Below are 57,671 nucleotides of genomic sequence, written 5' to 3'. Positions count from 1 at the left end.
TGGCCGGGGTGTCGAATTCGTGGCTGGTAATGATGGTCTGGTGGTATGGATTTACTTTAAAATATCTACTGTCAATATAACCTGAACTGAGTCTGGGATTTCTATATTTAAAACGACCTTGCTCACCATGCTCTTCAATCCGCTGCTGTCCTTTGGTTTCGCGGTTTTCAAGATTCAGGTTTTCTGCACCTTTAAGTGTGCCTCCTACGAGGATGCGGCTGTTGTGATTGAGCCAGTGATCGCCGCTGATGGTTAAATCTCCGCCGATGATGATTTCACCCGGGTCGGTTTCGGTGACTTTTTGTTTGTAGATTTTGCGGTTGAAATTCCACCAGTACAGATCATCTACTGAATATTTTTTCCAAACCTTTTTGCTACCGTCGTTAAAGGTAAAGATGATTTCTTTATCTCTTTTTTATATTTGCCATCTACGCCATGTTCCCAGATCGCTGGGTTACCTTTTTCTTGGAACTGTCTTACTCCTTTGCTGCTCTCCAGATATTCTTCTACTTTGAAGTGGTTGTTGAGGTTGTGTAGTTCTTTGACGGCGATATTGCCGTTACCCTGTGCTTCAATACGCGCGCTGCCGTTAATCAGGCTGTCGGCCATGCCGGTGGCCTGATGGTTTTTGTCGAGGGCTCCGCCAATGGCGATATCGCCTTCGCTCGACAGCAGGGCATGTTCTTTGTTGATGATGTTGGCAGCACCGATGTCCAGCCGCTCACGCGCAGCAATAACCGCGGCTTTGCTGTCGCTGCCGATGGTTTCTTCCTGATTGATTAGGTTATGGGTACCGATGGCAACATGGTTGCCATAGATGCGCCCGCTGCCGGTGTTGTTGATACTGTTGCCGCTCTGTACTAAGGTGGTACCGTTGCTGTTAATCAGGCCACGGTTGGTGAGGCTGTTGTTGGCCTGTAGTTCGGTATGCTTGTTGCTCTGGATGATGCCGCTGGCCTGATTGTCGATGTTGGCGGCGTTGACGACAACGCTGTCTCCTCCGCTGAGGGTGTGGTTGTTGCTGATGTTGCCCTGACTGCTCAGGTGCAGGCGGTTGCCAGCGTTGATGTCGGCATCAACGTTGAAGTCGTCATGCAGTTGGATGGTGGCGTTATGACCAGCACCGATGCTGCCGGTGTTGTTGAGCTGTTTGCTTTGGATGCTCAGGTCGTTGCCGGCCAGTATTTTGCCATCTTCGCTGTTGTCGATGCTCAGGTTTTGTTGGTTCTGGTCGTGAATGTTGAGGTCTTTGGCGCTGCTGATTTGTCCTTGCCGGTTGTCCAGCTGTTGGTTGATTTGGGCATTAAGTTGTTGGTTGGTACGAATGGCGCCACTGTGGTTGTTAAGGCTGTTGGTTTGTAATTCGATGCTGTCGGCATCGATGCTGCCTTGTTGGTTGTTGAGGCTGCCGTTGTGGATGCGTGCTTGTTTGCCAGCGATGATTTTACCCTGCGCGCTGTTGTCTAGTGTGTTGCTGTTAAGCTGTAGGTCACCTGCGCTGCTGATTTGCCCTTGCTGGTTGTTGATGTGCTGGCTAATCTGGGCGTTCAGTTGCTGGTTGCTGCGGATGGCTCCGGCATTGTTGTTTAGGCTGTCGGCTGTTAGGTCGATGCTGTCGGCATCGATGCTGCCCTGCTGGTTGTTAAGGGCGCGGGTGTGCAGCTCGGCTTGTTTGCCGGCAATGATTTTGCCCTGGCTGTTATTTATATCACCGGCGGTTATGCTGAGGTCGCTGTTGCTGCCGATTTGGCCATTTTGGTTGTGTAGTTGGTTGCGCACGCTAAGTTGCTGTTTGCCCGCACTGCGGATGGCGCCATGTTGGTTGTTGAGCTCGTCGCTAGTTAGTTGCAGGCTATCGCTGTCAATGGCGCCGCCGCTGTTGTTCAGGCTGCCGGTTTGTACTTCGCTCTGGCCGCCACTCCACAACTGGCCGCTGTTGCTATTGTCTAGCTGGTTGCTGTGGATTTGCAGTTGTTGCTGCGCGGCGATAAGGCCATGATCGCTGTTGTTCAGTTCGGCACTGTCGATGGCCATGCGCTCGGCTGACTGGATGCGGCCTTGGCGGTTGTCTAGCTGGCTGCTGTGGATTTGCAGTTGTTGCTGCGCGGCAATGGTGCCTTGGTCGCTGTTGTTCACTTGAGCACTGTCGATGGCTATGCGCTCGGCTGACTGGATACGGCCTTGGCGGTTGTCCAGTTCTTTGCCTGTGATCTGTAGCTGGCCACTGCTGCTGATCTGTCCGGCACGGTTGTCCAGTCGGGTGGTGTTGATGTTGGCTTGCTTGGTGTTTAGTTTGCCTTGGCTGTTGTTGAGTAGTGCACCGTTAACTTGCAGTTTGTTGAGGTTAAGGGTGCCCTGATTGCTCAGGCCATTATGAGCACTCAGATCGATGCCGCCGTTGGCGATGATCTGGCCGTTTTGGTTATCAATGTCGTTATGGCTGATGATTTGACCGGCGCTGAATGTTTTGTTGGTGGGTGTGGGCGCTGCTATGGTTTGGCCGGCACCTTCGGCGCTGCTCGGCGCTTTGCTCTGCTTGTCTGCTTCCACTGGCGGCTGCGCTGGTTTATCTGGCTGCGCCGGGTTTTGCTCTGGTACGGTTGGTTGTGGTGCATAGCCAATCAGGCTGTCTTTTTGGTTATTGAGCCGATCCAGTTCCAGGTTTAATCCTTGTTGTCCGCTCTGGATGATTTTGCCATTCTGGTTGTGGATGCTGCCGCTGATGAAATCAAGACGGCTGGCATTGATTTCTCCGCTGTTGCTCAGGCTGTTTTGGTTGCGGATGTTCAGTTCGTCGGCGCTGGTGATGAGGCCGCTATTGCTCAGTTGCTGGCTTTGTAGTTGCAGTTTGCCCTGACTGGAAAGAGTGCCGCTGTTGTTGATGCTGTTGGTTTTAACGGTGGTGGCCGCTATGTCGGCGGCATTGCTGCTTTTGTCGGCAGCGATGATGCTGCCACTGTTGCTGAGCTGACCATCGGCGCTGATGGTGACGCCACCTGCTCCGGCAAAGATCTGGCCGGCGTTGTTGATGCCTACGCCTTTGTCGTTGCTAATAAGAACGATTTTACCCGCATACATGCCACCCAGTTTGCCGGTATCGATGGCGATGCCGGGCTTGGGGTCGGTGTTGTTTTCGTTGGCGCTGATGTGCTGATTCTCGGCATTGATGTGGTTGCTGCCGCTGATGATGTTCAGTTGGTTCGCCCAGATGCCAGCGTTGATTTGTGCTGCTTTGGTGAGGATGTGGGTATAGTCGCTGTCTCTGCTATCTAAACCTTGGCCGCTGATGCTGATGTTGCCGCGGTTGATTTGTATGCCGCTGATTTGTCCATCGTTAATCTGGGGGCGGCCGGTGGTGAGGGTAACGCCGGCAGCGTTGATGAAGCCGCCGCCGTTGATGTTGATGCCGGCCGGATTGGCAATGATGACTTCGGCACGCCGTCCGGCTACTTCGATATAGCCGTTAAGACGGCTGGGATTGCTGCTGTTGATCTGGTTGACAATGATGCTGGCTTCGCCTTTGGCTAACCATGGGTTACCCTGTATCCAGCCTGCCTGACGGGTCTGGGTGCTTTTGCGGCTGTTGTTGAGGATGGCGCCTTTCTGGTCGATGTCCATTTGCCGGTATTGGTTGATGGAAACGCCTCTTTTGCTCGGGGTTTGGATGTTGATCTGAGGGGTGCCGTTAGCGCTGGGCAGGATGGTTGGCTGCTGGTTTTTAGGAGCAGACAGGTCGGCATGAATTTCGGCTGCTATGACATTATTTTGAACCAGTATGCATAATCCGAATCCGAGCAGGATGGAACCGGTTAACAAGGGCAGTTTGGCCAGCAGGCTGCTGACGATGTTGCTGCTACTGCTGTGTTCGGCGGTACTTTTTGTTGTGCTGGTGGTGTTTTCGGCTACGGCTACCATTTGACCACGGTGTTTGTTGTAGATGACTTTGTAGCGGTTTTTGTTCATGATCTTTCCTATTACTTTTTTAGCTGGTTATCGTGCGAAATAACCAGAAATACTGTTATGCTTTTTATATTGGTTTATTAGTTTGTGATGTGTTTATATGGAATAGTTGAGGCTAAAGCCAACGCTGGTTCCGGGAGTACGGAAATACTGGGGCTTATATATGGGTTTGCCGGCAAAGATGTCGTAATACCATTGTCCGCCCGCTTTGATTTGCCCTTTAAAGCCGATTACGGCTCCGGCCAGTGTTTTTCCTAGCTGCATCTCGGTGGCTGGTTCGGCTACGTGACCAACATCCAGTCCCAGATATACTTGTTGTCCTGCTTTGTATTGCCAGTTTAGGTTATTGTTCCAATACCAGCCTCGTTCTCCCATCAGGCTCATTTCGCCATTAAAACCTCGTACGGTATAGCGCCCGCCTATGGAAATTTGGTCTTGGGTGATTAATGGGGTTTTGTTCCACTGGCCGTGAAAGTTGCTGTCATAGCTTAGGTGCTGTTGTCCAATGTTGAATGGCCATTGTATGCCGGCATCTATGCTGATGATTTTCATGCGTGAGGTGCCTTCGCCAAATTCTTCTTCGGGCGCACGTAAGCTGTTACTCGCACCAGTGCCGCGTTTGTAGCCTATTCCTAAGTTGAGGGTGGCGTTGCCGATATACTCTTGATGGTTCAGGTTGACTGTCCAGCCAGCTGTCCGCCGTTGCTGTACTTCGATTTCGGCATCATTGATGAAGTTGTGCGATTCTCGTCGCCATAGCTTGGCGGTTATGTCTGTTTTGCGGTGACTGTTGCGGTATAGCATGTGGGTAATGCCTATATCGGTATTGTCGCTGTTACCACTATAGTCATAGTTTTCGTTATATCCGGCTACTGCCTGATGGTAACGGTAATGGTTACGGTTATAGGCGATAAGCCAGTTGCCTACCGGTATGGAATAATGCAGTGCATAACCATGGGTTCCGCTGCCTGTTTTGCCATCATCGCTGAAGTAGCTGTCTTTGCCGCCCAGATCATGGTTGTAGTTGACATAGAATAAATCACTTAATCCTAATGGGTTATCTACCGATAAGGTGGCACCGCCTTGATAGCGCCCAGTTGAATGGCTACCGGAATCGTCTACGCTGAGGCTTAAACGTAAGGGGACGGTGCGCTGAGCCCAGCTAATTACGATATCACTCTGGTTGGGTTCTTCTGCCGGTTCAATCTGGATATCAGCTTCGGCAGTTGGTACTCGACGCAGGTTTTCCAGTCCTTGCTCCAGTTTCCGGAGGTTCAATATGTCTCCTGCTCTGGCTGGAAATTCATTCCGTATATGGCGGATACGCCCAATATGTGTAGTAGCAGCATTGTCCAGATTATAACGAATGGCATGGATGCGCCCCGGTATAACACTTAGTTGTAATTTCCCGCTGCTTAGGTCTTGCGGACTGGCCAGAATACGGGTGGTGGTATAACCACGTTCAATGACGGCATTTTGTGCCAGTGTCATGAGTTGATTAACCCCCTTGGCGCCCAGACACATGCCGGGCGTGAAATGACTCTGACGAATGGCTTTTTTTAGAGCAAATTGGAAACGGCCTGCTTCTTCTCCAATCAGGCTAATGCTATCAATAGCAAAACAGGGATTCTCGTTTGTAATCAGTTTACTTACCTGAGCCGGGTTTTCTTCTTCCGGCTGCAAACGCACTTTTACATCCGGCTGCATTTGCTGCTGAAATTGTTGCTGACGCTGCTGCTCGCGAATAATCTGCTGTTGCTGCTTGCGTTCGAGCTGTTCTGTCACTTCAGAAGTAGGCGCAGCATAGGCATGTAACAGACTGCTGCCCAACAGATTTACTAAGAGGGCAAGTTTCTTGATGTGCATTTTATGCTTATAGATTAGTGTTAATGTTAGTAAATTTTAATGGCATTATGTATTAATTTCAACTTAGTGCGCTATTGATGAATGACTGTATTCGGTTGGGCAATGTGTTGATTGATGTTGAAATCTAGTTGGATAAATGATAAATGGGATAGAAATATATTCTAATCTTTTGGTTTTATTATTAAAAAATTAGTTGTAATTTTAAATTTACTGTTATTGAAATAGGCCGTTTTATGGGGAACAATTATGAGAGAAGTTAGTTTTTTATGTTGATTTCTACTAATTTTTTATTATGATATTGTATATTTGTTCTATATTTTAGTATTTATTAGTTTATTTTATTTAATTTTAGCAATATTATTGTTTTTTTATTTGTATTAAAGAAAACTTGAATCTGTACACGCAAAATCGGTTAAAAAAACGGCCGGTTCAGATATTAAACCGGCCGGTGTCTGTACTAATGTAACTTTGGTCTGTACAGGCATTTTGCTAATTGAATTAATAGAATACTTTAAAGCGTTCGGTGTCATCAATAAAGGTTTTTTCGGGGAAAGGTGCTTCATTGGAACCGAAAGGCATCATTGCACGTAGTTTCCAGCTGGCTGGTATCTGCCATTCTTTGGCGGCAGCAGCATCGGGCAGCGGATTGTAGTGTTGCAAACTGGCTCCGATACCGGCGTTGGCCAGAGCTGACCAGACTGCAAACTGGGCAATGCCACTACCCTGCTCTGACCAAATGGGAAATTGCTCTGTATAGCTGGGATATTGCTGTTGCAGGCTGGCAATGGTTTGCTGGTCTTCGTAAAATAATATGGTACCTATGCCGGCAGCAAAGCTGTTGATTTTGGCTTCGGTAGGTGCAAATTTGTCGGCAGGCACTATGGCACGCAATTCATTCATGACAATCTGCCAGAATTTTTCACTTTGCTGGCCAAATAGAATCACGACGCGTGAGCTTTGGGAATTGAAAGCAGATGGTGACAGTTTAACAGCCTCTTGTATTAGTGCTGTTATTTCTTCCGGTGCCTGTGAGACATTTCTGCCCAGTGTATATTGGGTACGACGTTTTTCGATGGCTTCTATCAATGCGTTGTTCATTTTATTTCCTTTATCATTTTGTAATTAAATTATTGATTTGAATCAAACATACATTGCTATATTAGCGGAAAAATATCAATCTACCCAGCCCTGTCTACCCGTGTAACTGATTTCGATTTTTGACATTTAATTATTTTTATTGCTTTATAAACAGTATGTAATAAATGGAAATAGCTGAATTTTGCTATGATAGCGGTGGTTCTGGCTGGTGGTTACACTGGATTTCTTCACAGGAATTGATTTTTTCAATCTGGCAGATTCGGCAAAAACCATACAATAAAACACTGTTTTTAATATATTTTTTATGATAATTACTATTATTTAATCAGGTATATTACTTCTGCAAGGATTATGGCTGCCTGTTTTAGTAGGTTAGATAATGGCGTAAAAAGGCGGTAATGGTGATGCTAAATATCACTGTAGGCAATAAGGAAAAGCGCCATGCCAGTAATATGGTGATGATTATTGATAACAGATTGGCCGGATGAGTAGTGGCAAATGCTGGAGCAATGACTGCTATCAGTACACAGCCGGGAATGGATTCAAGTACTCTGGTCAGGCGCGGGCTTAGTGCACGCTTGCGCAGGAGCAGATAACCGCTGATTCTGGTTAGGTAAGTAACCATTGCCATAGCCAGAATAGTGAGGAAAGCAGATAAATCAATCATAAGGTGTTATTATAAATGCTACAGTTAGGCCAGCCAGCATACCCAAAAGAACATACCATGCTCCGGGCAGAAAACAATAGCTGATAATCGCAACCAGTAAACTAACCAGCCACGGAATGGCCATTTTAAAACCTTTCCACATGCCTTTGAGTAACACCAGAAATACTGCTACAAAGGCCATATCGAAACCGTAGTGGGTAACATCGCCAATTATTGGGCCGATAAGTGCGCCTATTGTAGTAAAACCTATCCAGCCCAGATACAGGCCAAGGGCTGTACCTAGATAAAAATAATAGCTGAATTTCTGTCCGGGTGAGTTTTTGGTATCGGTCAACGCCAGTGCCCAACTTTCATCGCACATAAAAAACAATGCAGATATAACTTTGCGTTTGGGCAAGTCTTTTAAATAAGGGGTAAGTGCGGCACCCATCAGAATATGACGGCTGTTCACTAGTAATGTCATCAGTGCTATCAGAAATAAATGTGGCGGTGATGTCCATAGGTTAACGGCAACAAATTCAGAACCACCGGCAAAGTTAACCGCGGTAAGCAGTGAAATTTCACCGGTACTCATGCCTTTCTGGATTGCCTGAGCACCTAAAACCAGTGAAAATGGAATAAAACTCAGCACAACAGGCAAGGCGGTGATTAAACCTCTTTTGATTTCATGAGCAGGTGATGGTACGGCGGTTGACGACACTACTATGTGCTTTCCTGTGTGCGGTTAAATATGAAGAATTATAAAGATCATACTATATATCGTAAACAGGTTTAATTACTCATTATATGTATTAAATACAATTTAATTGGTCAAAAGATATTAGCAACAATATTTCTTTAATTTCTAATATTTGTGCTTATTATGAATGGTAAAGATGAAAATCAATATTTGTGTAGATGTAAAAATTTAAGTGGTTAATTTTAATATATTCATCGAACCAGTTATGGGTAATCATTGATACTGGGTCGGATTTTATCACTTTACTATGTATTTAAAATGCGTTTCCTGTATTTGATGATAAATCCTTTTAATAAGAAATCATTTCAACAGTTGGATAAGGTATTAATTAAATTCTTTTTGCTGTCTAAAATATCAGGTTTATTTTCTGCCATAAAAAAGACCAGCCTAACAACTGCTGGTCTGTGGGTTGTTTACTGATAGTAATGGACGATATTAAGTAAATCCGAGCGTGACATATCGCCGGGGTTGTTGCCGGGCTGGCCTTCGGGAATAGGAATGCCCATTTTTTTGAAGTGTTCTACCCAGTATTCCGGGAATTTACCAGTATCTTTGGATTTGAAAGTCATGGCGCGCAAGGGGAAAACTTCTTGTCCGTGATTGGCTTCTTTGAATATCTGATAGATTAATTCGGAACAATAATACTGATCGTTGCGGATATCAAAAGCATCATCGTATTTTTTACCTACTTTCTGGCGCGCATGAACTAAAGCAGAAGGAATCAGTGGCTGGTAAGCTGCTTTTAATCTGCCTACCACGGCACGGGGCTGGCACTGTTTTTTCGGATGCAGATATGTTCGCAGTGGGGTAATTTTTACGTTGGGATGTGTGGCCTCGATTACATAGTATTGGCGGGGTGTTTTCTGCCAGACAATGCCAACATGGGTAAAATTATATCCTTCCAAACCGCTGGTTGCGGCTTTGATGGCACTATTCATGCCGCCATCGCAATCTTCCAGAAAGATAAGGTCACCATTATGTACGTGAAAGGGCTTCTGTGCATAAATGTTCAGACTGAGCAGCAGGCTGAACATAAATGCCAGCAATAACTGGATGTATTTTTGGTTCATGTCTGAACCCTATATTTTTAGTAAATAATGGTTAATTATACAGAATATGTCATTATTAGCCAGCATTAACCATACTGAGGCAATGTGTGCAGGCTGGTGATCAGTCTACGCTGACTCCGCGCTTGCGTTGAAAAATTCGATAACTGGCAGCAAATGCAGCAATGGCAGCTCCTATCAATGCCCCACCGATAAACATGGAAACCAGATCAATGGTTTTGCCCACATCCAGACTATCCAATACCTGTTTGGCATTCAGCTTCTGGCTGCTAGGGCTGCTCATGCCTGCTATCATATGGCGGTTGTTGCACTTGGGCAGTAAAGCGGCTTGGTCAGCGGGCTGTGAATAGGTTTGTCTAACCGCAGCTTCACATTGCTGTATCTGTGCCGGTGTTACCAGATTAAACCAGCCACCGATATATAATCCGCCAGCCAGCAGACAGGCACCCACAATGCTCACCATTATGACGGAACCTCTTTTCTGCTCTGCTGTTGGTACAGAATTTTTTCTGTTTTGCTGTTGTTCGGCTTGACGTTTGATTTGACGAGTTTTGTTACTCATTTGCGCTCATTTCGTTGCGACAAATTTTGGGGAAATATTTGGTTAACAAGCATCTGGCTGTATCAGCCACCAGTTATAAGAACCAAAATGTGGATAATCAGGTAGTCTGATGCTGAATGATACCTGAAGCTGCCTGCACTCGGCTAATTTAGTGTAATGATTTGGATAAACAGTTAGTGACTGGCTTTCGGTGTTGTAATTAGTCTTGCAGGAATTTGAGTTTAACGCCAGCTTTGGTTTTTGCCAGCATTTCGCTGACGTTTTCTCCCAGATGCAAGGCCAAGCCAATGGTGAGCATATCAATTACCATTAGCTGTAACAAACGTGAAATCATCGGTGTATATTTTTCGCTGTCTTCGGAGGTAATAACGCTAATCACGCAATCGCAGGCCTGGGCTACCGGTGAACCGGCGCGGGTAAGACCGATAACTTTGGCGCCGTTACTTTTGGCTATTTTTATAGCATCAAGTAAATCGCGTGAGGAACCGGAATGCGAAATGACTACGAGTACATCCTGAGGTGACAGAACGGCTGCTGCCATCAGCTGCACATGGCTATCAGTATAGGCTACTGTAGACAGGCCGAAGCGAAACAGTTTGTGCTGTGCATCCATTGCTACAATGCCGGAATTACCAGCTCCATAAAATTCGATACGGCGGGCTTTGGCCATAAGTTTTACGGCATTATCTAAGTCAGCGGCATTAAGCGATTTACGGCTGCCCAGTACGGTGGCCGCGGTGTTGGCGATAACTTTGTTCAGCACATCCTGCATGGAATCAGTGCTATTCAGTTCTTCATGCACATAGGGCATACCTTCGTGGCCAATGCTGGCAGACAGGTTGAGTTTGAACTCTGAAAGCCCGCTATAGCCCATGCTGCGACAAAAACGGATAACAGTAGGCTGGCTAACCCGGGCTTCTCTGGCAATATTGGCGACAGCAGCATGCACAAACCATTTGCTCTGGGCGAGGACACATTCTGCCACGCGGCGTTCTGCTGAGGATAATTCGGGTAATTTCTGGCTGATTTTGGCTAACATTCTACTCTCCGGTTTTGTTGGTGCAACAAAACAGGAAGGGAAATATGTGTGTTAACTACATGCATAATAAACCTGCTGATTTCTCTTGTATTGCACGTTTATCCTAATCATGCACATAAACAAATGCAATATCTTTGGTGCGAATGAACGGTGCCGATATGGCCATTAAACTGTGATTAGTTTTGTTATAAGGTTAGGTATGATTTATATACGCAGCTTTTCCTAAACTGTTTTTCTGCCATCTCAGCAATGATACTGGCTTAATGCGTTGAATATAATATCGAGCAGGCGCTGGTTATCCACACGTTCCATGACATTGACAGGCTGATGGGTTACTTCAGGCATGCCTACGGTGAGTCTTAAGGTGCCTTCTTTCCAGCGGCGGCTGCTGGCACGGGTACAGTCTCGCGCAGTGGATACGTCAACAATATAAGGTGAGCTGGTAACAATATCGCTGTCTATCAGTTTGGCCACGCATAAAACATCATGAATCCAACAGCCGGGCAGACGACGGGTCTGGATGGAATAGTCCATCCATGGACGTGAAGTACGCACGATAAAATCGGTAAGTGGATTGGCAAAACTTTGCAGTTTATCCAGATCCTGATGGGTAAGCATGGTCTGGGTAGTAACATCCAGAGGTGCCAGTGTAATATTGGCACCGCTTTCAATCACAATTTTGGCCGCTTCAGGGTCTACAGCAAAGTTGGTATCTTTAAGATAGCCGTCCAGTTGAAAGACACCACCCATGATAACGATTTCGGCAACTGAACGGGAAAAATCCGGATATAGTTGAATGGTATGGGCAATATTGGTTAACGGGCCGATGGCTACTACGGTGATTTCGCCAGGATTGCTGCACACTAGTTCGCCAATCGCCTGAGCAGCATGAGGTGCGCTGTGGTCGTTGAGTGCGGGCAATGGCGGCAGGCTATCCCATAAGGACAACAGCCCCTGTTTGCGCACATTATTGTCCAATTGCTCACGCCATGGGGCGGCTGGCTCAATCAGCGCTTGTGCTGCACCTTTAACTACCGGTATATTTTTATTCAGCTCTTGCAATAGCTGGCGAGCTACCTGATAGCCGGTATCGCGTGGTGTGTTGCCGGCCACAATGGTAATAAGCTCAAGTTTGATTGAATCTGCGGCCAGTGCCAGCGCCAGTGCCAGACCATCATCAACATTTGCACCTGCAATGCCATTACCGGGATCACAGTCAATCACGATGCGCTTCATAAGTATCACCTATGCTTCAATGGTAACGGAGTCAGTAGCTGACTCCGTTATATACGTTTCAATCAGTTTATCAAAGCGATTAAATGGCGTCTTCTACTGCATTCAGGTCGCGTCCGCGGGTTTCCGGAGCAAAGAATGTGGTGAAGAAACCAATACCGGCCATGGCTGCAAAGTATATGGCAATCGGCCACCATGTATGATAATGGCTAAGTAATGCTGAGGCGACTAATGACGCAGTGCCGCCTGAGAGGATACCACCAAGTTCTTTGGCCAGTGCCATTTTGGAATAGCGGTTACGCACACCAAACATTTCCACACCATAAGCTGCCTGTACACCAAAAATTCCCAGTGAAGCCAGACACATACCAATAACAATAATACTGCCTACAATAAAGGGATCACGGGTTTCCAGAAACATATAGGCCGGAATAGCATACAGCATCAGCAAGAAACAGAACCAGCGGTATACAATGCGGCGACCAAAACGGTCGGACAACCACCCGGCTAGTGGAATCACCAAAAAGCCCAGTAGTGAAGCAACGAATACCGCAGTGGTGGCAACTGTTTTAGCAACACCGAGAGATTTGACTACATAGCCGATTACAAACCCCTGCGCGAGGTAAGATGGGCCGTTTTCGCCAATACGCAAGCCCAGCATCACAAAAAAGGCTTTATTACGCGCCCACAGGGAAGTTTTTCCAGCTGGTTTATCGGCTGCTAACTGGGGAGTAGTTGCGGTTTGTAATTGTTTTAATTCTTTTTGTTCCTGTTCGAAAACAGGGGTTTCACGTACATGCCGGCGGATAAGGGTTGCAGCAATGGCAATCAGGGCACTGAGGATAAATGGAATACGCCAGCCCCAATCAAGAACAGCAGCATCATCAAGCTTTAATACCAGCAGCCATACCGCAGAAGCAATCAGTGTACCACTGTTGGAACCAATGCCGATTATGGAAGCAATCAGACCACGTTGTTTTGGCGGCGCATACTCACCCAGCATAACCGTAGCACCTGAAAGCTCGGCACCGGCACCAAAGCCCTGTACAAAACGTAACATGACTAAAATCAGAGGAGCCCATATGCCAATGGTGGCATAGCTGGGAATAAAGCCAATCAGGGTGGTGGAAATCCCCATCAGGGCAATAGTGGTTACCAGTACGAATTTCCGTCCTTTACGGTCTCCGAGCCGGCCAAAGAAAATGGCGCCAATCGGGCGGGCAATAAAGCCAACTGAATAAGTGGCAAAACTAGATAAGAGGCCAATTGCGGGGTCTACTTCTGGAAAAAATACATCGGTGAAAACCAGACTTGCGGCAAGGCCATACAGGGCAAAATCCACATATTCCATGGTGGTTCCAAGCCAGCAGGAAAGTGTTGCCTTAATAAATTCCAGTCGTCCTTCGGGGGTGGCTAAACGCTGTTCAGCTGCGCTCTGCTTATGGCTGTCAACTGACGATTGTAAGTCACTCATTCAAATATCCTATGGTTACAAATCAGGGTAATACTACTTAGAAACAAAAGGTTAAAACAAAATTTCCAGCACAAACTTGCTGCCTATATAAGCCAGCATCAGGCTGACAAATGACACAATGACCCACCAAGCCACTTTTTTTCCGCGCCAGGCCTGTGTATGGTGTCTGAACAGGATAACCAGATAGATTAGCCACGACAGTAGGCCAAATACCGTTTTATGGTTAAAACGTGCAGGTTCACCAAATACAGCCTCGGAAAATACTGTGCCACTGACAACCGCAATGGTCAGAAGCACGAATCCCGCCTGCAAACCGTGAAACATCAATTTTTCAATCGCCAGCAGTGGCGGCAGGAATGATTGCTGCGGTACGGTTTTATGCCGGTGCAGATAATGGTTGCGCACCAGCATCAGCATAGCCAGCAATGTGGTGATGCCAAATAGGGCATACGCCAGCAATGCCGATAAAACATGTATCATGAATGCACTGTTGTGCATCGGGTATGCAGTAGGCTGTCCCGGCAACAACCAGGCAATCAGCAATACCACTGCCGAACAGGGAAACAGCGCCAGCTGCAACCCCTGTAGTCGATAGCGAAAACTGCCCACCCAATACAGCATCACCATTAGCCAGGTAATGAGATTGAGTGCATGACCAAACCCCACCAGCAGCACGCGTTGCTGTAACATTGGCTGCCATACCACAAAGGTATGCAGCAACAATACCAGCAGCAACATTGATTGCTCACCGCGCAACGGATAGGGTACATCAGTATGGCGTTGCCAAAACCGCCATGCCAGCACAGAAAGGACGGCATAGGCAAGAATAAGCACCAGCAGCAATAAGCTCATGATTTTTCCGCAGCAATAGCGCGCCAAATTTTGGCGCGCATAGTGTAAAATAGGCATTTATTTATTACTATGCCTGCTCCGAACCCGGGCAGGCATAGCAACAGGATGCCATTTTATAACCAAATCGCTTCTTATCCTACCCATTTATTGCGTCAATTACTGACAACAGACAATTTTCACCCAACATACACAGGCTGCTTACAAATAGCTGGAGATGGTTTCGATGCTAGACAATTTATCAGATCGCTTTAGTAAAATTGCGAAAACCCTGCGCGGACAGGCGCGTTTGAGTGAAGACAATATTAAAGATGCCCTGCGTGAAGTACGTATGGCACTACTGGAAGCAGACGTTGCTCTGCCAGTTGTAAAAAATTTCATTGCTTCTGTAAAAGAACGTGCAGTTGGGCAAGAAGTCATTGGCAGCCTCACGCCGGGGCAAGCTTTTATCGGAGTGGTGAATGACGCTCTTACTGAGCTGATGGGCACTCAGAACAGCAGCCTGAATCTGGCTGCGGTACCGCCAGCCGTTATTCTGATGGCTGGTTTGCAGGGAGCTGGTAAAACCACCACCGTAGGCAAACTGGCACGCCTGCTGAAAAACGAACAAAAGAAAAAAGTGCTGGTGGTTTCTGCCGACGTGTACCGGCCGGCAGCGATTGAACAGCTAAAATTGCTGGCACAACAGGTTGAGGTGGATTTTTTTCCGTCTAATGAAGGTGAACAACCAGTTATTATTGCTCAGAATGCACTGGATCATGCCAAAAAGCATTTTTACGATGTGCTGATGGTGGATACTGCCGGCCGGCTGGCTATTGATCAGAAAATGATGGACGAAATCCAACAGATTCATGCAGCGATTAATCCGGTGGAAACCCTGTTTGTAGTGGATGCCATGCAAGGGCAGGATGCTGTGAACACGGCACAGGCCTTTAATACCACTCTCCCCTTAACCGGTGTAGTATTAACGAAAATGGACGGCGATGCCCGTGGTGGTGCCGCCCTGTCAGTACGCCATGTAACCGGCAAACCGATTAAATTTATCGGTGTAGGCGAAAAAATCAATGGCTTGGAACCATTTTATCCTGATCGTCTGGCTTCACGCATTCTCGGTATGGGCGATGTACTTTCGCTGATTGAGGATGTGCAAAAAGGTATTGATGAAAAAACCGCACAGCAGATGGCGAAAAAGCTGCATAAAGGCAAAGGTTTTGACCTGAATGACTTTAAGGCACAGATTCAGCAGATGCGTAAAATGGGCGGGATTGAATCTATTATGTCCAAATTGCCCGGCGACATGGGACAAATGGCTAAGCAGGTACCAGAAGGTACGGCAGAAAAAGCCATGAGCCGTGTAGAAGCCATCATCAATTCAATGACCGCCAAAGAACGCGCCAATCCATTGTTGATAAAGGCCAGCCGCAAACGCCGCATTGCCAATGGTGCCGGTGTTACCGTGCAGGAAGTGAATAAAATGCTTAAACAGTTTGAGCAGTCACAGAAAATGATGAAATCATTTGCCAAAGGCGGTATGGGTAAACTGATGCGTCTGGCTAAAGGTATAAAAGGTATCATACCGCAATAATCTAAATCTTCCATGTACTGCCTGAATTGAGAATTCAGGCAGTTTTTTTATTTCTGCTATCTGCCTAATTTTCAGCAGATGGTGTTAATTCAATATTTACATATTTATATCTTTATTGTAAATTAATGAGGACAGTTGGTTATTTTTGTTTAATCACCCTGCCTAAAAAGGAGTAGTATTATGCGTAAATTTGATGATAAAGGCTTTTTTTGAGCCAACTAGCAAACGCCGCAAAGGTTTCCCATCCGAAACCAATGTTAAACGCGGACTGATACGGATTGTACATGGCGATAAAGTCCTGCATGAAAAACTAGGGCGCAATGATCGCTGTCCATGTGGATCTGGTCGTAGCTTTCAGAAAATGTTGTCTGAAAACAGGCTGCTTTCGATGGCAGTAACAGACATGACTACTTCCGTTGATTTCTGCCAGTAATTACTGTGGCTGATTAAATCAACTCTTTAATTCTTATCCCCCTTATCCAGATTATCTTTTCAGGATACAGGGGGATTATTAATTGTTTTGCCTAGCCGATTTTATCAGCAAATAATCAACAGACACGGCAAGCGAGATAGGCCGACACAATTATCAGCTGATTACCAGACTAATTTAAACTGCGCCGCACTTCACTTTCATTTATATAGAGTGACATACCTTACCGACAAATAATTATTTATCCAATTTACCCTCATGCGCCCATAACAGGTAATTTTCTACCATATTCAGAAACTGACAAAAGCGCATCGTCTTAAACCATGTATCAACGCATGGGTTATAATCAGAGTCTTATTTTTTGATTTTTTCCCAATCCATAACCATGTTAAACACCCAATATTCTCCGAGTGAAATTGAAACCCGTTTATATCAGCAATGGGAACAGCGCGGCTACTTCGCGCCATCACTGGATTTAAGCAAACCTTCCTTTGCCATTCAGCTGCCGCCACCAAATGTTACTGGTACGCTGCATATGGGACATGCATTTAACCAAACCATTATGGACGGCCTGACCCGCTATCACCGCATGAAGGGCGAAAACGTATGCTGGATTCCCGGCTCCGACCATGCCGGCATAGCAACCCAGATTGTGGTAGAGCGCCAGTTGGCAGTGGAAAATATCTCCCGCCATGATTTGGGTCGGGAAGCATTCATTGCCAAAATATGGGACTGGAAAAAATTCTCTGGTGGCACCATTACTGAGCAAATGCGCCGTGTAGGCTGCTCAGTAGACTGGAACCGTGAATATTTCACCATGGACGATGTTCGTGCCGAAGTGGTAACCGAAGTATTTGTGCGCCTATTTGAGCAGGGACTGATTTATCGTGGTAAACGGCTGGTAAACTGGGATCCTGTACTGGGTACGGCAGTATCTGATCTGGAAGTGGAAAATATTGAGGAAAACGGCCATATGTGGCATATCCGCTATCCACTGGCTGATGACCCGAATAATGCCCTGATTGTAGCCACTACCCGCCCCGAAACTTTACTTGGCGACGTGGCCGTAGCCGTACATCCCGATGACGAACGTTATGCCAGCTTTATCGGCAAACAGGTGGTACTGCCATTATCCGGTCGCACCATACCAGTGATTGCCGATGAATATGTGGATAAAGATTTTGGTACTGGCTGTGTGAAAATCACACCAGCACACGATTTCAACGACTACGAAGTCGGTAAACGCCATCAGACCGTACTAATTAATGTATTGAGTCTGGATGCCAAAATTCTGCCTCAGGCAGAAGTGTTTGATTTTCAGGGACAGGCACAGACAGCTATCGACCTGCCAGCACAATATGCTGGTATGGATCGTTTTGCTGCACGCAAACAGATGGTAGCCGACCTTGAAGCTGAAGGTTTACTGGTTAAGGTGGAAGAACACAAGTTGATGACCCCCAAAGGCGATCGCACCGGCAGCGTCATTGAACCGATGTTGACCAGTCAGTGGTTTGTGGCCATGACCCGCAGTGCCAATAATGATGTTACCCACCCTGAACCTGAATCAGAATTCAAGGGCAAAACCTTAACCGAAAAATGTATCCATGCAGTAGAAAGCGGACAGGTACGTTTTATTCCGGAAAACTGGGTAAATACCTATAACCAGTGGATGAACAACATTCAGGACTGGTGTATTTCCCGCCAGCTATGGTGGGGACACCAGATTCCGGCCTGGTATGATCAGTCTGGCCGCGTATATGTTGCACGCAATGAAGCCCAAGCACGGGCACAGGCCGGAGCAGATGCAATATTAACCCGAGATGAAGATGTGCTGGATACGTGGTTTTCTTCCGCACTGGTGCCCTTCTCTACTCTGGGCTGGCCGCAAGACACCCCCGAATTGCGGGCATTCCTGCCGTCTCAGGTACTGGTAACCGGCTATGAAATCATTTTCTTCTGGGTAGCACGCATGATTATGATGACTACCCACTTCACCGGTAAAGTACCGTTCCATGATGTTTATATACATGGCATGGTGCGCGACCATGAAGGCAAAAAAATGTCCAAATCGGAAGGCAATGTGATTGATCCGGTGGATTTGATTGATGGCATTGATCTGGAAAAGCTATTGGTAAAACGTACTACTGGCCTGCGCCGGCCAGAAAAGGCACCGCAGGTAATCAAAGCCACACAAAAACTGTTCCCTGACGGTATTCCAGTATTTGGCGCCGATGCACTGCGCTTTACCATGGCCAGCTATGCCAGCCTCGGCCGCAGCATTAACTTTGACTTTAAGCGCGCCGAGGGCTATCGCAATTTCTGCAACAAACTGTGGAATGCCAGCCGCTTTGTGCTGATGAATATTGAAAACCACGATTGCGGACAGGATGAAAGCCTGCCATTGAGCTATAGTTTTGTTGATAAATGGCTACTGACCCGTCTGCAACAGACCATCACAGCAGTAAGCGAGGCGCTGGATACCTATCGCTTTGATATGGCTGCTCAGACACTGTATGAATTTATCTGGAATGAGTACTGCGACTGGTATGTGGAACTGGCCAAAACCCAGCTCCAGCGTGGTGATGAAATGCAGCAGCGAGCTACACGGCGCACGCTGGTACGGGTATTGGAAGTGGTATTACGTTTGCTGCATCCGATTATGCCTTTTATTACTGAAGAGTTGTGGCAGACCATCGCACCTCTGGCCAATGCAAAGCATACTGATAGCATCATGCTGGCAGCATGGCCGCAGTCAGACAGCAGCCTGATTGATACTGACGCGGTAAACCAAATGCATTATTTGCAGGAGTTGGTTAATTCAGTGCGTAACCTGCGCGGTGAGATGGGGCTGGCTATGAGTGTTAAAGTGCCGCTGCTGGTAGAAAGTACAACAGATTTGGGTACATTATTGCCTTATCTACTGCTTATGGCACGTCTGAGTGAAGCCAGACAGATAACACAATTACCGGAAGGCGATGATGCGCCAGTAGCAGTATGTCAGGGTGCACGCCTGATGCTGAAAGTTGAGGTAGATAAAGCTGCCGAAACTGCACGTCTGCAAAAAGAAGCTGAAAAGCTACAGAAAAATATCGATAAGATTGCTGGCAAACTGGCCAAACCGGGCTATACCGATAAAGCACCAGCACATTTGGTAGAAAAAGATCGCAGTGAACTGGCACAATTGCAGGACCGAATGGCCAAAATCAACTTGCAGCTACAAAAATACCGCTAATTAAATTATTGATATTTTCATAGCAACCACCAGACTATCAGCATCTGTACAAGCTGGAAACACTGCCATTATGTACATATCCGCTTAGTCTGGTAGCTTTTTTCTACCAGCCAATAATATTCTAACAATCGGCACAAAAAATAAATTTTTATTTTAAAACAACAATCTAAACAACCACAATATATGTGATTTGTATTTAATTTACACATAATTATTTAATTTTATAATAATTATATGTAAAATTCAGAAATAAGGAATTATGTTTTTGGATTATTATTCCAAAAAAATATGGACTGAATATACTGAAAGATTGGAGCAACAAGATGGTAAATACATCTAAATACTCATCCCTCAACATCGTTCTGATTCAGACACGTGAAGCATTACTTTCTCATTTTCGCCCCATGCTAAACGATATTGGTATCACCGACCAGCAGTGGCGTATTACTCGTTTACTGGCAGAAAATGGTATTATGGATTTTCAGGAGCTGGCCAAACAGGCATGCATTCTGCGCCCAAGCCTGACCGGTATTTTAACAAGACTGGAAAAGCTAGGCTATGTAGTTCGCCTCAAACCCTCTAATGACCAGCGACGGGTATTTCTCAAGCTAACACAGGAGGGGGAGAAGCTGTATGAAAATTTCTGTGTTGCAGTAGATGCACGTTACAAAGTACTGGAACAACGCTTCACTCAGGAAAAACTGCAACAACTAGGCAGTTTATTGAAAGAATTTACCAATATCGCCGTTGACAAAGAAGAACAAGAAACCTGACACCATGAATCAATCATCTTCAGCCACGGCTTTGCAATATCGGGAAGCCATGTCAAAAGTTGCCGCAGCAGTACATGTCGTCACCACAGAAGGCCACGCCGGCCGTTATGGCATTACCCTCACTGCTGTCACCTCAGTAACAGATACCCCTCCCACACTATTATTATGCATCAATCGCAATGCCCGCATTCAGCCGATTCTGCGAGCCAACGGACAATTGTGTGTCAATATTCTGGCTGCTTCACAGCAGGATGTAGCTGAGCACTTTGCAGGCATGACATCCATTCCGGCTACCGAGCGCTTTTTACAGAACGAATGGCAAAAACATCATCATACTACTCAGCCGCAGCTAGTAGGAGCTCTGGCACATTTACACGGTCGCATTATCGACAGCCATGATATGGGCAGTCATAGTGTGTTTTATGTAGCCATTGAGCATATCAATATCAATGCACAGGAAAATCAGGGATTACTGTATTTTCAACGACAGTTTGCTCAAACTGCTACACCAATATGTGAAACAGGCTGCGTCTGAATCCTTTTCCCATCAAAGTGGCTGTTTCCAAATGTCAGCACAGATAAACTAAACGGACTGTCCATACAGGTACAGCCCGTTATAGTTGGCAGCAGTATTTATTTTACAATCTGCACCAGCTCTCCCGCTGCATAGCGAGTAGCCATTTTTTCCAGAGAAACTGGTTTAATCTGACTGGCCTGCCCGGCAGCACCAAAAGCCACATAGCGGTCGATACATACTTGTTTCATCGCTTTAATGGTTTCAGTAAAGTATTTGCGCGGGTCAAATTCTGCCGGATGTGTAGCCAGAAAACGGCGAATGGCACCAGTACTGGCCAAACGCAAATCGGTGTCAATATTTACCTTGCGCACGCCATACTTAATTCCTTCCACAATTTCTTCCACCGGCACGCCGTAAGTTTCCGGAATACTACCACCATACTCATTGATTACCTGTAACCATTCCTGTGGCACCGAGCTGGATCCATGCATCACCAGATGGGTATTGGGCAGGCGCTCATGAATTTCGCGGATACGGTCAATACGCAATACATCGCCAGTTGGCTTGCGGGTAAATTTATAGGCACCATGGCTGGTACCAATAGCAATGGCCAGTGCATCTACACCAGTGTCCTGCACAAAGCGCGCTGCCTCATCCACACTGGTGAGCATCTGGTCATGACTAAGTTTGCCGGCAGCACCGACACCATCTTCTTCGCCGGCTTCACCAGTTTCCAGATTGCCCAGACAACCGATTTCCCCTTCAACCGATACCCCGCAGGCATGTGCCATGTACACAGTTTTACGAGTAACATCCACATTGTATTCATAGGTAGAAGGTGTTTTAGCATCACTCAGCAGCGACCCGTCCATCATTACTGATGAAAAGCCCAGCTGGATGGAACGTTGGCAAACTTCTGGTGAAGCACCGTGATCCTGATGCATTACTACCGGAATATGCGGAAATTCTTCAATGGCCGCCAGAATCAGATGGCGCAGGAACGGTGCGCCGGCATATTTACGCGCGCCAGCACTGGCCTGCACAATCACTGGAGCGTTAACTTCATCGGCCGCTTCCATAATCGCACGCATTTGTTCTAGATTATTGACATTAAACGCCGGCAGGCCATAACTGTTTTCCGCAGCATGATCAAGTAATTGGCGCATAGAAACTAAAGCCATGAGGTTCTCCGTGTGTAACTTGGCAATAATAGGTAAAAATTCGGCGCAATTATACCACCATGCACCGTATTTGTAGGCATGAGCATATACAGTTCAGCAAATCAATGCCTAAAAAAACTCTGGTTAAAACAGTCGCAGGAATTACTGAAAAAAAATGATTCGTTCGCGCTGTACAGTTAGCGGCAGCCAGTCCCCTGTATTCACTGCCTGATGTATTGGCAGCCACCAGCGCAATATCCCATATTGCGGATGCAACAGTTGCACATCATACAATCTGGCGGTTAAACATACCTCAGTTACCTGTACCTGCACACCATTCTGCGGGTCATATTGCAGCGCATTCTGCGGAATATAGCAGGTATCACAGACATTATCGCAACCCAGCAGACGCGCAGCCCAAGCATCTACCGGCCGTGCCAGCAATTCAGCTGCCTTGCCCTGCTGCACCCAGCGACCATGCCTGAGCAGACAAATGCGGTCAGCCAGCGCAAAGGCTTCCAGCGGGCTATGGGTAACCAGTATAGCCGGGCATTTCTGCTGGCGTAACAAATGCAAAGTTAATTGCTGCAAACTAGCACGCAGAGTAGTATCCAGCGCAGAAAAAGGTTCATCCAGCAGCAATGCCTGTGGTTGCAGAATCAGTGCCCGCGCCAGCGCCACCCGTTGCCGCTCACCACCAGATAACACCCCTACCGGCTGAGTGGCTGCTTCAGCCAGCCCCACCTCAGCCAAAAGCTGAAGCGCCTGCTGCCGAGCATGAGTTTTGCTTACTCCATGCATACGCAGACCAAAAGCAACGTTCTGCCATACATTCAAATGCGGCAATAAAGCATAATCCTGAAACATCAACCCGATACGACGCTGCTCCGGCTGCAAAAAAGTAACATCAGCGTCATTGATAAATATCTTACCGCTATCCGGCTTAACCAGACCAGCAGCCATATTCAGCAAAGTTGACTTACCACTACCGCTTTCACCCAATACTGCCACCAGCTCACCATCGGCCACTCGCAAACTTAAATCTGCCGCCACCACCTTATCAGCAAACTTTTTATTAATCTGTTGCCAACTCAGCATATGCTTTGCCTCTTTTTGTCCTTACTCCATTCCAGCAAAGCAAAAATCAGCATTGCCAGCAACATCAGCAGTAAGGTCAGCACCATTGCACGATCATAATTATCACGGCCGGCTGTGCTCAGATAATGATAAATCAGAGTGGTTAACGTCTGCCATTCTGGCCGTGATAAAAACAGAGTGGCGGCAAACTCCCCTACACAAGTGGCCGCCGCCAGCGCCACCCCGCGCTGCATAGCCGGCCGTAACAGCGGCAAAATCACATACAGCAACACCTGTATACGACTGGCTCCCAAAGTCCTCGCAGCCTGTGTATAACTGTGCGGCAGACTGTCCCACGCTGCCAGCACATCCTTAGTAATAAACGGATAGGCAAGCAACGCATAGGTACATACCAGCATACTTAATGATGCCGTCCAGCCCGGATAGCATAATAACAGCCCAAACGATACACATACCGGCGATACCATAAACGGTAGAAACGTCAGGCTGCGTACCCACGCCAGTCGCTGTGCCAACGCCGCATGAGTAAAACCCAGCAGCAAGGCTAACACCATCGCCATCAACGTAAAACGCAAAGTATTGAGCAGAGCCAGCCATGTAGTGCTTTCCAGCAATACCAGCCACGAACTGCCGGCCAGTACAGCACGCCAGCCAACTGCCAGCAGCGGCAACACGCAACAGCCCAGCAACAGCAGCAATGCCAGCAATAATCCCAGTTTCTGCCGTGCGGTTGGTATTTGTGGAGGCAGCATCTGCACCAGAGCCGTTTGTGCCGTATATTTACTCAGACAGGCATACACAATACCAGCAACAAAAGTCGTAGCCAGCGTCCACAACACTAGTACACCAGCTTGTGCCATATCCAATTCATAAGCAATCAACTGATAAATCTGTACTTCCAGCGTAATGTAATGCTCGCCACCAAGCAATAAAGCCAGACCAAAACCAGAGAAACAGTACAAAAACACCATGCACACACCACCGGCCAGCCACGGCAGCATCTGTGGTAACTCAACACAAATAAAACGCTGCCACACACCTGCACCTAAAGTCTGTGCCGCATACAAACGTGTCGCCGGTACCTGACACAAGCCCTGATAGGCTGCACGCACCATTACCGGCAAATTAAAAAATACATTACCATATAACAACAACCACGGCGTTCCTTCCCAGCCACGCCACAATATCCCCTGTGCTCCGAACAGCGCCAGAATACCCACTCCCGCTACCAGCGTTGGCATCACAAATGGCAGCATCAGCAAGCGCAGCACCCAGCTTCGCCCAGCAAACTGCAAACGGGTTACCGCCCACGCCACCGGCACTCCTAGCAACAAAGTCAGCCCACTGCTGATGACGGCCTGCAAAGTCGTCCAGTCCAGTAAACGACGCATATAATCGTCCTGCCATACCATCCGAAAACTATCAGCATTCGTTTGCTGCAACATCGTCCATAACGGCAACAGCACCACTGCCAGCAAAAAAAGCAACGGCGTTAGCAATAGCAGCCCCAACGGCAGCCTTGACTCCAAATTACCAGCTTTTACTTCAATGGCGTTTACATTCATATGCACCAGTTATTACCTTTAAACCCACCATCTACACAATCAAACAGGGCATAACCATGCCCTGTTTGATTCCCTAATCTATCAATGGCAAGCAGCCTTATTCCAGAATAGCTTCCATCATCAGCTTAGCGCTGTACCACCTTAACCCACTGTTTCACCCAACTTTGCTGTTTTGCAGCCATATCAGCCATACTCGGCTGAGCCACAGTAGTAGGAATACTCACATGGCGATATACAGCAGGAAGCGTCACCCCCTTCACAGCCGGATAAACCCACATTGACATAGGTATAGCACTTTGCACCTGATTACTTTGCAGATATTGCACCAGCTTTGCCGCTAGTGCCGGCTGGCTTGCATTATTCAGCACCGCAGCACCTTCAATCTGGCGGAATACCGCACCCTTAAAGCGCAGATCACCAGTTGGCGGCGTCTGGTACTTGCCTTTACCGTAATACACCTCTGCCACTGGACTGGAAGCATAGCTCACCACCATCGGCCGACTGCCACCATTCAGAGTAAAATCAGTATAATAGGCCTCACTCCAGCCTTTCGCCACCTTTACCCCGTTCTGGCGCATTTTTGCCCACCACTGCCAAGTACCCTGTTCCCCTAAACCACCAATATTTGCCAGCAGAAACCCCAGCCCCACAGTCGAAGTGGCCGGACTGGGTACCACCAGCAAATCCTTGTAGGCCGGACCGGCTAACTCTTCCAGCGAACGCGGTAAAGGTTTATTGTGTTTTCGGAACCAGGCCTTATCATAATTAATGGTAATATAGCCATAATTCACCGCCAGCGCCTGCGGCAAATCCACACTCACCGCACGGCTGACCGGCTGACTGGCTGCAAATAGCTTGAATTGCTGCGCCTTACTGATATTACTGTTATCCAGACCATATACTGCATCAGCAATCGGCTTGGCTCGTGTCAAAATCAGCTTATTGAGCATCTCATTGCCACTGCCAACCTTAATCAGAGTTAACTTAACCTCATTATCCTGCTCAAACTTCGCCAGAACACTTTTCGGCAAAGCAAAAGAATCGTGCACCGCCAAACGCACCTCAGTCTGTGCCTGTGCCCATACTGCCGCCAGCATGCATAATGCCCCGATTAACCACTTACCAGCCTTCATCCCAGCCTCCAGCAAACCAAATTAACTGTATCCTGTATACAATCATACCTGTTTTACGCGTACATAGTAAAAACCTGACGCCAACTTACAAACCATGACAACACATTACTGGCTATTCGACCTTGACAATACCCTGCATCAAGCAGATGCAGGCATTTTCAGCATTATCAATCAACACATGACAGCCTATCTGGCTGCAAACCTACACATAGATAGCACAACAGCCTCACAACTGCGTCAGCAATACTGGCAGGACTACGGCGCCACGCTAGCCGGGCTCAGACTGCACCATCCAGAAATAGACCTACATGACTTTCTGCTTGCCTGTCATCCACTGGCACAGATTCTGCCCCTATTGCAACCTATGCCACAGCTACAATACACACTGGCACACCTGCCCGGGCACAAAGTGGTTTTTTCCAATGGCCCCAGCCATTACGTACAGGCACTGATCAGCGCCATGCAAATCCAGCAACATTTCCATGCCTTGCTTGGCACAGATAACATTGAGTTACACCACAAACCCCATCCTCAAGCCTACCACAACCTATGCCGGCAACTGCATATCCGGCCACAACAGTGTATTATGGTAGACGACAGTCTGGCCAACCTGAAAACCGCACACAAAATGGGTATGCGTACCGTATGGTATGGAAAGCACAGCCACCCCACACATGAAACCAATGCCGCAGTCCCAGATATGAGCAGCCTGCTGCACATCGCCCCAGACCTACTGGGCAGTGCTATACGCCAGCACACAAATTCTCTACAATAACAAATTGTAAATTACCAACCAAAAAGGACAAAGCCATGCGTGCCGGACTCTGTTTATTATGCGGTTTACTGATTCTCAGCGGCTGCACATGGGAAACCTATCAGGACGCCACCGGACAAACCAAACTGCGCCAGAAATACGAACCGGGTACACGAGTGGTATATCAGGATGGCACCTACTCGCATAACATGCGCTACAACAGCATGCGACCCGAGCCTCATGTCATAAAGCCCAGCGTAGGCGATACCAACGAACAACTGCCTGCACACACACACTGGGTTAATACCGACAGCAGCACTGAATAATCCAGATACACCCGTACAGGGCTGCCGGAGTCAGACATGAATTCCAGCAGCCCGTTTGCACATCTCAACACATACCAACTTATGCCTACTTCACCCCTTAATATCGTCATCCTCGCTGCCGGCAAAGGCACCCGTATGTACTCCCGTCTGCCCAAAGTGCTGCATGAAATCGGCGGCATCAGCATGCTGGAACGTGTAATCCACACCGCCCAGAGCCTGCACCCCGACAACATCAGCGTTGTTATCGGCCACGGTAAAGAATTAGTACGGCAACGCATTCAGGCAAACGTACACTGGGTTGAACAAAACCAGCAACTAGGCACCGGTCATGCAGTAAAAATGGCATTGCCGCATCTGGACAGCAACGGCCGCACCCTGATTCTGTATGGCGATGTTCCCCTGATAGATCAACAGACCCTACAAAATTTACTCAGCACCGCCGGTGAGGATATCGGCCTGCTCACCGATGTACTTGACAACCCTACCGGCTATGGCCGCATCATCCGAGAACAGGGTAACGTCGTGGCCATTGTCGAAGAAAAAGATGCCAGCACCGCCGAAAAAGCCATTCGTGAAACCAACACCGGCATCTTCGTACTACCCAACCACAAACTGGCACAATGGCTTAATGCCCTGCAAAATCACAATGCCCAGCAGGAATACTACCTCACCGACGTCATTGCCTTAGCGCAGCAGGACAATATCCCCGTACATCCCCTACAAGTACGCGCCTCATGGCTGGCAGCCGGAGTAAATAACAAACTGCAATTAGCACAACTGGAACGCATCTTACAACAGCAGCAGGCTACCGCCCTCTTACAGGCCGGCGTTACCCTGCGCGACCCGGCACGCTTCGATTTACGAGGACAGCTTACTCACGGACAGGACGTAGTTATCGACATCAACGTCGTACTCGAAGGCAATATAGAGCTAGGCGACAACGTAACCATCGGTGCCAACTGCGTAATTAAAAACGCCATCATCGGCGCCGATACCACCATACACCCCAACTCCCATCTGGATAACTGCATCATTGGCAGTAACGCCCAGATTGGTCCTTTTGCCCGACTGCGTCCGCAGGCACAGATTGGCAATGCCGTACACATCGGCAACTTTGTCGAAGTCAAAAACAGCACCATCGGTTATGGCAGCAAAGCCAACCACCTTACCTATCTTGGTGATGCCACCATCGGCGAGCACAGCAACATTGGTGCCGGCACCATCACCTGCAACTACGATGGCGTCAACAAATACCGCACCATCATCGGTAATCAGGTACGCATCGGTTCCGGCAACATGCTGGTTGCGCCCATCACCATCGGAGATCGTGCCACCACCGGTGCAGGCAGCACCCTGAGCAGAAACTGTCCTGCCGACAAACTCACCCTGTCACGCAGCCGGCAAACAACCCTGCCAGAATGGCAGCGCCCTGAAAAACCGGTCAAAGAATAAACCATCCATTCCCGCACCCTCAACCCATCATGCCACAGCCGCATGGTGGGTTGAAAGTCATCTACCACTACCCTTCACCACCCTATCAATCAGCCAATCAAAGCATAAACAACATCACAAATATCACACATAATTACAAAAAAGACCAAAAAACAGACATATTTGCATCATAACTCACACAACAATCACATCCATTACCAAATTATTGACACAACCCCTCAACATAGCATCCTCCCTTAGCCATCCATGCATACAAATTAACAACCAAAAGTAATATCATGCACAATAAAAATGATTCCCACTAAAAACAACAACACAAAATTCCCCTCTTAAGGTTTAGCGCAGTGCCAATACTTACTCTCGATCAACTACCGTTTGGGCAACCGGCAGTAATCACCCACCTATTGCCTGAATCCATTCCATTCCGCCGCCGCCTGTTAGCCATGGGCATAACTCCCGGCAGCCACATCACCGTTATTCGCACTGCCCCCATGGGCGACCCGCTGGAAGTCAAAATCCGTGGTTTTTACCTATGCCTGCGCCGCAGCGAAGCACAGGCCATTAGCGTAGTTGAGGCCAAACAATGAAAATTGCATTAATTGGTAACCCCAACAGCGGCAAAAGTACCCTCTTTAACACCCTTACCGGTTCCCGTCAGCAGGTAGGTAACTGGCCGGGCGTCACCGTTGAGCGCAAAACCGGCAGTATTCAGATAAACCAGCAACCCATTGAAATCATCGACCTGCCCGGCACCTATGCCATCGAAAACCTCGACATAGCCGCCTCACAGGACGAAATGATAGCGCGCGAATTCGTCCTCAACGAACCCGACACACTGATTATCAATATAATCGATGCCACCAACCTGCAACGCAGCCTTTACCTCACATTCCAACTGCTTGACCTGAAACGGCCAATGCTAGTAGTACTCAACATGATGGATTCCCTGCACAACATAGGCGAAAACATCAACATCAGCACCCTTTCCCAGCAACTAGGTTGCCCGGTAATCGCCATTTCTGCGGCCAAAAAAACCGGCCTGCCCCAACTGAAACAGGCCATAACCGCAGCCATAACCCACCCCGTACCCGCCAATCCACAACTGGATACCCTTGATCACAAACAGAGCACCATCATCCATAACCATCTGGCACAACTGCCCGCAGACAGCGCCATTCACAAACTCGACCGATGGTCACTTATCGAACTGCTGCTCCAACAGAATTCCCTCCCACTCAGCGAAACAGAAAACCACATCCTGCAACAATGCCGCGAAGCCTTGTCCGACTGGTGCAACCACGAAATCGACATCGCACTGGCCAGCGCCCGTTACGACGCCATCGATCAGCTAAGCCGTACTGTTATTGAAAAACCGCGCGAAGCTAACCTGTCACTGTCAGACAAAATCGACCGCATCACCCTTGGACGCTACACTGGCATCCCGTTCTTCCTGCTCATCATGTACCTCATGTTCATAGTGGCAGTGAAATTCGGTTCCGTATTCATCGACTTTTTCGATGTCCTATTCGGCACCGTATTTGTCGACGGCTTTTCCGTCCTGCTTACAAAAATCGGTTCACCAGAATGGCTGATCGCCATCCTCGCCAACGGCATCGGCAGCGGCATACAAACCGTAGCCACCTTTATACCCATAATCGCCGCCATGTTCCTGTGCCTATCGTTTCTCGAAGATTCCGGCTATCTCGCACGCGCCGCCATGGTAGTCGACAGAGGCATGAGAGCCATCGGCCTGCCGGGTAAAGCCTTCGTACCCATGCTGGTTGGCTTCGGCTGCGGCGTACCCGCCATCATGGGCACACGCACACTCGATAGCGCACGCGACCGCCTCATGTCCATCAGCATGATTCCCTTCATGTCCTGCGGCGCCAGACTACCCGTATACACACTGTTTGCCGTCATCTTTTTCCCCAGCAACGCCTCCACCGTCGTATTTATCCTCTATCTGCTCGGCATTGGCGTAGCCATCATCACCGGCATCATCCTCAAACATACCCTACTGCCGGGCGCCATCACCCCCTTCATCATGGAAATGCCCGCCTACCGCCTGCCTACCTTGCGTGGCATGCTCTACCTTACATGGTCACGCCTCAAAGGCTTTATATTCCGCGCCGGACAAGCCATCGTCCTCATGGTAACCATCCTCAGCCTGCTCAACACACTTGGCAGCGATGGCACCTTCGGCCACAACGACAGTAGCCAGTCAGTGTTATCCGTAGCCAGCCAGAAAATTACCCCCGTATTCGCCCCCATGGGCATCAGCGAACAAAACTGGCCGGCTACCGTAGGCATATTCACCGGCATCTTTGCCAAAGAAGCAGTCATTGCCACCCTCAACTCCCTGTACTCCATGAAAGCAGAAGAAGATGGCGGCGAAGAAAACTTCAACCTGAAAGCTGGCATCATCAAAGCCCTGAAAACCATTCCCGCCAACATCAGCGAACTAACCAGCTCTTTCATCGATCCACTTGGCTTTAGCTCACTGAACCAGAGCGCTGACAACATACAACAAGACATGGACATCAGCAGCAGAACCATTACCAAACTGGAAGCTTCCTTCGGTAGCAGCGCCGCAGCCATGGCTTACCTCATATTTATCCTACTTTACACCCCGTGTGCCGCCGCCCTCGGCACCATCTACCGCGAAGCAGGCTGGCGCTGGATGCTGTTTGTAGCCGGCTGGACATTTCTCACCGGCTGGAGCTGTGCCACCATCTATTATCAGTATCACCAGCTCAGCCACAGCAGCAGCGCCCCCTACTGGATTGGCGGCGTAGCCTGCCTCTTCAGCATCATCGTCTGCGCCATGAAACTCATCGGCAGCCGGTGGCAGACCAGCAAGCTAACCATAAAAACCAGCCCGCGCAGCACAAACAACTGCAACCACTAAATCACAAACTATTTTTACCAGCTATCAAAATATATTGACACTCAACAGCAGGCCGATGACTATAGCCAGTGGCTAACCAAAGAGTTGAAGCTGCACTAAAAACAAAACATGGCATACACATGACGAAGTAATTGCCATTACTTCGCGTTGCCGAACCGAGTTACTAACTGAGCTGAAAAATGCAAGTTAAGTGGACAGATAAGGCATTAGCTGACTTAGACATCATTTTGTGCGCTAATCTTCCATAAGAAATATAAAAGAGCCTCACTTGGGGCTCTTTTTACAGCTTTAATCTCACAAAGATTTTGCAGCTTGTTCTTGCCCATATCATGCCATATCATCATCAAATACTTGTTTTTTACTGATTAATTATTTCAACAACAGCAAAATAGGCTGTTCCTTGCAAATAAGATGGTGCTGATAAAGGGACACAAATTATATACAAGCATATTGATATTGATCATATTACCTGAAGCTGTACCACATGCGTAAACAGTTAGATCAGAGTACAAATAATATTAATGCCGAAGATCAAGGACAAATCGATCAAAAGACTCACCTGATTCACTAGCTCTCTGATTAATCCAAACTAAATTGTTCATGAGAAAAACTAGGTTTGTTCATATCTATTACCAATGATGATTAGCCGCTCCGCCAGGTAAGTCAAAAATACCGCCACGATCAGAACCCAAGCAACACATATAAGCCGCATAATACCGATGGTAACCTGTGTTAGGCTGAACAGAGTTTTCAATACTTATTCTGGTTTTAATTGTCCTGAAACAACGATAGAGAACAGGTTGAGATTGTGCAGAGCCATGCTAGAGATTATAACGAACCGAGCATATGACAAAATTGAAACAAAATAAACTTTAACTTATTGATTTATATTTTAATGTAACTTACTATAAATTACCTATTTACCAGCAAACAGAAGAAAATTTGATGTTAAAACGTTTAATTTCTTTATCAATACTGGCAGCTTTAAGTATATCAGCAGTAACTGCTACCGCTGCTGATCAAAAGCATTCTAGTGTAGCCAGTATGTTGAGTAGTAAGTAAGAAAACCAAGATAGAGAATTACTTATGCGGCTGACACCAGTAGAATTAAGACATTATATAAATGAATATAACAAGTGTCAGAGCGGCCTTATCCTAATATAGCCTATCATCAATGCAATGCAGCATTTAGGTATGACCAAGGCCAAAATGGCATTTTTGACTTATCAGGAAGTGCCGCGAATCATCATTGGTAATGGATTATGAATAAACAAGAAACACAGTTGATCGAAATTGAAAAAAAAGCTGATGAGCTTATGCAGGCAATAAATGCTTTTGCATTTGCTCTTCGCCATGAACATCATTTTTTCCCAGATATAACTGTTAGACTATGTGCTGAAGCTATACACGATATTTCTAATATATCTGCTCTTGTTTATAGCTTAAATCCTGAATTGAGACCATCATATCTACAAACAACCGATTTTTCTAATGCACTTGAGGAGGTTAAACAACAATTAACCTGGTGCTTTCCTCCTTGTACAAAAAAGTATGTAGAACAAGAATAATGATGAGCTAGTACAGCTAAGAAAAAGCCCCGTTTGAATTTTTTCGATGTTTAGCTATACTAGCTCAAACTTAATCTGACAGACACTACCTACTTATCATCGGCATTACCTCGCAATAGCTGAGTGCCCTCCCTACAGTGGTTACGCCCCTGCAAATAATTAACAGATCCAGCTCCGCCACCTTTCCCCTGATTAAAAAACTGCATAATCATGATCAGCTTTCAAGACAGCCACGAACGGCATTGAATGTCCGTTCTGTGGCTGCCAGATAGATAATGATGGTAAGGGCATCTAGCTGGTTCAGAGCGCCAACCTCAACAACTCAGCTAACGTTTCGGGCTATCTGGTTTAGATTGTTCTCGATACCGGCCACCGCCCTAACCAATTCTGAGCGTGTTTTTTGACTTCCAAATTATCAAATTCTTCTCTTATTAACCTAATAATCGGTTGTTTATCTCTTTTTTGTCATAATGCTGTTCCAGTTACAAAAAGCTTTTATTGTGATCTAGGTGGTATCTCAACAGTAGCCAGCCTGAAGTAGCCTCTTTTTTGCTGTACAAAGCTATCAACAATTTAAATATGGCCAGAGATTTAAAGGGGTTGAGAGGTCCCCCCTCACAAAGCACAAAGGGATCGCTCTATATTTCCTTGCTTTACTTATACGTAAATCTCATATTAAAGCTTAATTTTAAATATCAAGCTCGACTTTCCTCTCTTATAAATGCTCTCGACGCGCTTTTTCTGAACAGCCTTTTTTACGCGAGCTACTGCCCAACTTGCCCATTGTCAGCAAAATATTAACAATCCTATTTGTATCAATAGAGTAGCCATTAGCAATCACTCTATAATTTTTTTGCAATAGTATGGAAAATTTTACCCAAACAGATAGTGATATTTCCCATATCATCACTATCTGTTTGCATTCAATAGTTCAACCAACAGAAACCACCCACCAACTCACACCCGCAGAGGATTACCAGAATATGCTTATCACCGCCATCCGTGATTACCTCATCACCATCGGACAAGCCAGCCTACAGGATTTAGCGCGCCATTTTCAGATACAGGAAAGCGCCATGGAGCAAATGCTCGCCTTCTGGCTCAGAAAAGGCACCATCCGCCAGCTCACCCCCAGCCAGCCAGCCTGTAGCCAGAACAAATGCAGCGACTGCTTCGCTTGCCCAGACAGCGTAAAAAAAATCTATCAGGCAGTCACCAGCCCGCGCACAACCATCCCTATCAACCCAATTAACCACAACGCCTAAAAAAAACCATATTTAAGTCAAAACACATTAGCAACGTGATAGCATAAATCAATACCAACAACATACCACCAGAACAAATAACACCCAGACCTAACAACAAAACAACAAATATGATTGATAAATAAAGACAATTCAACCAAAGCAGCCACAACCACAAACCATCAGCATAGCAATACCCACCCAACGTCACCAGCCATTGTTAACAAACACTACTGTGCAAACCCGCCATTTCCATTACAATCATCCTCTCAAACAAAATGGAAACAGCATCAACAGGCACCGCGATGCACACAAGACAAGCTACCACCGCTGCATCAAACCATAACAGCAACAACATAGCCTCGTCTGACCACAATCCCGCATCCGCACCACCCAACCTGCCTGTGTAGCAAAAGGATAAACCATGTGTGGTATAGTCGGCGCCATTCGCGCTCAGGATAACGTAGTAGAATTTCTTACCAGCGGTCTTGAACGGCTGGAATACCGCGGTTATGACTCCTCCGGCATCGCCGTATGGACAGCAGACGGCATCGAACGCGTGCGCCGCGTGGGTCGCGTCAAACTCATGGAAGAAGCCGCACAGGCCGCCGGCCTCCAAGGCAACCTCGGCATCGGCCATACCCGCTGGGCAACCCATGGCGGCGTAACCGAACCCAACGCCCACCCGCATATCTCCAACAAACTGATTGCCATCGTTCATAACGGCATCATCGAAAACTTCGAAACCGAACGCAGCCGCCTCGAAGCATTAGGCTATGAATTCACCTCACAAACCGATACCGAAGTTATCGCCCACAGCATCCATTACGAATACACCCATACCAGCAGCGGCAACCTGTTTCAGGCAGTGCAGAGCGCATGCCAACGCTTTCAGGGTGCCTACGCCATCGGCGTTATCGCCAGAGACAACCCCGAAAAACTCATCGCCGTACGCATGGGCTGCCCCCTTCTGGTAGCATTGGGCACAAACGAAAGCTTTATCGCTTCCGACGTTTCTGCCGTTATCGCCTACACCCGCCGCGTTGTCTTTCTTGAAGATGGCGACATCGTCCAGTTATCCACACAGGGCATCGACATCCTGCTCGACAAACACAACCAGCCGGCAGAGCGCGAAATCAAAATGTCCGAACTGTCACTGGCTTCCCTTGAACTGGGGCTATACAGCCACTTCATGCAGAAAGAAATCCACGAACAGCCCAAAGCCATCACCGACACCGCCGAAGTATTTCTCGTTGGCGGCTTTGAGCCCGAAAACTTCGGCGCCAACGCCGCCAGCATCTTCGAGCGCATCCGCAGCATCAAAATCCTTGCCTGCGGTACCTCCTACTACGCTGCCCTTACCGCACGCTACTGGCTCGAAGCCATCACCCAGATACCCACTGACGTTGAAATTGCCAGCGAATACCGCTACCGCAAAGTTATCGCCGACCCCGAGCAACTGGTCATCACCATCTCCCAGTCCGGCGAAACCCTCGACACCATGGAAGCACTCAAATATGCCAAATCACTTGGCATACAGCACAGCCTGTCCATCTGCAACGTCATGGAATCCGCCCTGCCGCGCGAAAGCGAGCTGGTACTGTATACCCGTGCCGGTGCCGAAATCGGCGTAGCCTCCACCAAAGCCTTTACCACCCAGCTAGTGGCACTGTTTGGCTTAGCTGTGACACTGGGCAAAATGCGCGGGCTGGTTACCCCCGCAGAAGAAGAACAATACACCAGCGAACTGCGCCTGCTGCCCGGCAGCGTACAGCACGTACTCAACCTCGAACCGCAAATCGCCAGCTGGGCAAACCAGTTTGCCGCCAAAAACAACGCCCTCTTCCTTGGCCGCGGCATCCACTACCCCATCGCCCTGGAAGGCGCACTGAAACTCAAAGAAATCACCTACATCCATGCCGAAGCCTATCCCGCCGGCGAACTCAAGCACGGCCCGCTGGCACTGGTAGACCAGAACATGCCCGTTGTCGTGATTGCGCCCAACGACAGCCTGCTGGAAAAAGTCAAAGCCAACATGCAGGAAGTAGCAGCACGCGGCGGTGAACTCTTCGTCTTCACCGACCTTGACAGCGAATTCACCGCAGGCGCAGGTGTCCATATCATCCGCACCCCGCGCCATATGGGCGTACTCTCCCCAATCGTCCACACCATACCAGTACAGCTACTGGCCTACCACACCGCACTGGCACGTGGCACCGATGTGGATAAACCGCGTAATCTGGCGAAATCGGTGACGGTGGAGTAAAAAATATTATTAAACCTGAAAAGTGAAACTAGCTTCGCTTTAATATTTAGATTAAACAATTTCACTTAAACTTCTAATTCCAAACAAATAAGATTAGGCAGCAATAGACTGCTCAATCTTATTTGTTTATTAAAAGCTTTCCCTTTATAAAATCTGGCTTCTTACATCAGTCAAATCAAAATAAATTTCAAGAGTAAAATTTCTTATAAAATTTAAGTGAAACTGTAGTAAAAATGACTCAAATTAACCAAAAAATCAGAACATTCTACAGAACAAATAATTATCCTTTAAGATTAACTTATAAATTATTTTTCATACAAAATTGAAAATATTATAAAAATTAAACAACAAAGATCTATATAATTAAACACATAATTAGAAATGATTAGCCAAAGCCAAAAATAATTTTATACATATTTATTTACGCAATATTTAATTTATATTAGTTATATAATAACTAAATAACAAGTCATGCAATTAAGTAGAGAAAAGTAAATGATAGATTCCAAAAAATGGATTGAAATTTGTTCTGAAGGCTTAACAATCCATGAAGTAAATGCCATTATACGCATAGAACAAAATTTTATAGACGATGAGAAAAAGTCATCCTTAACAGTAAAATGTAAGGATTTTAAAACCTTGTATCAACAAACCAATTCTATTTTCCCTTGGAAAGGTTATGCAGGTTTTAGGCTTGCTGATCGTAAAAACGCCTATGAATTCGATTTACTAATATTCACTCATTGCAGTATACTTGTTATCGAATTAAAAGATTGGCATGGCAAAATAAGTAATACAAATGGCCGATGGTGTCTGAATAATAGAGATATGGGTAAATCACCTGTAACTGTTACCCGTAATAAAGCCTATCTCATTATGGATAAACTTCAAGAGATTAACAAAAAATATTCAAATATTTATGTAAATTATTTAGTAGTCATGACTGGAAAGGCAACTTTTACCGAATTACCAGAAGCTGAAAGAAACTATGTCATGCAGTTGGAAAACTTTTTGAAATTAAAAGATGAAGAAGAGTTCAGAAAAAAATTTGGACACAAAGATAAAACATCTTTTATCGATCCTGCTGATTTAGCTAAAGAATTTTTTCAAGAAAAAACAATACCACCCAAACCATACCGCAAAAGTGGATATATAGCTGAAGAAGATGCTCTGTTTGTACACCCCAATCATCTTTATAAAGAGTATTTAGCACACTCAGAAGAGATCAAGACAGATTTAGCTTTGCTTCGCCGCTGGGATTTTAACCGAATAAATGATAATTCCGCTAAAACACCAGATGGCAGATATCGCATTGTAAAACATGAATATGATGTTTTAGAATATATTAAAATCGCTAATGAAGATTTATTTAATAGTTGTCTCAGTCACAAATTACCACCGATAAAAGAGGACATTACAGCACAATACACTGATATATTCAGTTATTTACCTTCAAATAGAAGTTTTAATATATTTATCGAACAAAACGCTAATAAATTAAATAAAGAAGAAAGACTGCAAATAGTTTATTTATTGCTGAAAAAATTATCTAACTTACATAAAATAGAAATCGCTCACCGTGATATTAATTATCACAGTATCTGGATAACGGATGCCAAAAAGATTACTTTCTCCAATTTTATTTCGGCTTATTACCCTAAAAAAGGTACTATTGGCAATATTAGAGACATTTTATCAGTTTCAGGCATAAAAGATTTAGCGTTTGAGTATTTTCCCATAACCAAACCTACTTCTTATGTTCAGGATATACGCTCTGCTACAGTCTTGGCATGGCATATTATTAATGCTAAAAGTATTTCACCCAATAATATCAAAATATTTGCAGAAGAAATTAAAACTAATAATGATTGGTATGCAGATATTTTCAGAGAAGCCTTATCAGAACATCCTTTTACAGACGGCAAAGCATTTTTTGATGCCTTTGATAAAAAAATTCCTAAACAGAAATACGATTTTACCTTTGATGAAAGCAAATTAGATTATTACAAACATCCTTATCATCATAATCTTAAATATCCGTTGGATACAGACAAAGACTATTTAGTAGATGCTTCTGATAAAGAAGTTTACCTTTCCAATGGTAAGGTAGTAAAAGCATGGCTAAATATCCAGTATCAAAACAATAATGCAGCAGCTCAGATTGTATGGAAATTTTTAGAGCGCATCTCCTTCTTAAAAAACCTTGCTCCTGACTATTTACCAACAATTCATGAATTTGGTATCGCAGCTAAAACATGTAGCTTGTTTATAGTAAGTGACTATATCAAAGGTTACACGTGGGAAGAACTTCAACAAGAAAATCTTGAATTAAACCATAAATATGAAATAATTTATAAACTGATACAAGCTATTGAACACCTGCATGGTTTAAATATATATCATGGCGATTTACATCCAAAAAACATTAAGATTTCCGTTGATAGTAATAGCAATGCTAAATTGTATTTACTTGATCTAGTCGATTATACTCCCAACGGTAAAAGTAACCTGAATTATTATTATTCACCACCTACTGCTGAAGAAGCCAGTGAGCGAGAACGGGATAATTTTGCTGTTATGCGTATGGCGTGTGAATTGCTAAATATAAAGTGGGGAGAAGATTCCGTTCAATTTTCAGAAATTACTACAGTAATTAAGCTTGAATGCTCAGATAGAGAAACAGGGTTTATATCACTGGAACGATTTAAAAAAGCACTACAACCAAAAAAAAATATCGAATTTATTGATATTGAAGGAAAAAATCAAAATAATCATACTTTTCAGATTTTTCCAGAAGAAAATGAATTATTTGTTAGTTTTAACAAATATAAGAATGATATAAAAAACAAAATCTATATTGAATTCTTTGGCATTGGGGGATCATTTAAAACCGTATTTAACTTAGCTACTAATAATTTCGATTATGCGTTTCAGCCAAAAGAAAAACAAGAACTAACTCCTAAGATAAAGAAAGACAGCAATTTAAGTATACCTTTTGGTCTAAATATTTTAGGAGATGAAAGTTATGAATTAGAAAATTTATCCAAAATTTTACTCAATTGGCCTGCATTTACCCAAGTATTATCTACTTTCGAACAAACACAGATTAATCTAAAACAACCAAATTTAACTACCTCTTTAACTAGTGATTCACTGAATCCAACAGAGGCTATAGAAGAGTTATCAGTCAACCCAACTCTCAATGCTGATACAAGACAGCAGTTAAGCACCAGAAATCTATGGACAGCAATAATAAATAAAGAAACGGACTCATTGCCATATGTGATAGCGGTGATGGGAGTTAAAAATAATCAGGCTAACAATAAAACATCTCCCAAAATAGAAGTTGATCACAATAATAAACAATGGTTACTTTTCTATGAAACAGGCAGAAATGAACAGGTATTAGATCATTTTCGCAAAGATGATAGAATAAAAGTGATAGTCAAAGACTCCAAAAATAGAGAATTTTCTATAGGTTTACTCAATCTACAATTCAGTACCTCAAATTACCTATGCTTTGATGAAGAACCAAAAAACACTCATATATTAAAAAATAATCCAATTTTGTATCTGCAAAATAATCAAACAGCCGCTTCTCTGAGACGGCGAAAAAAAGCGGTGGAGCGGATTCTGGATGGAGAAAGTGTTATCAATCAATTACCAGAATATTTTGAGGCTAATTGCACCATACCAAGTACAAGTTATAATATTAAAATAGGTGAAGAAGAATTTCGGCTGTATGAACGTGATAATGGACATGGCGGAATTATCAGGCTGAATAATGCCCAACGAGATGCTTTCACCAAACTATTACAGAATGGCCCTTTATCTTTATTGCAAGGCCCTCCTGGAACAGGCAAAACTGAATTTATTGCCGCATTTGTACACTTTCTTTTTACACAACAAAGCGTACAAAAAATTTTGCTAGTCAGTCAATCTCATGAAGCAGTTAATACCGCTGCCGAAAGAATTCGCAAGCACTGTCAACGTCTGGAAAAAAATATCAGTATTGTTCGGTTCAGTAACCGTGAGTCTGCTGTTTCCGCTGAATTACAAGATGTATTTTCCCAGAATCTGGTTATTTCGAAACGTGAAATACTTCAAGCCTCACAAATAAAACGCATCTGTGAAATTGGGCAAGCACTTGGTATACCTGAAGATTATTTAAAATTGCGAGCTGAATTACAATTGGACATCGGAGGACAGATTGAGCGTCTTAATCGTCTAGAAAAATATAGTTCCAGACAGAATGATGATATAGCTGAATATAAACGTCTAGGTAAGAAAATTACTCAGCATATTCATTGCGCAATCGAAAATTTTACTGATAATAATAAAAATATTTATACCGATAAAATCATAGTAGATAAAACCATTGTAGATAAAATTTTGCCGACTCTAATCAATAAACTTGATGAACACTTTTGTATTCAGCCTAAATCATCAACTCAAGCTGAAAATTTAATCAATTTAACTTGGTCTATGCAGCAGGCGCTATCAAACGAAAAAGTTAATTATGATGAATTTCTTGCCCGTTCTCGTCAGCTAGTAGTTGGAACCTGTGTTGGCATTGGACAAGGCAATATCGAGATTGATAAAAATATCTATGATTGGGTAATTATAGATGAAGCAGCACGATCAATATCCAGTGAATTGGCTATAGCCATGCAATCGGCTAAACGCATTTTACTCGTAGGTGACCATAAACAGTTACCACCATTGTACTCTGAAGAGCATAAACGAGCTTTGGCACGACATCTTGGTATTTCAGATTGTGAAGAAGAATTCGAACGGATTTTAGGCAGTGATTTTGAACGTGTATTTGAATCGCCTTATGGCCAACATACTTGCGCAACTTTAAAAACTCAATATCGCATGGCACCAGCAATTGGCAATCTTATATCTGAGTGTTTTTATGAAGGAAAATTAGAAAATGGCAGATCAGCTAAAGAAATACCAGATGTTTATACATCCGTTCATCAACATTTTTCCAGCTGTGTTACTTGGCTGGATACGAGTAATTTACCAAATTCCTATCATCAGGAAAAAGACGAACATGGCAGCCTTATTAATGAAACAGAAGCAGATCTAATCATTCAGCATCTTCAATATCTGGCCAAGAATGACGATTTTATTCAAAGTAATATCATACAGGATTGTCTGGAAAAACAAGAGGCTGTAATCGGTATTATTTGTATGTATGGCGAACAAAAAAACTTAATTCGCAAAAAATTCAATGAGAAAAAATGGAGTGATCAATTCAGACAACTGGTTAAAATTGACACAGTAGATAGTTATCAGGGTAAAGAAAATCGCATTATTATGTTATCGATTACTCGCCATGACAAAACCCACAGCACAGGTTTTTTAAAATTACCCAATCGCATTAATGTTGCTCTTTCACGTGCTATGGATAGACTGATAATCGTAGGCGCCACAGCTATGTGGCGTAAAAAAAATACCCATTTGCCTTTAGGTAAAGTGCTGGCTATGATGGAATCCAGCGAAAATAAATTGGCATATTCAATCATCCAAGCCAAACCCAATAATTATTGATCACCGAGGAAAAAAATGAAAGAACAAAAAAATAGCTTAATTTATAATCAGATTGATTTTATTATAAAGGCTCCGCGTTTTCACATCACTTTTTCCTACAGTGATGATAAGAGATTATCTTTTGTGCGAGAATATCTTTTACGTTTACTTTTATTGTGCCCTTGCTGCCCAGAGAAAATTGCTACATATTTTGAATTTTCTCAATATGAAACAGAAAATGCATTAAATGATTTGGCTAATAGAAACTGGATTGAATACCTTGCTGATGGAAATATTGGATTAACTACAGCAGGTAAGAAATTATTCAAATACAGTAGTACTGAACCAATATTAGTTGATTTACGCACAGAAGAAATTGAAATGTATATGGAATTACTAAATGAAAATTTTATTGAAAAAAAATATACAAGTAATAAAAAAAATGCTATTAATTTAAACATTCCTTTGAATATATTAGCTTTCAGTTCAAAGTATGCAGAACATAATTTTCAGCAACAGTTTATCGAGTTGAAAGAAGAGGGTAAGATTAAACTGCTTAATAACAAGGGGCAACTGTATAAAATTGATGGCATAGAAGTACTTAACCATAAATATTTTCGTTTCACACAATTTTTTTCTTTGGATAAACATACCGGGAATCAATTATTCCGAAATGATATTCAACATGTAAATCATAGTGAAAAAATAGTTCAACAAGTGACTGATACATTAGAAAAATACAAAAGAACCAATAATTTAAAAGAAATTATCAAAAGTATGAATGATTTAGAAGATTCTGAAACTTTAACAATCATCACTCCTAATTTTAATTTCGAACAATTTAATGCCATTAAACAAAAATCACTGCAAAAAAACTATTTCGTGGGACAAACCTATCATCAGGAAATCATCCAAGAGCATTTAATGGAATCATTAGAGAAACTTAGAAAAAATATTCCACAAACGCCCAAAAAACTATTCTGGTTAGGAGTAGAAAATATATATTGGGGAGCGCAACGAAAATGTCCAGAACAAATAGCTTCTTTTAATCAAAATGAATTTTACAATATAAATAAACAAAAACATCATTTATATGATTTTCGTCTTTATCTGCCATTGGAAAAATCTAAGTTAAAAAATACAAAAAGATTCTGGTTATCCGATAATGATAATAACAATGAAAAAAAATCTATTTATGCTTTCAAAGAAGGTTTTTTGAATAATAATACTGAAATCATTGTATTAGAAGATCACTTTGCTGTAGTTTGTTATCATGTGCAACTAGATCATTATGACGTTACATTACCTATAGGTTTTACTACTCAACAACCTGAAAAAGTAAAACAAATTTTTCAACTTGTTCAAAGCTATTTAAATGAACCTATTTTCGACAAAGATGAATCCAGTACGACAAAAGACTTTGGTAAAATTTTCTAGAAACATTAAAAGATTGGATCTTATGCTAGACTACAGTCATTTTTCTTACTCGGATTAATCAGCAAAAATATTAACTCTTTGTATATATTTTAGCAAATAACCGCACAGGTAATTGAACTGTTCAGACAAATTAATATTGAAATCCAAGTAAACAAAACACAAAGGCTGACAACACCAGAGATTATAAAACTGCCATACTAAACGCCATCGGCGGGTTTGCAGCCATGCAAATTTTCAACCGACCTGTCTAATCGCTATGCGTTGCTGATAGATATTTTTGGTGCTGTTAACAAGGCTTTCTATAGGGGTGAAGTAAACGGCACTAAACTTATGCATTCTTTGCTATCCACAAGCGGTACGCTAGCCGTAACGAGCTAGCGTTCCAGCAACAGTTTACCTAGACTGAATTTGTCCTTCCTGTGGTGATTATATTGCTTGCCTTTTCAAGCAAAAAACACCTTTACGGAGTGATACCGCTTTGCGATGGCTTCGACATATTATTTGATACCATGCCAAGCCTGTTACTCCTTACTTATTCAGCCACAGCCTGAATCTGTACACTTCATGTAAAATACTGCAACAATGGCCACTGCATTATGTTTCTTCTTATACACAGATTTCCTGTCATAACCAATACAAAATAATGCGCACCAGATGTTACTTTTCTGAATTAAAACTAGTTTTGTTAACTTTAACTGCTGTTTTGGTAATTTACACCATAAAATTTAGATTATAATTTTGTATTGTAAAAAATAAACTTTGGTTTATGCACAATTCTTTTATGCTTATGTAAACTAATTTGTGCAATATATGATCAACAAACGATAAGTTTGCTTCAGACAAAGGCGATACTGAATGCAGTATACTGAGACTAGCCAGAATGATAAATACCAGATTGCAATGCTTACTTTTCTGGCCGCATTTATTACTTATATTTTTGTTTATGGTTTTGAACTTACGCATTTCAGTTTGTCGATAGATGAGGAATTTAATAACAATATTTCCCATACTATTGCTATTGGCAGATGGGGACATGCCTTATTAAAAGCCAGTATCTATCCTGAGCCTTTTATTCCTTTTTATACTGAGATGCTGACTTTTATTTTATTGTCGGCCTCATGTGCGGTGATTGTTAAAATCTTTTCTCTAAACCTGAATCAAGCAATTTTCTTTGCTGTTTTATATGCTTCCTCAGCACAGTTTGCCTACCAGCTACAATTTCTTAACCAATCTGATACGATAGCCACAGCCATTTTACTGTCATCAATGGCCGTGTATTTGATCGTCAGGAAAAATTCTTTTCTGTATACAGTCATTCTTCCGGCTTTTCTGTTATGTTATTCGGTAGCCATTTATCAGTCGATAATCTTTTTTTCTTATTCTTTATTACTTGCCTATCTATTGGTAGATATCGTCAAGGGAGCGGAAAATTCTGGCCATTTAAAGCTGATATTCAGGTTATTAATATCTTCAGCTATCGGGATGGTGCTGTATTTTCTGCTGGGGAAGTTATTCCTGAGTTACTACCATCTTCACTCTGAATCTTATTTAACCGATATTGTAACTTGGTTTAATAACCCTAGGCTGGCACTAAAAAAGATTAGCCGCTGTATAGAACATTATTTTACCCTTAAGGCACCTTACGGGATGAATACGTTTGTACTGGCTGTTATATTTTTAATCCTGCCGCTATTTTATCCGCTAAAAAGAAAAACAAGATACAGTTTGTATGCGCTTTTAAGCATCATCACTTTGTTTTCCATGAATATAGTGGTTGGCAAGAATTTACCGGCCAGAACGATGACTAGCTTTGCTATATTTTTTGCTGCGTCGGGCGTGATTAGTTTTATTGTCATCAAAAAAAATAAATGCTTTTGGGCTGTTGCTGCTTTTTCATTTCTGTACGGCATGGCCACGGTGAGTAATCTTTTTTATACTGACTATCTTGCCTATAAAAAAGATTACCGGCTGGCTTCTGCTATTGCCAGCGATATCGCAAAAAAATTAAATGTATCTCAGGAAACCCCGATAAAAGTTTATTTCTTTGGTGCACTAGATATTAAACGGGTAGCCCGACCCAGAAATTCAGATATATTTGGTTATTCATTTCTTATCTATGATCATGGGAATTCTGACAGAATTTCTGCATTTATGAATAAGACAGAAATCGCCAATATTGTGCCCGCATCCTATGATGATATCAGATCTAATTTAAAGGCTGTATATGCAGCACCTGTCTGGCCGCAGAAAGGCAGTATTTTGCAGATAAATGATGTAGTAGTGGTAAAACTGGGACAGTACGTTGGCCATTGTCCGAATGGTGTTAAAGAAAATACTAAACCCAAACAGTGTTTGTAAGATTACCAGCTTATTTTTTCTAAGCACCTAACTAAAATACACTTTTACTACCTAATACGGCGGTAACAGCCGTCTGAACCCATGTAGCATAATGATACAGAAAAACAGCAGGTTTCTGCCCAGTATGAGGAGGTAGGCGGGTTGGCGCAGGGTAATGGTTTGTTCGGGATGGTGTTTTCTGGCAGCCAGTGCACTAGAGAGTTTACGCAGATAGTCTATGCTCATCGGCCACTCTTTCACACCTTCTAGCCATTGTGCTGGGGCCTCACTCAACTGAATACCGGCAAGTGCACCGGCGATGGCGGCGGCGGTGTCGGTATCACCGCCGGCGTGTATCAGTGCGCTGATAGTCTGTTCATAGCTGCCATAGTAGCGCAGCCATGCGTAGATAACGGCAGGTACGGTGTTGTTGATATAGCCGGTAATGCCTTTTTTCTCTAGCTGCAAGGCCAGCAGGTAGTCGCTGAGTTCAGCCTGTTGTCGAAGCTTTTGCTGTGCCAGTTGCAGATGGCTGATAAGTTGCTGGTCGTTTAGGCCAGGTATGATTTCAGCAAAAAAGCAGTCAATTGGTGCTTGTGGCTGTTGCTGGCTGGCCTGTCTGGCAGCCATGGCGATGACCCATGCGCCTTCTTCTGCACGTGGGTCGGTATGGGTAATAATGGTGGCTGTGTGGATTATTTTGCGCATGGTGGCCGGATTATCGGCAAAAAACCAGCCAATCACAGGGGCACGCATGGCTGCGCCATTACCGGCGGAGCGAATGCCACTTCTGGCCGGACTGATGCCCAGGCACAATTTGCTACATGCTTTCAGGGTAGCCATACCCAGACCTGCGGGTAGGGTAAGAAACCAGCGCCGAAGCCGGCTGGCCAGTTGGCGGCTGAAATCATCTGTATTCTGGTGACAGGTTAGTAAACTCTGAGCCACCATTACTGCATGCTCGGTATCATCACTGCACAAACCTGCCCTACCCCATGGAGTAACCATCAGGCTATGCTGAATTTGGTTACCAAATAAATGAGAGGCTCGTTTGGGGGATAGACCTTCACGTGCCAGCCCTATGGCATCGCCTACGGCAGTGCCGAGTAATAAGCCGGTAATCTGTTGTGTTGATTGTGCTTCTTGCATGGATATTCCTGACGATAACATCAACAATATACCTCTCACTCCAATGCGGATGCGAAACGGTGGATATATATATTATCACTTTATGTTTTAAAAAAACCTGGTTTTTATCAATATGGTTTAGCTGTTTTGGCTGAATGAATTGAGTTCAGGCTGGTTTAGCTATCAGATTAAATAAATCTTGCCGGACGGATTGCTGAAGCTGTTATGAGCAGTAAATTATCACATAGTAATAGCAAAAATTAAATTATGCTATAAATATATTTATTAGGGAATACATCAACTTTACTGTATTAATAGTGAATCTGGCGGCTCTATGTTCGCTGATATGCTTCAATAAGCTGTATGCTAATTAATAATTTATAAATAAATCATCAATATATGAAAATAATTATTACCTAACCTTTGAAGCTTTTAATTTATGTCTGCGCTATAAAATTATTAATTCTATACCGTTTTATACAATATGCTCTGGTCTGCCGTTTCAGGATAGATGGGCAGTAATGCCGCTGCGCACGAATGTGCGACTGGTCAAACAAAGGGAAAAACCGGCAGCTCAATTTGCCATCAGTATCAGCAAAATACGATTTTTATTTACAGGGCGAAGCGTTTCCGGTGTGTCGGATAATCGTATTTCTACAGTGATTGACTCTGCTTTACACCATATAGATAAATAAACCATAACCAGCCAGATTGTGGATAACTGTATTTATCCACAATCAGAAAACTAGCTGGTCTGTCTGCATGTGTTATCCGGCAGACGAACTGGATATTATTTCGTTACACAGTCATTCAGGCTTTTTTTACAAAACATGCTTTAAGCATTATTTTCATGCCGTCTACTTTGCAATCGATTTCGTGGTCGCCTTCAACCAGACGAATACCTTTAGCTTTGGCACCTTTTTTCAGTACGGTGCTGCTACCTTTAAGTTTGAGGTCTTTAATCAGGATAACATCATCACCATTAGCCAGCGGATTGCCGTTACTGTCTTTAACGTCTAGTTCCTGTGTGCTGCTGGTTGTGCTGGCTGCATCCCATTCATGTCCACATTCAAGGCAGACAGTAAAGGTGCCATCAAAGTAATTCTGTTCGCTGGCGCATTGTGGGCAGATTGGTGTTGATTCGGACATGGTTAAACCTCTACAGTAGTAAAATGCGGCGATTGTACCTAATTTTGCTGCAATCACCACATTTTTATGTGCTTCTTACGCTCTTTTGCAGTATGTGCACTGCTGAAACTGAAATTATGCCCGATTCTGATATTGTTGTGCTGTCTTTTCTGAATATTTGAACGACCAATTCGTATTCATGCGATTCTTTTGCTACAAACTGCTAGTTATGCCCCAATATTTATATTTTTAGCATATATAACTGATATTGATCATTTTTCATGATTTCTACCGAGAAATACCGATTTGATAACCTGTACTTTGGGTTTATCGTTATTGATTAGCTTGAAATAATTATCCAAAGTTAGATGGTTATGGTATTGGCTTCAGTCTGATTCAGATAGTCTGAAAGGGACTCATATCTGAAACAATAGCTCAATCCTTTGGGGATTTCTTCAGATGCATATGCTTGTTCAGACGGTAAGACCAGATAAAATCCAGTTCATATGCAAATAGATTGCTAGCACACTGGGTGGATTAGATATCATCACCATAGGCAAAAATGGTCTGTAAGGCGTTACGAGGTGTAAGTTACATATCAGCCACGGAAGCGCTGCGGATTAAACTTGATCTGGTGCGTTCTGATGTTTATCCGTTTTTCAAGTAGCTGTAGCGATAGTGTATCAGTTGTTCACTCTGGGGGCAGAAATCGTGGTTGTGGATAAGTTTTGTTCAGGGACAGGTTGGTAAAATCCTAACTGACGGGAACAGCAGATAACGGTTAAGATATTGCCAGCTGTACAATCACTGGTATGTATTCACACTACAATAAAATATTTTTATTATCAATAAGGTAATACACACAACACTGATTTAATTACTATACCTGAGAAAATCGGGCTGGCTGAATGCTCTGGCCTGAATTTCGCATAATGCTACTTCTGTCTGATATTTCGGTAATCTATCTGTATCGCCAAGTTGATTCTTTACTGTATTGAGAATAGCAGATTGTTGGCCGTTGTAGCGAAAATAGGGAAAAAGAGAAACTTTTCTGAAGATGAGATACAAATAACATAACAGAGCGGTTGTTTGGCCGCTCTGTATTCTATGGTGCGCTGGTTAGAATTCAGCGTCGATATCGGCAATGCTTACCAATTTGGCATTAACGAATTCTTTTAGACCTAAGTCCAGCAATTCACGTCCGAAACCAGAACGTTTTACGCCACCAAAGGGTAAATCGGCTTTCACCATGGTGGGATGATTGATAAATACCATACCGGTATCAATCTGCTGTGCCAGCTGTGCACCGCGTTCTTCGTCTGCGGTAAAGATGGAACCGCCAAGGCCATAAGGGGTATCGTTGGCAATTTCGATAGCATGGGCTGCATCTTTGGCACGATACACTGAAGAAACCGGACCAAAGAATTCCCAATGCCGTGCCGGATTATCTGGCTGAATGTTAGTCAGGATAACCGGCCGGAAAAAACAGCCCTGAGCAGGCATATCCAATGCAATTTCTTCAGCATGAGCACCCAGTTTAATTGCCTCGTCTAGTTGTTGTTGCAGGCCAGTGACAGCGGAGCGGGAAGACAGCGGTGCGAGAGTGGTGGCTGCATCCATCGGATCTCCCATGCGCAGTTGCTGAATACCCTCTCGATACAATTTCAGGAAACGGTCGTATACGCCATCTTCTACGATGATTCGCTTGGCACTCACACATACCTGTCCTGCATTCCAGTGGCGGCCAAATACAGCCCATTTTGCAGCTTTTTCAATATCGGCATCATTCAGTACGATAAAGGCATCAGCACCACCCAGTTCCAGCGTGCATTTTTTCAATGCTGCGCCAGCCTGTGCAGCTACAATCATGCCAGCACCTTCCGAACCGGTTAAGGCTACGCCACGTACGCGCGGGTCGGCAATGATTTTGGCCAGCTGGGTATGGGTTGGATAAAGGTTTTGAAAAGCGCCGTTCATCAATCCGGCCTGTGACAGCATGGCAGCCATTTTAGCGGCACACTGTGGCACATTAGAGGCATGTTTCAGCAGAACAACATTACCGGCAGCCAGTTGTGGCGCAGCAATACGTGCTATCTGATAATACGGGAAATTCCACGGTTCAACGGCAAGAATAATGCCCTGCGGGGCAAATTCGATGCGGGCACGATTGCCTTTATTAGACGTAACCGGCAAAACTTCCGGCTGAAGCTGACGCTCGGCATTCACCGCATAATATTCGAAAATCTGTGCAGATAACTCAGTTTCTGCTTTGGCCTCACTGAACAGTTTACCCATTTCCAATGTCAATAAACGGGCATATTCGTCAATATTGGCACGCAGAATGTCAGCAGCAGCCTGCAAGATACGCGCACGCTGGGCAAATGTAGTGGTTTTCCACTTCTGGAAAGCAGCATCTGCATGATTTAATGCTGCTTCCAATTCGACATCGGTGGTATCAGCAAATGCCATTACCTGTTGCTCGGTATAGGGATTGGTACTAGCGTACGCCATATTATTACCTTTCATGAGTAAGGGTTACACCACGGATACCTGCCCTGTCGACTGACTATTTGCGGGCAGATTCTGAGACAATCGGTTGTGTACTGCTATCTGAAAATGATTGTGTGCCTGATGTGTATGCTACTTCTGCTTCTGACTATCTATAAGCTTGATAAAGGCACACGGCAATATTATTTATCATCCCTAAATATCTATATTTAGGGATGATTTTTTATTTAATTCAGTTTAACAATTATTTACTGTGTTATCAAGTACACAATAAATCAATGAAATATCGCTTCTATACTAAAGTGTTTTTAGTACTTACGGCAAGTAATCTTCAGGCATGTGAAGATTATTGCTCGGTGCTACTATGTTTTCCTACAAAGCAATAATGGACAATTTTGTTTCCTGAAACGCTCTTGCCGTAGCGGTACTACCCGCTTAAGCTATTTTGGCTTTTTAATCAATTATAAGGGCTATACAAATGAGTAAACTGGCAATTGTGTTTTTTTCCGGTTACGGCCATACCCGTAAAATTGCTGAAGCTGCGGCAATAGATACCGATGCGGTGCTGGTAGAAATTGATGCTAATGGCGATCTGGATGATGATCAGTGGCAGCAACTTCATGCTGCCAAAGGGATTATTTTTGCTGCACCCACTTATATGGGCAATGTGCCATGGCAGTTCAAAAAATTTGCTGATGCCACTTCGGCATTGTGGGCGGATCGCGCCTGGCAGGATAAGGTATTTGGTGGGTTTACCAATAGTGCCAGCTTTAATGGTGATAAACAGGTAACGCTAATTTGGATGCAGACTCTGGCGGCACAGCATGGTGGTATCTGGGTGAGTTTGGGGCTGTTGCCGGCAAATACTAAGAAAGCAGATCGCAATGATGTCAATACACTTGGCGGTTCTGTTGGCGCTCTGGTACAGACACCAGCTGATGCCAGTGTAGATGAAATTCCGCGCGGCGATATTGAAACTGTCAAAATTTATGTAGCGCGGATAAGTGAAGTTGTTAACAAGTTAGGTTGAGAGGATATTCAGTTCAATCTCGGATATCAGCCTAGTATGAATTACTTTATCATAAAAAAACAAAGCGATTGCATACTAGGCTATTTGAATAAGTTATATACCTTTCAATGAGTATCCGGCTGCCGTCTGGTTTTCCACCATGAAGCAAGTATGGCAATCAGTAAGGCACTGAAAACCACTGCCAGTGAAGCGAAAGAAGGAATATGCCACCACTTGGCTACCAGCATTTTGCCACCGATAAAGGTTAATACTACTGCCAGCCCGTATTTAAGGTAGATAAATTTTTCTACTACATTAGCCAGCAAAAAATACATTGCGCGTAAACCCAGTACCGCAAGAATATTGGAAGTAAAAACAATAAACGGATCGGTGGTTACCGCAAATACAGCCGGAATGCTGTCTACAGCAAACACCACATCGCTTAATTCAATTACCACTAAAGTAAGCAGCAAGGGAGTAGCCATGCGCTGGCCATTTTCAATGGTAAAGAATTTCTCCCGGTTCAACTGCTCACTAACGCGCATATGCTGGTGCAGCCAGTGCACCAGTGGATTATCAGCCAGGCCTTTATTTTCAGCCTTTTCCGGCAGCATTAATTTAATACCGCTATAAAGCAGAAATACGCTAAACAGATACAGTACCCATTCAAAACGGCTTACCAGCACTGCACCCAAAGCCACCATAATGGCACGCAGAACAATCGCTCCCAGTACGCCAAAAAGTAAAACCCGATGCTGATATTCAGCCGGCACCTTGAAATAACTGAATATCAGTACAAATACGAAGATATTATCAACTGATAGTGATTTCTCCAGCACATAGCCAGTGAGAAAGTCCATCACGGAATCCGCAGCCACTTCTGAGCCAATCGCAGGATTATGCGCCAGTTCAAAATATAGCCAGCCTGCAAATCCCAGAGAAACAGCAATCCATACTGTTGTCCATAGCAAGGCTTCTTTGGTACTGACGCGATGTACACCCGTTTTTTTCAGCGTGAGCATATCTATTGCAATCATAACAATCACAATGGCAATAAATACGCCATAAAATAATGGTGAGCCCACTGAATGTAGTTGTGGTTGCATGTATTCTTCCTGCTAAAGTTTTTCATCATACAAAATCCGGCGATAATAACAACCACTAGATTCAATTATTCTGAAAATGGCAATATTCTGACCAATAATCGAACAATAACATAGATAATCTCCTTGCTGGTATCAGTTGTGCAGATACAAAAAATCTGGTTATGCTATGAATACTGGTGATGTATCCCCGATTTCCTTACGGAACGGCCAGAGTAAACAAAATACGTATTCTATAGGAATATTCAATAAAGATGTCTGGGCCATGATGTCGATTTGTGTATTCAGTGAAAACGGAGAAATAAAAAAGGAGCAAACAGGATGAAAATAAAGTCTGTACGCCAGCACTGGCATAAGTTTACCAGTACTAGCCAGCGCTACCAGTTTATTGATGTTATTCTGCGCAGCTATGGGCAGATTATGTTGCAGAATAACGCTCTTTCCGGGCTGATTTTTCTGGTGGGGGTACTGGTAGGCGGCTACTCTGTCAACAAACCGCAGGCTGGTCTGGCCTGTTTACTGGCTGCTGTTTGTGCCAATGTAACGGCTTATCTGTATCAGCTAAATCGTAAAGCATGGCAACAGGGAATTTATGGTTTTAATGCCTGCCTGATTGGCATTGCTTTAACAACTTTCTGCGAAAATTCACTATATTTATGGTGCAGTATTGTGCTGGCCGCCATATTATCGGTATTCATCACACAGGCTTTCAGTACAATATTACAGCAATGGTATTTACCCTGCCTGACCATGCCGTTTGTTCTCACTACCTGGTTATTTCTGTTAGCTACACCATCATTATCTGCACTCGCACTGCGCCAGTCTACTCCATCGCTGACACAGGTTTCCAGTTTTAATCTGCTGCACCTTGTACCCGACAGTATTCTCGGCATAGCTGAGGTATTTTTATTTAACAGTACGCTGGCCGGAATCATTTTTTTTGTCGGACTGTTGGTCAACTCACTCAGAACAACTGTTTATGCATTGCTTGGTTCTGTACTGGCAATCGGTATTGCATTGTTGTACGGCGGTCAGTTAGATACCATATCTCTGGGACTATACTCGTTCAACGCGATTCTGACCGCGATTACTCTGGCTACTTTCAACGCTAACCAGAATGTTAAAACTAATTTTTATATTGTGTTGGGAATTATACTGACTGTATTTACTCAGGCTGCTCTAACTACCCTGCTCAAACCATTTTCTATTCCGGTGCTGACTATGCCATTTATACTGGTAAGCTGGTTATGGCTATTGATAAATCAGACTCTGAACCAGCGCTAGATGCTACTGATATCATGTGTTCATCGGTCAGAAAATATTTTTGCTGATTAAAAGATAAGCAAACAGACTTCATAATCACAAATTACAAAACCATATTACATAATAAAAAGACTGCCATTCGGGGGCAGTCTTTTTTAGTGCAACATGTTGCAACCAATGATTAACGTTTGAACATATTACCGTATTTCTGATTGAATTTATCCACACGACCGGTAGAGTCAACAATCTTCTGTTTACCGGTATAGAACGGATGACATGCAGAACATACTTCAATATTGAAAGTATCTTTTTCCATTGCGGATTTAGTTACAAAAGTGTTACCGCAAGAGCAGGTCACTGTTATGTCGTGGTAGTTTGGTTGAATGCTGTTATTCATAGTATCGTCCTTGGTTGGCGGGCACAGGGGTTGTGCCTGTACCTCTTGAAACGGATGTTTAGAATTAGATAATTATACTCGCGTGAGTAATATTTTCAAGTGAATCAGCACATAGCAGCTTCAACATCAAATGATGCTGCAACGTACAAAATAGCAGAAGCTGCCCGGCTTCATCACATCTTATTTTTCAAGTATAACACTGCTGTCAAATCATCCATGCCTTACTAGCGCAGCCGATCTGAAAACGTCATTTATATAGAAATATTCAGGCGCGGCGCCAAGTGGTGCCACTGGCACCATCTTCCAGCACAATACCAGCCGCTGTAAGCTCATCACGAATCCGATCTGATTCTGCCCAGTTCCTTTCTGCACGTGCCTGTTGCCGTGCTGTGATCAGTGCTTCAATAGCAGCGGTATCCAATCCCTGCTGACCTACTTCACCCTGCAAGAAAACAGCAGGATCACGCTGCAACAGCCCCAGCAAACCAGCTAGCCCTTTTAGGCAGCCGGCCAGTTCTGCATCATGAGTTTTATTGACTTCATTGGCTAGTTCAAACAAAACGGCAACTGCTTCTACAGTAGCAAAATCATCATTCATGGCTGCATAAAAGCGACGCGTATAGTCATTTAATTCTGCATGCACCGCTACATCTGCTGCCGGCGTATTTTTCAGGGCAGTATACAAACGGGTTAAAGCCCCTTTAGCATCATCAAGATGAGCATCAGAATAGTTTAACGGGCTACGGTAATGGGCACGCAAAATGAAAAAACGCACGACTTCAGCATCGTATTTTTGCAACACTTCGCGGATAGTGAAGAAATTTCCAAGAGATTTGGACATTTTTTCATTATCCACACGAATAAAGCCATTATGTAACCAATACTTAACATGGCTGGCAAAATGATTCTGTTTCTCACAGCAGCCCAGACTTTCAGCGCCACAACTCTGTGCAATTTCGTTTTCGTGATGCGGAAACTGCAAATCGGCACCACCACCATGTATATCGAAGTATTTGCCCAGCAAGGCTTTGCTCATGGCAGAGCATTCAATATGCCATCCCGGACGACCGCGTCCCCACGGACTATCCCAGGCAGGTTCATGCGGCTTGGCGGCTTTCCACAATACAAAATCCAGCGGATCACGCTTATGCCCGTCAACATCAACCCGCTCACCGGCTCGTAAGTCATCCAGACTTTTCCCACTCAACCTGCCATATGATGGATATTCACGCACTGCATAAAAAACATCACCATTATCAGCCACATATGCTTTGCCATTTGTAATAATATCTTCAATCATGACAATCATTTGTGCAATATACTGTGTGGCACGTGGTTCATGATCTGGCGGAAGTACGCCCAAAGCTGCTGCATCTTCATGCATAGCCTGAATATAGAAGTCTGTAAGCTCAGTAATACTGATTCCACGCTCATTGGCACGGGCAATAATTTTATCGTCGATATCCGTGATATTACGTACATAATCAAGCTGATAACCCAGTTCACGCAACCAGCGTGCCACTATATCAAATACTATCATCACCCGTGCATGGCCAAGGTGACAATAATCATAAACTGTCATGCCACACACATACATGCGCACCTGTTGTGGATTAATCGGTGTAAATTCCTGTTTGGTTCTGGTTAAGGTGTTATACAAGCTAAGCATGTCTGTTTCCAAATTGGCTGAGTGGTAGCACGGTACCCGGGTAATTTGTTTGTATGAGGTTAAACTAGCCGTTTTCAAGAGCCTGCTAGTTTAAAAGCACGAATATAGTAGGCTAAATTGTAATATAGCGCAGTAAAGTTGTCGTCTAAAGCAGTTTTAAACAAAAACATATACCTTATGCATACAGATAGCACTGCTTATTCTGTTTAAATGCATGTCACGTCAAACTGAGTATCTCACTTGCTTTTCTGCCAAAGATGACATAAAACATCAATCGTGAGAACCAAAAACAAGCTTTAAAAGAGAAGGAGCAAGTATGACTATTATGAAACCACTGGCTGCACTGGCCGCTGCAACAACTCTGGCTTTAACCGGCTGTGTTACCGATCCGACTACTGGTCAATCGCATGCCAGTAAAACTGCCGTATATGGTTTAAGTGGTGCAGCCGTGTGCGGTATTGTAGGTGCAATTACCCATAACAGCCGCGGTGCACGTAATGCAGCACTGGGCTGCGGTGCTATTGGCGCCGGTATTGGTGCCTATATGGATTATCAAGAAAAACTGTTACGTCAGAAACTGGCCAATACCAATGTAGAAGTTCAGCGCGAAGGCGATCAGATTAAACTGACTATGCCTGAAAACATTACTTTTGCTACCAATAGCTCAGAATTAAGCGGCAGCGCTACTTCTTCTCTGTCTTCAGTAGCTGAAGTGCTGGCCAAATATGTGGATACCACCATTACAGTCGCTGGCTATACTGATAGCACTGGCAATGATAGCATTAATATTCCACTGTCACAGCGTCGCGCCCAATCAGTATCCACCTTCCTCACCTCCCGTGGCGTAGCCTATAACCGTATCAGTGCTATGGGCTATGGTTCGGCAAGCCCGATTGCCAGCAATGCCACTGTTGAAGGTCGTGCGAAAAACCGTCGTGTGGAAATTCGGGTAAATCCGATACCGCAGGCTCAGACCACAACCACGCAGCAAACTACAACTTACGCGCAGTAATTGCTGAATCTGGCCTGATTGACTATATGACAATTTAATCAGTCAGGCCTGTAAAACAATAAATAAAATTCTTCATAACGTATATATATTTACGTTAACAATTATGTTAATATTTAATTACTTTTGTTAACGATGAGTTGAATATATATGTCAAACCAAGTAAATACTAATATTAATACTTCCTCTGGCAATTATGCTCCGGTGATGTCTATAGGAGACTGGATAGTCACGCTTCTTATTTTCTGCATCCCCCTTGTCAATCTAATTATGATGCTAGTATGGGCTTTTGGTGGCAATAGCAATCCTAATCGCGCCAACTTCTGCAAAGCCTATTTAATACTAGGGGTAATTGGAATAATATTATGCTTTGCACTCATGGCAGTATTTGGAAGTATTCTGGCCAGCTCTATACCTACTAATTAATTCATATTCTTGATAACAAATCAGAAATTCTGATTTGTTATATATGATTTAGCGTACCTAATATTAATAACTGAATCAGTTTTAAGACATCAAAAATACAAGGTATATAAAAAAGCACTTTTAACTGAAGTGCTTTTTTATTTTAAATCTTCTG

General features: G+C 44.3%; 43 protein-coding genes and 2 pseudogenes (1 of these 45 only partly in view). 21 read left to right on the top strand and 24 right to left on the bottom strand.

Annotated elements, in window-relative coordinates:
• A protein-coding gene (locus BHC51_RS07110; RefSeq protein ID WP_100153649.1) for a hypothetical protein crosses the window boundary here: on the top strand, nt 1-85 show its 3' end. Its footprint begins 311 nt before the window's first position; the window shows 85 of its 396 coding nt (coding positions 312-396); its start codon lies off the left edge, out of view; its stop codon occupies nt 83-85.
• 260 nt (nt 86-345) lie between these two features.
• On the opposite strand, the gene BHC51_RS07105 is transcribed toward BHC51_RS07110, so the two are convergent.
• The 13 genes and pseudogenes from BHC51_RS07105 to BHC51_RS07055 form a co-directional block, all read right to left on the bottom strand.
• Nucleotides 346-2,883: a hypothetical protein gene (locus BHC51_RS07105; protein ID WP_445081786.1), complete on the bottom strand. Its 2,538-nt coding sequence runs from the start codon at nt 2,881-2,883 to the stop codon at nt 346-348.
• Nucleotides 2,884-2,973: 90 nt separating this feature from the next.
• Nucleotides 2,974-3,747, bottom strand: a pseudogene (locus BHC51_RS13440) (filamentous hemagglutinin N-terminal domain-containing protein); the annotation flags it as partial.
• 84 nt (nt 3,748-3,831) lie between these two features.
• Nucleotides 3,832-3,963, bottom strand: a pseudogene (locus BHC51_RS13435) (ESPR domain-containing protein); the annotation flags it as partial.
• A 93-nt stretch (nt 3,964-4,056) separates the two neighbouring features.
• Nucleotides 4,057-5,826, bottom strand: a complete 1,770-nt coding sequence (locus BHC51_RS07100) for a ShlB/FhaC/HecB family hemolysin secretion/activation protein (protein ID WP_100153647.1) — start codon at nt 5,824-5,826, stop codon at nt 4,057-4,059.
• A gap of 498 nt (nt 5,827-6,324) precedes the next feature.
• A complete protein-coding gene (locus BHC51_RS07095) occupies nt 6,325-6,924 on the bottom strand; it encodes a nitroreductase family protein (protein ID WP_100153646.1) in 600 nt (199 codons plus the stop codon).
• A 364-nt stretch (nt 6,925-7,288) separates the two neighbouring features.
• A complete protein-coding gene (locus BHC51_RS07090; protein WP_100124328.1) occupies nt 7,289-7,591 on the bottom strand; it encodes an AzlD family protein in 303 nt (100 codons plus the stop codon).
• The gene (locus BHC51_RS07085; protein WP_218966393.1) at nt 7,584-8,291 is read right to left on the bottom strand and encodes an AzlC family ABC transporter permease; all 708 of its coding nucleotides are present in this window, start codon (nt 8,289-8,291) and stop codon (nt 7,584-7,586) included. The genes BHC51_RS07090 and BHC51_RS07085 overlap by 8 nt, the downstream gene beginning before the upstream one ends.
• A gap of 452 nt (nt 8,292-8,743) precedes the next feature.
• Nucleotides 8,744-9,400 (bottom strand): YiiX/YebB-like N1pC/P60 family cysteine hydrolase, encoded by a 657-nt coding sequence (locus tag BHC51_RS07080; protein WP_218964608.1) that lies wholly within the window; start codon nt 9,398-9,400, stop codon nt 8,744-8,746.
• A 100-nt stretch (nt 9,401-9,500) separates the two neighbouring features.
• Complete coding sequence (locus BHC51_RS07075) at nt 9,501-9,959, bottom strand: hypothetical protein (protein WP_100099812.1); 459 nt, start codon at nt 9,957-9,959, stop codon at nt 9,501-9,503.
• A gap of 199 nt (nt 9,960-10,158) precedes the next feature.
• Nucleotides 10,159-10,998 (bottom strand): MurR/RpiR family transcriptional regulator, encoded by an 840-nt coding sequence (locus BHC51_RS07070; RefSeq protein WP_100099811.1) that lies wholly within the window; start codon nt 10,996-10,998, stop codon nt 10,159-10,161.
• 243 nt (nt 10,999-11,241) lie between these two features.
• The gene (locus BHC51_RS07065) at nt 11,242-12,234 is read right to left on the bottom strand and encodes a nucleoside hydrolase (protein ID WP_100099810.1); all 993 of its coding nucleotides are present in this window, start codon (nt 12,232-12,234) and stop codon (nt 11,242-11,244) included.
• 79 nt (nt 12,235-12,313) lie between these two features.
• Nucleotides 12,314-13,705 carry an MFS transporter gene (locus BHC51_RS07060; protein WP_100099809.1) on the bottom strand — a complete coding sequence of 464 codons (1,392 nt, stop codon included), beginning with the start codon at nt 13,703-13,705 and terminating at the stop codon, nt 12,314-12,316.
• 51 nt (nt 13,706-13,756) lie between these two features.
• A complete protein-coding gene (locus tag BHC51_RS07055) occupies nt 13,757-14,557 on the bottom strand; it encodes a cytochrome C assembly family protein (protein ID WP_100099819.1) in 801 nt (266 codons plus the stop codon).
• Between the two features lie 223 nt (nt 14,558-14,780).
• On the opposite strand from BHC51_RS07055, the gene ffh reads away from it, so the two are divergent.
• From ffh to hpaC, 5 genes are all read left to right on the top strand, one after another.
• A complete protein-coding gene (gene ffh, locus BHC51_RS07050) occupies nt 14,781-16,139 on the top strand; it encodes a signal recognition particle protein (RefSeq protein WP_100136446.1) in 1,359 nt (452 codons plus the stop codon).
• Between the two features lie 193 nt (nt 16,140-16,332).
• Nucleotides 16,333-16,572, top strand: coding sequence for an SEC-C metal-binding domain-containing protein (locus BHC51_RS07045; RefSeq protein ID WP_100099807.1), 240 nt, complete (start codon nt 16,333-16,335; stop codon nt 16,570-16,572).
• Between the two features lie 382 nt (nt 16,573-16,954).
• A complete protein-coding gene (locus tag BHC51_RS07040) occupies nt 16,955-19,801 on the top strand; it encodes a valine--tRNA ligase (RefSeq protein WP_100136445.1) in 2,847 nt (948 codons plus the stop codon).
• 323 nt (nt 19,802-20,124) lie between these two features.
• Entirely contained in the window at nt 20,125-20,574 is a 450-nt protein-coding gene (hpaR, locus tag BHC51_RS07035) for a homoprotocatechuate degradation operon regulator HpaR (protein ID WP_100099805.1), read from the top strand.
• Nucleotides 20,575-20,578: 4 nt separating this feature from the next.
• Nucleotides 20,579-21,109, top strand: coding sequence for a 4-hydroxyphenylacetate 3-monooxygenase, reductase component (gene hpaC, locus BHC51_RS07030; protein ID WP_100124333.1), 531 nt, complete (start codon nt 20,579-20,581; stop codon nt 21,107-21,109).
• A 98-nt stretch (nt 21,110-21,207) separates the two neighbouring features.
• Here the strand turns inward: hpaC and fba are convergent, their stop codons facing one another.
• The 4 genes from fba to BHC51_RS07010 form a co-directional block, all read right to left on the bottom strand.
• Entirely contained in the window at nt 21,208-22,272 is a 1,065-nt protein-coding gene (gene fba / locus BHC51_RS07025) for a class II fructose-bisphosphate aldolase (RefSeq protein ID WP_100099803.1), read from the bottom strand.
• Nucleotides 22,273-22,413: 141 nt separating this feature from the next.
• Nucleotides 22,414-23,349, bottom strand: coding sequence for an ABC transporter ATP-binding protein (locus tag BHC51_RS07020; protein ID WP_100124334.1), 936 nt, complete (start codon nt 23,347-23,349; stop codon nt 22,414-22,416).
• A complete protein-coding gene (locus BHC51_RS07015; RefSeq protein ID WP_100153644.1) occupies nt 23,343-24,914 on the bottom strand; it encodes an ABC transporter permease in 1,572 nt (523 codons plus the stop codon). Before BHC51_RS07015 ends, BHC51_RS07020 begins: the two co-directional genes overlap by 7 nt.
• Before the next feature lie 125 nt (nt 24,915-25,039).
• Nucleotides 25,040-26,047, bottom strand: coding sequence for a thiamine ABC transporter substrate-binding protein (locus tag BHC51_RS07010; RefSeq protein ID WP_100124335.1), 1,008 nt, complete (start codon nt 26,045-26,047; stop codon nt 25,040-25,042).
• 94 nt (nt 26,048-26,141) lie between these two features.
• On the opposite strand from BHC51_RS07010, the gene BHC51_RS07005 reads away from it, so the two are divergent.
• The 6 genes from BHC51_RS07005 (at nt 26,142) to BHC51_RS06980 (ending at nt 33,055) form a co-directional block, all read left to right on the top strand.
• Nucleotides 26,142-26,822 carry a pyrimidine 5'-nucleotidase gene (locus tag BHC51_RS07005; RefSeq protein ID WP_100124336.1) on the top strand — a complete coding sequence of 227 codons (681 nt, stop codon included), beginning with the start codon at nt 26,142-26,144 and terminating at the stop codon, nt 26,820-26,822.
• A 35-nt stretch (nt 26,823-26,857) separates the two neighbouring features.
• Nucleotides 26,858-27,127, top strand: coding sequence for a spore cortex protein (locus BHC51_RS07000; protein ID WP_100099798.1), 270 nt, complete (start codon nt 26,858-26,860; stop codon nt 27,125-27,127).
• 81 nt (nt 27,128-27,208) lie between these two features.
• Nucleotides 27,209-28,579 (top strand): bifunctional UDP-N-acetylglucosamine diphosphorylase/glucosamine-1-phosphate N-acetyltransferase GlmU, encoded by a 1,371-nt coding sequence (gene glmU / locus BHC51_RS06995; RefSeq protein WP_100099818.1) that lies wholly within the window; start codon nt 27,209-27,211, stop codon nt 28,577-28,579.
• A gap of 344 nt (nt 28,580-28,923) precedes the next feature.
• Nucleotides 28,924-29,166: a FeoA family protein gene (locus BHC51_RS06990; RefSeq protein WP_100124338.1), complete on the top strand. Its 243-nt coding sequence runs from the start codon at nt 28,924-28,926 to the stop codon at nt 29,164-29,166.
• Nucleotides 29,163-31,487, top strand: coding sequence for a Fe(2+) transporter permease subunit FeoB (gene feoB, locus BHC51_RS06985; protein ID WP_100153643.1), 2,325 nt, complete (start codon nt 29,163-29,165; stop codon nt 31,485-31,487). Before BHC51_RS06990 ends, feoB begins: the two co-directional genes overlap by 4 nt.
• Before the next feature lie 1,262 nt (nt 31,488-32,749).
• Nucleotides 32,750-33,055, top strand: a complete 306-nt coding sequence (locus BHC51_RS06980) for a hypothetical protein (RefSeq protein ID WP_100153642.1) — start codon at nt 32,750-32,752, stop codon at nt 33,053-33,055.
• 89 nt (nt 33,056-33,144) lie between these two features.
• Here the strand turns inward: BHC51_RS06980 and BHC51_RS13075 are convergent, their stop codons facing one another.
• A complete protein-coding gene (locus BHC51_RS13075) occupies nt 33,145-33,267 on the bottom strand; it encodes a hypothetical protein (protein WP_257384786.1) in 123 nt (40 codons plus the stop codon).
• A 651-nt stretch (nt 33,268-33,918) separates the two neighbouring features.
• Here BHC51_RS13075 and BHC51_RS06975 point away from each other — a divergent pair.
• The 5 genes from BHC51_RS06975 (at nt 33,919) to BHC51_RS06955 (ending at nt 45,898) form a co-directional block, all read left to right on the top strand.
• Entirely contained in the window at nt 33,919-34,320 is a 402-nt protein-coding gene (locus tag BHC51_RS06975) for a FeoC-like transcriptional regulator (RefSeq protein ID WP_100153641.1), read from the top strand.
• A 403-nt stretch (nt 34,321-34,723) separates the two neighbouring features.
• A complete protein-coding gene (glmS, locus tag BHC51_RS06970) occupies nt 34,724-36,565 on the top strand; it encodes a glutamine--fructose-6-phosphate transaminase (isomerizing) (protein WP_100153640.1) in 1,842 nt (613 codons plus the stop codon).
• Nucleotides 36,566-37,060: 495 nt separating this feature from the next.
• Nucleotides 37,061-42,124 carry an AAA domain-containing protein gene (locus BHC51_RS06965; RefSeq protein ID WP_100153639.1) on the top strand — a complete coding sequence of 1,688 codons (5,064 nt, stop codon included), beginning with the start codon at nt 37,061-37,063 and terminating at the stop codon, nt 42,122-42,124.
• A 15-nt stretch (nt 42,125-42,139) separates the two neighbouring features.
• Nucleotides 42,140-43,540 (top strand): hypothetical protein, encoded by a 1,401-nt coding sequence (locus tag BHC51_RS06960; RefSeq protein ID WP_100153638.1) that lies wholly within the window; start codon nt 42,140-42,142, stop codon nt 43,538-43,540.
• Between the two features lie 855 nt (nt 43,541-44,395).
• The gene (locus tag BHC51_RS06955) at nt 44,396-45,898 is read left to right on the top strand and encodes a glucosyltransferase domain-containing protein (RefSeq protein WP_100153637.1); all 1,503 of its coding nucleotides are present in this window, start codon (nt 44,396-44,398) and stop codon (nt 45,896-45,898) included.
• Between the two features lie 51 nt (nt 45,899-45,949).
• Here BHC51_RS06955 and BHC51_RS06950 read toward each other — a convergent pair whose 3' ends face one another.
• A complete protein-coding gene (locus BHC51_RS06950) occupies nt 45,950-47,026 on the bottom strand; it encodes an ADP-ribosylglycohydrolase family protein (protein WP_180296455.1) in 1,077 nt (358 codons plus the stop codon).
• A gap of 500 nt (nt 47,027-47,526) precedes the next feature.
• Between BHC51_RS06950 and BHC51_RS12765 the strand changes: the two genes are divergently transcribed.
• Complete coding sequence (locus tag BHC51_RS12765) at nt 47,527-47,700, top strand: hypothetical protein (RefSeq protein WP_180296454.1); 174 nt, start codon at nt 47,527-47,529, stop codon at nt 47,698-47,700.
• 115 nt (nt 47,701-47,815) lie between these two features.
• On the opposite strand, the gene BHC51_RS06945 is transcribed toward BHC51_RS12765, so the two are convergent.
• On the bottom strand, nt 47,816-48,154 hold the full coding sequence (locus BHC51_RS06945; protein ID WP_100124105.1) for a zinc ribbon domain-containing protein YjdM: 339 nt from the start codon (nt 48,152-48,154) through the stop codon (nt 47,816-47,818).
• A gap of 1,098 nt (nt 48,155-49,252) precedes the next feature.
• Nucleotides 49,253-50,644 (bottom strand): NAD-dependent succinate-semialdehyde dehydrogenase, encoded by a 1,392-nt coding sequence (locus tag BHC51_RS06940; RefSeq protein ID WP_100153657.1) that lies wholly within the window; start codon nt 50,642-50,644, stop codon nt 49,253-49,255.
• Nucleotides 50,645-51,119: 475 nt separating this feature from the next.
• On the opposite strand from BHC51_RS06940, the gene BHC51_RS06935 reads away from it, so the two are divergent.
• Nucleotides 51,120-51,671, top strand: a complete 552-nt coding sequence (locus tag BHC51_RS06935) for a flavodoxin family protein (RefSeq protein WP_100099091.1) — start codon at nt 51,120-51,122, stop codon at nt 51,669-51,671.
• A 104-nt stretch (nt 51,672-51,775) separates the two neighbouring features.
• Here the strand turns inward: BHC51_RS06935 and BHC51_RS06930 are convergent, their stop codons facing one another.
• Nucleotides 51,776-52,756 (bottom strand): TerC family protein, encoded by a 981-nt coding sequence (locus BHC51_RS06930; RefSeq protein ID WP_100153635.1) that lies wholly within the window; start codon nt 52,754-52,756, stop codon nt 51,776-51,778.
• Nucleotides 52,757-53,074: 318 nt separating this feature from the next.
• Here BHC51_RS06930 and BHC51_RS06925 point away from each other — a divergent pair, with 318 nt between their 5' ends.
• Nucleotides 53,075-54,037 (top strand): urea transporter, encoded by a 963-nt coding sequence (locus BHC51_RS06925; protein WP_100153634.1) that lies wholly within the window; start codon nt 53,075-53,077, stop codon nt 54,035-54,037.
• 160 nt (nt 54,038-54,197) lie between these two features.
• On the opposite strand, the gene rpmE is transcribed toward BHC51_RS06925, so the two are convergent.
• Both rpmE and cysS read right to left on the bottom strand, forming a co-directional pair.
• Nucleotides 54,198-54,413: a 50S ribosomal protein L31 gene (rpmE, locus tag BHC51_RS06920; protein ID WP_037394224.1), complete on the bottom strand. Its 216-nt coding sequence runs from the start codon at nt 54,411-54,413 to the stop codon at nt 54,198-54,200.
• Between the two features lie 265 nt (nt 54,414-54,678).
• Nucleotides 54,679-56,082: a cysteine--tRNA ligase gene (gene cysS / locus BHC51_RS06915; protein WP_100099094.1), complete on the bottom strand. Its 1,404-nt coding sequence runs from the start codon at nt 56,080-56,082 to the stop codon at nt 54,679-54,681.
• A gap of 316 nt (nt 56,083-56,398) precedes the next feature.
• Between cysS and BHC51_RS06910 the strand changes: the two genes are divergently transcribed.
• On the top strand, nt 56,399-57,094 hold the full coding sequence (locus BHC51_RS06910) for an OmpA family protein (RefSeq protein WP_100099095.1): 696 nt from the start codon (nt 56,399-56,401) through the stop codon (nt 57,092-57,094).
• Nucleotides 57,095-57,671: the final 577 nt, after the last annotated feature.

Origin of the sequence: Snodgrassella alvi (assembly GCF_002777745.1) — a bacterium.
Lineage (GTDB): Bacteria > Pseudomonadota > Gammaproteobacteria > Burkholderiales > Neisseriaceae > Snodgrassella > Snodgrassella alvi_D.
Note: the sequence above shows the minus strand (reverse complement) of the source record. Positions and strands in the feature narration are given on the sequence as shown.

What these genes read in the sequence shown, in the direction of transcription:
- BHC51_RS07100 (WP_100153647.1), bottom strand. Translation starts at nt 5,826, where the DNA reads ATGCACATCAAGAAACTTGCCCTCTTAGTAAATCTGTTGGGCAGCAGT.
- BHC51_RS07095 (WP_100153646.1), bottom strand. Translation starts at nt 6,924, where the DNA reads ATGAACAACGCATTGATAGAAGCCATCGAAAAACGTCGTACCCAATAT.
- BHC51_RS07090 (WP_100124328.1), bottom strand. Translation starts at nt 7,591, where the DNA reads ATGATTGATTTATCTGCTTTCCTCACTATTCTGGCTATGGCAATGGTT.
- BHC51_RS07080 (WP_218964608.1), bottom strand. Translation starts at nt 9,400, where the DNA reads ATGAACCAAAAATACATCCAGTTATTGCTGGCATTTATGTTCAGCCTG.
- BHC51_RS07075 (WP_100099812.1), bottom strand. Translation starts at nt 9,959, where the DNA reads ATGAGTAACAAAACTCGTCAAATCAAACGTCAAGCCGAACAACAGCAA.
- BHC51_RS07070 (WP_100099811.1), bottom strand. Translation starts at nt 10,998, where the DNA reads ATGTTAGCCAAAATCAGCCAGAAATTACCCGAATTATCCTCAGCAGAA.
- BHC51_RS07065 (WP_100099810.1), bottom strand. Translation starts at nt 12,234, where the DNA reads ATGAAGCGCATCGTGATTGACTGTGATCCCGGTAATGGCATTGCAGGT.
- BHC51_RS07060 (WP_100099809.1), bottom strand. Translation starts at nt 13,705, where the DNA reads ATGAGTGACTTACAATCGTCAGTTGACAGCCATAAGCAGAGCGCAGCT.
- BHC51_RS07055 (WP_100099819.1), bottom strand. Translation starts at nt 14,557, where the DNA reads ATGAGCTTATTGCTGCTGGTGCTTATTCTTGCCTATGCCGTCCTTTCT.
- ffh (WP_100136446.1), top strand. Translation starts at nt 14,781, where the DNA reads ATGCTAGACAATTTATCAGATCGCTTTAGTAAAATTGCGAAAACCCTG.
- BHC51_RS07045 (WP_100099807.1), top strand. Translation starts at nt 16,333, where the DNA reads ATGATAAAGGCTTTTTTTGAGCCAACTAGCAAACGCCGCAAAGGTTTC.
- BHC51_RS07040 (WP_100136445.1), top strand. Translation starts at nt 16,955, where the DNA reads ATGTTAAACACCCAATATTCTCCGAGTGAAATTGAAACCCGTTTATAT.
- hpaR (WP_100099805.1), top strand. Translation starts at nt 20,125, where the DNA reads ATGGTAAATACATCTAAATACTCATCCCTCAACATCGTTCTGATTCAG.
- hpaC (WP_100124333.1), top strand. Translation starts at nt 20,579, where the DNA reads ATGAATCAATCATCTTCAGCCACGGCTTTGCAATATCGGGAAGCCATG.
- fba (WP_100099803.1), bottom strand. Translation starts at nt 22,272, where the DNA reads ATGGCTTTAGTTTCTATGCGCCAATTACTTGATCATGCTGCGGAAAAC.
- BHC51_RS07020 (WP_100124334.1), bottom strand. Translation starts at nt 23,349, where the DNA reads ATGCTGAGTTGGCAACAGATTAATAAAAAGTTTGCTGATAAGGTGGTG.
- BHC51_RS07015 (WP_100153644.1), bottom strand. Translation starts at nt 24,914, where the DNA reads ATGAATGTAAACGCCATTGAAGTAAAAGCTGGTAATTTGGAGTCAAGG.
- BHC51_RS07010 (WP_100124335.1), bottom strand. Translation starts at nt 26,047, where the DNA reads ATGAAGGCTGGTAAGTGGTTAATCGGGGCATTATGCATGCTGGCGGCA.
- BHC51_RS07005 (WP_100124336.1), top strand. Translation starts at nt 26,142, where the DNA reads ATGACAACACATTACTGGCTATTCGACCTTGACAATACCCTGCATCAA.
- BHC51_RS07000 (WP_100099798.1), top strand. Translation starts at nt 26,858, where the DNA reads ATGCGTGCCGGACTCTGTTTATTATGCGGTTTACTGATTCTCAGCGGC.
- glmU (WP_100099818.1), top strand. Translation starts at nt 27,209, where the DNA reads ATGCCTACTTCACCCCTTAATATCGTCATCCTCGCTGCCGGCAAAGGC.
- feoB (WP_100153643.1), top strand. Translation starts at nt 29,163, where the DNA reads ATGAAAATTGCATTAATTGGTAACCCCAACAGCGGCAAAAGTACCCTC.
- BHC51_RS06980 (WP_100153642.1), top strand. Translation starts at nt 32,750, where the DNA reads ATGAATAAACAAGAAACACAGTTGATCGAAATTGAAAAAAAAGCTGAT.
- BHC51_RS13075 (WP_257384786.1), bottom strand. Translation starts at nt 33,267, where the DNA reads ATGATTATGCAGTTTTTTAATCAGGGGAAAGGTGGCGGAGCTGGATCT.
- BHC51_RS06975 (WP_100153641.1), top strand. Translation starts at nt 33,919, where the DNA reads ATGGAAAATTTTACCCAAACAGATAGTGATATTTCCCATATCATCACT.
- glmS (WP_100153640.1), top strand. Translation starts at nt 34,724, where the DNA reads ATGTGTGGTATAGTCGGCGCCATTCGCGCTCAGGATAACGTAGTAGAA.
- BHC51_RS06965 (WP_100153639.1), top strand. Translation starts at nt 37,061, where the DNA reads ATGATAGATTCCAAAAAATGGATTGAAATTTGTTCTGAAGGCTTAACA.
- BHC51_RS06960 (WP_100153638.1), top strand. Translation starts at nt 42,140, where the DNA reads ATGAAAGAACAAAAAAATAGCTTAATTTATAATCAGATTGATTTTATT.
- BHC51_RS06955 (WP_100153637.1), top strand. Translation starts at nt 44,396, where the DNA reads ATGCAGTATACTGAGACTAGCCAGAATGATAAATACCAGATTGCAATG.
- BHC51_RS06950 (WP_180296455.1), bottom strand. Translation starts at nt 47,026, where the DNA reads ATGCAAGAAGCACAATCAACACAACAGATTACCGGCTTATTACTCGGC.
- BHC51_RS12765 (WP_180296454.1), top strand. Translation starts at nt 47,527, where the DNA reads ATGCCGCTGCGCACGAATGTGCGACTGGTCAAACAAAGGGAAAAACCG.
- BHC51_RS06945 (WP_100124105.1), bottom strand. Translation starts at nt 48,154, where the DNA reads ATGTCCGAATCAACACCAATCTGCCCACAATGCGCCAGCGAACAGAAT.
- BHC51_RS06940 (WP_100153657.1), bottom strand. Translation starts at nt 50,644, where the DNA reads ATGGCGTACGCTAGTACCAATCCCTATACCGAGCAACAGGTAATGGCA.
- BHC51_RS06935 (WP_100099091.1), top strand. Translation starts at nt 51,120, where the DNA reads ATGAGTAAACTGGCAATTGTGTTTTTTTCCGGTTACGGCCATACCCGT.
- BHC51_RS06930 (WP_100153635.1), bottom strand. Translation starts at nt 52,756, where the DNA reads ATGCAACCACAACTACATTCAGTGGGCTCACCATTATTTTATGGCGTA.
- BHC51_RS06925 (WP_100153634.1), top strand. Translation starts at nt 53,075, where the DNA reads ATGAAAATAAAGTCTGTACGCCAGCACTGGCATAAGTTTACCAGTACT.
- rpmE (WP_037394224.1), bottom strand. Translation starts at nt 54,413, where the DNA reads ATGAATAACAGCATTCAACCAAACTACCACGACATAACAGTGACCTGC.
- cysS (WP_100099094.1), bottom strand. Translation starts at nt 56,082, where the DNA reads ATGCTTAGCTTGTATAACACCTTAACCAGAACCAAACAGGAATTTACA.
- BHC51_RS06910 (WP_100099095.1), top strand. Translation starts at nt 56,399, where the DNA reads ATGACTATTATGAAACCACTGGCTGCACTGGCCGCTGCAACAACTCTG.